Origin of the sequence: Flavobacterium sp. Arc3 (assembly GCF_041431375.1) — a bacterium.
Taxonomy (GTDB): Bacteria; Bacteroidota; Bacteroidia; order Flavobacteriales; family Flavobacteriaceae; genus Flavobacterium.
Genome location: NZ_JASMRI010000006.1, coordinates 63,819 through 121,489 on the forward strand (window position 1 = coordinate 63,819; position 57,671 = coordinate 121,489).

Sequence of the window (57,671 nt, forward strand, 5' to 3'; positions counted from 1 at the left end):
CTCGCATTTCAACTTATGAAACGCAAGGCTTTTTCTTACTTCATTTTATTCCAATAAAAAAGATGGAATTACTTCCACCTTTTTTGCCCCAAATCTACCATAAACTTAACCTACTAATTTTATGGTGATATAAACTTAATCCAAAAAAACACCGTCTGCAACTATTTAAGACCAACAACCTGTAAAAACGATAAAATACTAAAAATCAGACTTTTACCCTCTAAATTAAGACAAATAACATACTAAATACTTCGTTTTTAATGTTAGCTACCAGAATACAATAGCGCTCTTACAACTAAATCAAAAAGCCTCGCATTTCAACTTATGAAACGCAAGGCTTTTTCTTACTTCATTTTATTCCAATAAAAAAGATGGAATTACTTCCATCTTTTTTGCCCCAAATCTACCATAAACTTAACCTACTAATTTTATGGTGATATAAACTTAATCCAAAAAAATACCGTCTGCAACTATTTAAGACCAAGAACCTATAAAAACGATAAGTTGCTAATTGCTAAGTTTTTAACACGAAATTTAAGAGAAATAATATTTATATGATTTTTCACTGCTTCAAAGGTCTTTTACTTAACCTAAGAACTATACATCAGTTTAAGGGTGGAAAATCTAAATTCAATAAATATATGAATTGTACGTATTAAAATAAAAAAGCAGTGAACTCCAATTGATGAAACTCACTGCTTTTCTTCTTTCACTTTATACCAATAAAAAAGGTGGAATTGCTTCCACCTTTTTTGCCCCAAATCTACCATAAACTTAACCTACTAATTTTATGGTGACCCAAAATTAAAACAAATCAAAGATGTTGCCAAAAATTTCAGATAAACAACCTATATAAACGTTTAAATGCACTTCGCGTAATTAATATGCTCTAGCATCTTTTCCTTCATAGAAATTCATGAAAGCTCTACTCACAACTCTATTACCGCCTGGTGTAGGATAATCTCCTGTAAAATACCAATCTCCTAAATTTTTCGGACAAGCGATATGCAAATCTTCAACTGTTTGAAATATAATTTTTACTTCAGCCTTAATCTCCGGAGAACTTAACATTTCAGCAATCTTATCTGAAACCTCTTGTGGCTGGAAAGGTTCATAAATAGCCGTAACATAATTTACGACATCTTGGTCTTTATAATTTTCCTGCGCTTTGCATTTTAAATAGACTTCATCAACAATATGATATAAGTTTCTTTCTTTAAGCAATTCTAAAGCGGCTTTAAATGCTACTAAACCTTCCAGTTTAGCCATATCAATACCATAACAATCAGGGTATCTTATTTGTGGCGCAGATGAAACGACAACAATCCTTTTTGGATTCAAACGATCCATCATTTTGATGATGCTCATTTTTAATGTGGTCCCTCTTACGATACTATCGTCGATAATTACTAAATTATCGGTTGGTTTAATAACGCCATACGTCACGTCATAAACATGCGCCACTAAATCATCACGACTACTGTCTTCAGTAATAAATGTTCTAAGTTTAGCATCCTTAATCGCTACTTTCTCAGTACGAATCTTTACTGACAGTAATTCTTCTAAAGAATCCTTAGTTAAATTATCTCTATTTTCTAGAATATAATTTTTCTTTCTTTGATTTAAAAAATCCTGAGCTGCTTCTACTAAACCATAAAAAGACGTTTCAGCCGTATTCGGAATATAAGAAAAAACAGTGTTATCAGTATCTTGATCTATCGCATTTAAAACTGCAGGCAAAATTAATCTACCTAGGTTTTTTCTTTCTTGATATATTTCAGCATCACTTCCTCTAGAGAAATAGATTCTTTCAAAAGAACAGGCTTTCTTCACTGTTGGTGTTAAAATTTCCTGCATAGAAACATTTCCATTCTTTTTAATAATCAAAGCATTACCTGGCTCAATTTCCTGCACTTTTTCAAAAGGCACATTAAATACTGTTTGAATAACCGGTCTTTCTGAAGCGACAACAACTATTTCATCATCCTGATAAAAATAAGCGGGACGAATTCCTGCTGGATCTCTAAATACAAAAGCATCACCATGACCAAGAAGCCCTGCCATAGCGTAACCTCCATCTAAATTTTTTGAAGCTCTTGTTAAAATTTTAGCTACATCCAGTTTTTCCGCAATAACTGGAGACGCCTCTCTTTTAGACAAACCATTATTTTTACACTCTTGATACAAGTCGGTAACTTCATCATCAAGAAAATGACCTATTTTTTCCATTACGGTAACCGTATCTGCCATCTCTTTTGGATGCTGACCTAATTCAACTAGACTTTGAAAAAGCTCCTTTACATTAGTCATATTGAAATTTCCGGCTAATATCAGGTTTCTGTGCATCCAATTGTTCTGACGTAAGAAAGGATGAACACTCTCGATACTATTTTTTCCGAAGGTTCCGTAACGAACGTGTCCTAAAAACAATTCGCCTATGTACGGAATATTTGCTTTTTGAAGTGCTACATTATCTGCATATTCAGGATGCGTAGCCATTTCATCGTTTATTCTGTCGTTTATTTGAGCAAAAACGTCTTGGATTGGCTGAGAATGGTTCGATCGCACTCGGCTAATATATCTTTCCCCTGGCTCAACATCAAGTTTAACACTGGCAAAACCAGCACCATCTTGTCCACGGTTGTGTTGCTTTTCCATCAAGAGATACATTTTTTGTATTCCGTAGAAAGCAGTCCCGTATTTCTCTTTATAAAATTCAAGCGGTTTAAGTAGTCTAACTAAGGCTATCCCACATTCATGTTGTAAAGCATCGCTCATTGTATCGTAGTTTGTTGTGTTGTTATTTCCTAATATAAATTCTTACAAATAGTATAAAAAACTATTAATCAAAAAAGCCCCGTTTCCGAGGCTTTAAGACATTATAATTCTATATCAAATTGTGTTAAAGATTTGAATTGTTTCAATCTTGACACTACTTCCTTCTTTTCCAAGTTAATCATTCTTTCTGTTCCAAATTTCTCAACACAAAAAGAAGCTAAATTCGAGCCATAAATAATGGCATTTTTCATATTTTCGAATGACACGTTTTCGCTCTGCGTAATAAATCCTGCAAATCCACCTGCAAAAGTATCTCCAGCTCCTGTTGGATCAAAAACTTCTTCTAGTGGTAAAGCTGGCGCAAAGAAAACCTGAAGATCATGAAACAATAATGCACCATGTTCTCCTTTTTTAATTACAACATATTTAGGCCCCATAGTCTGAATTTTGGCTGCAGCTTTAACTAAAGAGTATTCTCCTGAAAGTTGTCTTGCTTCCTCATCATTAATTGTAATTACATCCACGCGTTTCATTACGTCAAGCAATTCTGGCAATGCACAGTCCATCCAAAAATTCATAGTATCTAAAACTACTAATTTGGGTTTGGTTTCCATTTGGTCCAAAACACTACTTTGTACTAAGGGGTGCAAGTTTCCTAGCATTACCACATCAGCATTTTTATAATTCTCTGGAACTTTAGGCTGAAAATCAGCTAAAACATTTAATTGTGTATCTAAAGTATCTCTAGAATTTAAATCATTATGGTAACGACCACTCCAAAAGAAAGTTTTTCCTCCTTTAACTACTTCAAGACCAGAAATGTCAATATTTCTTTCAAGAAGCAAATCCAAATATTCTTGTGGAAAATCATCCCCAACTACAGAAACTATAGCGGATTGCAAATTAAAAAAAGAAGCGGAAAGACCTATATAGGTACCGGCACCACCTAAAATCTTATCTGTTTTACCAAAAGGAGTTTCAATTGCGTCGAAAGCGACCGTTCCGACAATCAATAATTTGTTCATTTTATGAGTTTGGAATTAAGGTGCAAAGGTAGTTCATAAGTTACAATATTGCAAAGGTTCAAACTCGCAAAATTTTCATAAAACTTTTCCTTCCTCCTTCTCATAAAAAGCATCTATTGACAAGGGATTACTTTGTGTAGCCATAACAGCAAGTTCATCACATCGTTCATTCTGCGGATGATTGTTATGCCCTTTTATCCATTTAAAATCAACTTGGTGTTTTCGATAAATAATTAAAAGCCGTTTCCATAAATCAGAATTTTTTCGATCAACGAATTTCTTCTTCTCCCAGCCAAAAACCCATTTTTTAACCACTGAATCAACCACATACTTAGAATCAGAAACCACAAGAACTTTTGTATCTGGGTTCTTTAATTTCTCCAGACCAACAATCACAGCTAACAACTCCATTCTATTGTTAGTTGTTAACCTAAATCCCTCATAAAATTCTCTCTTATAGGTTTTACCCATTCTCACACTCTCCATAACTACTCCATAGCCTCCTTTACCAGGATTTCCTTTGGCAGCACCATCTGTATATATATGTACTTCGTAATTCATTATAGTTAAAATAGATTTGTGCAATATTAGAAATGAATGTTCTATTGTTTATTCCAATAATCCAGCGATCACCTGAGGGAAGAATTCCTGTTCTAATTCATGGATCTTCTCAGCTACACCTTCTGGCGTTTCGCTTCCCGTTAAGGCTACCTCTTTTTGAAAAACAACCCCTCCTTCATCATAGTTTTCATTTACATAATGAATGGTTATGCCCGTTTCTTTTTCTTTATTCTCAACAATTGCTCTATGAACATTCATTCCATACATTCCTTTTCCTCCGTATTTCGGAAGTAATGCTGGGTGTATATTTATAATCTTATTGGGATAAGAAGCGATAATATCTTGGGGAAATTTCAATAAAAAACCAGCGAGAACAATCAAATCCGGCTTAATTTCATTTATTTTTTGTAGTACTTTACCTTCAAATAGTCCTTCTTTCGAAAAAACCTCTGTTGGTATTCTATTATTTTTTGCTCGTTCAATTACCTTGGCACTTGCATTGTTTGTAAAAACTGCAACGACCGATCCAATTTCACTTAAAGCGAAATACTTTATAATATTTTCAGCATTAGTACCCGATCCGGAAGCAAAAACCACTATTTTTTTCATAATCCACCTCATTTTAATTACGCAAAAAAAGGCATAAAAATTGAAAGTAAATAGCATTACTACCTCTTTATTAAAATTTATTTTATAATTTAGTTGACACATTTATCAACTTATTCGTTGTTTTAAAATAAAGTTTTTTATTTTTGCCAACAAATTAAATTCTAAAATTAAAGATTATGTCAGACATTGCATCAAGAGTAAAAGCGATTATCGTAGACAAATTAGGTGTTGACGAAAACGAAGTTGTAACAGAAGCAAGCTTCACTAATGATTTAGGTGCTGATTCATTAGACACTGTTGAACTTATTATGGAATTCGAAAAAGAATTTGACATTCAAATTCCAGATGATCAAGCAGAAAACATTGCTACTGTTGGTCAAGCTATTTCTTATATCGAAGAAGCTAAAAAATAATAATTTAAACACCCGCTTACTTCAACGTACGCGGGTGTTATTATTTTTTAAAAAAATTAAAATCAAGATTGATTTTCAATCAAAAAAGATATTTATTGTAATACCCATGGCTCTTTTGTAATAGTAATACAGTGAAGAAAGCATGGGTTTTATTTGTTTAAAGATAACAAAATATACAAGTTATGGTATTAAAGCGAGTTGTTGTGACGGGTTTAGGTGCTCTTACTCCTATTGGAAATAATGTTCAAGAATATTGGAATGCTCTTATTAATGGCGTTAGTGGAGCTGCCCCTATAACTTATTTTGATTCTACTAAATTTAGAACTCATTTTGCATGCGAATTAAAAAACTTTAATGCTGAAGATTTTTTAGACCGTAAGGAAGCTAGAAAAATGGACCGCTATGCACAATATGCTATGGTTGCTTCAGAAGAAGCAGTTGCTGATGCTGGATTCGATTTTGAGAAATTAGATAAAGATAGAGCAGGAGTAATTTGGGGATCAGGTATAGGTGGATTGGAAACTTTTCAAATCGAAATGCTGAACTTTGCTGCCGGTGACGGTACGCCAAAATTCAATCCTTTCTTTATTCCAAAGATGATTTCCGATATTGCTTGTGGTCATATTTCAATAAAATACGGCTTTAGAGGTCCTAACTTCGCTACCGTTTCTGCTTGTGCTTCTTCTACAAATGCAATTATCGATGCATTCAACTATATTAGATTAGGACATGCAGATGTTATGGTAACCGGAGGTTCTGAAGCTGCAGTAACAATAGCAGGTATGGGTGGATTTAATGCCATGCATGCATTATCTACTAGAAATGATGATCCACAAACGGCTTCTAGACCAATGGACAAAGACAGAGATGGTTTTGTTTTAGGAGAAGGCGCAGGAGCATTAATTCTTGAAGAGTACGAACACGCAATCGCACGTGGAGCAACAATCTACTGCGAAATTGGTGGTGGTGGTATGTCTGCCGATGCTTATCATATTACAGCACCGCACCCTGATGGTTTAGGAGCGAAAAACGTAATGTTAAACTGCTTAAGAGATGCTGGATTAAAACCAACAGATGTTGACGGTGTCAATATGCACGGTACTTCAACTCCACTAGGAGATTTAGCAGAATCTAAAGCGATCGCACACGTTTTTGGCGAGCACGCCTACACAATGAATTTAAATTCAACAAAATCTATGACAGGACATCTTTTAGGTGCTGCAGGAGCTGTTGAAACTATATCCTCAATTCTTTCCATGAAATACGGAATAGTCCCACCAACAATAAATCATTTTACAGATGACGAAAATATTGACCCTAAACTAAACTTCACTTTTAATGTCGCACAAAAAAGAGAAATGAATGTTGTGATGAGCAATACGTTTGGCTTTGGTGGACATAATGCTTGTGTATTAGTTAAAAAATTAGACTTCTAATTTAAATGAGTATATTAAAAAAAATATTTACAAAATCCCGTTCTCTAAATATAGAAGACGGGATTTTTTTTGATTCTATCCAAACTATTTTAGGGTTTGCCCCTTTAAACATAGATCACTACAAGAAAGCATTTACCCACCGTTCCACTAGCAAGATGAATCCTCAAGGACACCCCATTAATTACGAACGATTAGAATTCTTGGGAGACGCTATGTTAAGTTCTGTAATAGCAGCGCACCTATTTAACGAAGCGCCGCAAGGAGACGAAGGTTACCTTACAAAAATGCGTTCTAAAATTGTCAGTAGAGAACACTTGAATGAATTAGGAAAAGATTTAAATCTAATTCAGTTTATAGAAAGCAAAGTTCCAGTGCACCATTTTGGCGAAAATATCCATGGTAATATCTTTGAATCTTTAATAGGAGCCATCTACCTCGATCGAGGCTATACTTACTGTGAAAAATTTATTCAGAAAAGAGTAATCATACCTTACGTAGACATTTCCAGATTAGAAGGAAAAGTAATTAGCTACAAAAGTCTGGTTATCGAATGGTGTCAAAAAGAGAAAAAAATATTTCATTACGACATCTATGAAGACAACGGAATAGATGGAACACGTTTCTTTGGCGTGAAATTAAGTATTGACGGTAAAGTAATTGCAAAGGCAAGAGCGACCTCAAAAAAGAAAGCAGAAGAAAAAGCATCCCAACGCACTTATTTTGCATTACAAGAAAAAATGGACAAGAAATAATATCATATTCATCAAAACTACATCGTTTTCGTTCATAAATTAACGAAATCATTACATTTTCTACTCTTTAACTTCAATAGAAATAGTATATTTACAACATTATTTTTAATGAATATGGCAATTCATAAACTCGATCTTGGCGAATTTGACGAAATAGATTATTATTTAATTGCTATACATACTTCATTGGAAGATTATCGGTTAGCCTATTTCATCAATCAAAAACTAGCTATAAAACTAGCAAAAAGTAAAGAGGAAGTACAAATAAATATAAAAGAGGGAGAAACTAATTTTGCTCGCTTTTACCATTATGATTTAGAGAATGGAATTTCTTGGAATTTGATTCAAAATAAAAACGAAGTACTCCAAGAAAAAAAGGACACTGGCCAAAATTTATTTTCAAATACAACACTGGAAATTTCCACAAAAGTGTACTTACTTCCAGAATTTAAAAAAGCAGATTATTTTTTAAAAATTGAAAACGGAGAAGACACTGTCGACGTGTCTAAAATAAAAATAATATTAAATACCATTGATTACATATCAGCAGTATATACTGTAGATACTAATCAAATAAAATCAAAAAACAATTTAATTTTTTAATACAAATGATTCCAAACAAAAAAACCAAAATTGTAGCCACACTAGGACCTGCATGTAGTACAAGAGAGATTATTAAAGATATGATTGACGCAGGTGTAAATGTGTTTAGAGTTAATTTTTCTCATGCTGATTATGCTGATGTAAAAGAAAAAATGAAAATCATTAGAGATCTTAATGATGAGTATGGGTACACTACAGCAATACTTGGTGACTTACAAGGACCAAAACTTCGCGTAGGAGTTATGAATGAAGGAGTTGTAGTACATGACGGTGATTTAATTACTTTTACAACTGCAGAAGACATTCTTGGAACAGCTCAAAAAGTGTTCATGAAATATAAAAACTTTCCAAATGATGTTAATCCTGGAGAAAGAATTTTATTAGATGACGGGAAACTAATTTTTGAAATTGTTGAAACAGACAAAAATACAGAAGTAGTTGCCAGAGTAATTCAAGGTGGAGAATTGAAATCTAAAAAAGGAGTTAATCTTCCTAACACAAAAATATCTCTTCCTGCGATGACAGAAAAAGATATCGCTGATGCTATTTTTGCTATTGAACAAAAAGTAGACTGGATTGCACTTTCTTTTGTAAAAACACCTCAAGATTTAAAAGACTTACAAAATCTTATTGCTGAACATTCTGATTATAAAATTCCAATTGTTGCCAAAATTGAAATGCCAGAAGCATTAGAAAATATAGACAAAATTGTTGCTTATTGCGATGCCTTAATGGTAGCTCGTGGTGACCTTGGAGTTGAACTTCCTGCACATGAAGTACCATTAGTTCAAAAAGAATTAATTCGTAAAGCCAAAATGGCAAGAATTCCAGTTATTGTGGCTACTCAAATGATGGAGACAATGATCACTAGCTTAACTCCTACGAGAGCCGAAGTAAATGACGTTGCCAATTCTGTAATGGATGGCGCAGATGCTGTAATGCTTTCAGGCGAAACTGCTACAGGGAATTACCCAGTACAAGTAATCGAAAAAATGACACAGATTATTAAAGCTGTTGAGGATTCTCCGTTAATCCAAGTACCTCAAAATACACCACAAATAAAAACAAAACGTTTTATCACAAAAACAATTTGTCGTCATGCTGCAATTATGGCCGATGCTATTAAAGCAAAAGCAATTTGTACTTTGACAAATAGTGGCTATACAGCATTTCAAATATCTGCTTGGAGACCATCAGCACATATTTTAGTATTTACATCAAACAAACGAATCGTTACCCAACTAAGTTTGTTATGGGGAGTAAAATCATATTACTACGATAAGATTGTAAGTACTGATGATACGGTAACCGATGTTAATGATATCGCAAAGGAAAAAGGATATGTAACTAAAGGAGATTTCCTTATCAACTTAGCTGCAATGCCTATTAAAGAAAAAGGAATGGTAAACACCATGAGAGTTTCAGAAATAGAGTAGTTAAAATCCTACCAAATCAAAAACCGTCTTGTTAGAAATTAAACAAGACGGTTTTTTTGTGCTTAATTTTATTTTAATTTATCTTTGAAAAAATAAATTTTATTTATCATGAATTTCAAATCGAAAAATCCTTTTTTAACTAATAAATCTTTTTCTGCTACATCTGCATCAGGAAAAGAACAAGTACACCATGCTACTGTTATTGATTACGACCAAGAGATGACTTTGTCTGGCACAATGAACAAGACCTTACTTTTGTTCTTATTACTTACTGCATCTGCCATGGTAATTTGGTGGATGGCTTTTAACGGCACAAACCCGATAGTACCTGCAATTGGCGGTGCTATAGCAGGATTAGCTCTTGTAGTTATCGCTGCTTTCAAACCACAATACTCTCCATATTTAGCTCCTGGATATGCCTTATTTGAAGGTTTGTTCATCGGAGGAATCTCTGCTATTTTTGAAGCTAAATATCCAGGAATTGTAATACAGGCAGTTGGCGCAACATTTGTAACATTTGCAGTATGCTTAGCACTATATGTATTCAAAATTGTAAAAGTAACAGAGCAGTTTAAATCCGTGGTTGTTGCAGCTACTCTTGCCATAGCAACATATTACCTTATCTCATGGGTTGTTTCTATGTTTACAAATTTCACTCCTGTTCACCACGGTAATTCGATGATGAGTATTGGTATTAGTGTCTTTGTAATTATTATCGCTGCGTTAAACTTGTTTTTAGACTTCGACAGAATAGAAAAAGGAGTACAAGAAAAAATGCCTAAATACATGGAGTGGTTTGGCGCGATGGGCTTGATGATTACTCTTGTATGGCTATACATTGAGTTTTTAAGATTGCTTTCTAAACTTTCTAGCAAAAACTAATTCGTGATTTTGTAAAATATACAAAAGCCCTTTTCTAAAGAAAGGGCTTTTTTTATGCAGCTTTTTCAAAAGCAATAAAGTGAGATAGGTTCCCTTTACTATTAAATACTGGAAAACCTTTAATAAGACATAAATAGGTTTCACCATTTTTATTGTAATTCAAAACCGTTTTTTCAAAAGGTTGCCTTAGTTGGATTGCTTTTCTAATCTCACTAGAAGTTGTTATACTAGATGCACTCCCTTGAAACATTTTTGGGCTTTTCCCAATTACTTCTACTTCTTTATAACCGTTCATTTTAGTAATGTTATGCGAAGCAAATACAATCGACAACTTAGCATCAGTAACAATTACTACCTCCTCCTTTAGCTTGTTTTTGAAATCCCAATCATATTCACTCCATTTACTATTACTAGCAATTAGATCCAATTTATTACAGTCAGCAAAGATCTTATTTACTTCATCCAAATATTCACGGTGAAAATCCCAAGACAAAATAGGAACTATACTTCTATCAAGAGTATCATGATGCTTCGCAAACGCACTATCGTATTGTTCAAAATCTAACATAGCCTTAATTTTTAATCAAATATAATTTTAAATGAAAAAAGAAAATAATTTTCTCCGTCATTTAACTTTTGTTGAAGCCGATCAAGCATGAATTAAAAAGAAAACTTCAGCTGCACGACCACAGCTTTCTTTAATTCTGTATTTAAATTATTCAAGGATATCCCAAGCAAACGAACTGAATCTTTCATGCGTTCCTGATACAAAAGCTCTTTTACCGTTTCTAAAATCAATCCTTTGTCTGAAATAAAATAAGGCAACGTTTTACTTCTGGTTTGCTGTGTAAAATCACTGTACTTTATTTTTAAGGTAACAGTTTTGCCAGAGATATTGTGTTTTTTAAGTCTTTTCTCTAATGTACTTGCAATATTTTCCAATTGCTCCATCATAAATATCTCAGACGAAAGATTAACATCAAAAGTGTGCTCTGCAGCGACTGATTTCGTAATTCGATCTGACTTAACTTCGCTGTTATGAATTCCCCTTACGACATTGAAATAGAAACCCCCTGATTTTCCAAAATGTTTTTCCAGAAACTCCAATGACTTACTTTTTAACTCAACACCACTAAATATCCCTAATTGATACATCTTTTCAGTTGTCACTTTCCCAACACCATAAAATTTTCGAATGGGTAATTCCTCTAAAAACGCGATTACATCCTCTGGATTTACTGTTTTTTGCCCATTCGGTTTGTTGTAATCACTAGCGATTTTAGCTACAAACTTGTTGACTGATATTCCTGCCGAAGCTGTTAAACCCACTTCACTAAAAATACGCAATCTAATTTCTTCCGCCAACAGACTCGCACTAGCGATTCCCTTTTTATTTTGGGTAACATCTAGGTACGCTTCATCAAGCGAAAGCGGCTCCACTAAATCAGTATACTCTCTAAAAATCTTATGAATCTTGCTCGAAATCTCTTTATACCTATCGAATCGCGGACTGACAAAAATAAGTTCAGGACAATTTTTCTTGGCCATAACCCCACTAACAGCACTTCTTACTCCGAATTTTCGTGCCTCATAACTTGCCGCCGCAACGACACCACGATTTTCAGAACCACCCACAGCAACGGGCTTCCCACGCAATGAAGGATTATCCATTTGCTCCACAGAGGCATAGAAAGCATCCATGTCGATGTGTATGATTTTTCTATTTGGAATACTTTCTGACATGATACAAATTTAAATAGCTTTTCTATGAAAACATTCTATTGCAGCATAAATATTTGATACATTTGGACTATTGGAGACCCTCACAAAATATTGAAAGCGACAGCATCCCCTTTATTTTTTTATCAAAATCTAATTTTTTTAGATTAAAAAATAAAAACACAGCACCTAAAACTGAAATAGACACTTTACATTAAAGCCAAATACAATTTAACATGATCGAAATAGAAAGAAAATTTTTAGTTACGTCAGATGCTTATAAAAAAGAAGCTTTTTCTCAAAACCGAATTAAACAGGGTTATTTAAGCTCCGTTTCGGAACGAACGGTTAGAATTCGAACTAAAGGAGACAAGGCCTACATAACGATAAAAGGAGTGTCAAATGAGACAGGCATGTCCCGTTTTGAGTGGGAAAAAGAAATCCCCGTAGACGAAGCCGAAAACCTATTGTTACTATGTCAAAAAGGAGTTATTGATAAAACTCGCTTTGAAGTAAAAATAGGAAAGCATATCTATGAAGTAGACGAATTTTATGGCGAAAACAAAGGATTAATTGTCGCCGAAATTGAGCTTAAATATGAAAGTGAACCGTTTGAAAAACCAAATTGGCTAGGACAGGAAGTGACTAATGACAATCGATATTACAATTCAAATTTAAGCATCAATCCATTTACAAATTGGGACTAATTAATCTTTAAAAACCTCAATCGTAACAGTCATAACTCCAATACCTTTATTTTTTGCTATTTCCATAAAAGCCTTTTTTGAAAGATCAATTTCTCTCGATTTTACAAAAGGACCTCTATCTGTAACCTCTACAATAACTGATTGTCCATTCACCTGATTCGTAACTTTTAATTTAGTTCCAAACGGGAATTTTTTATGAGCTGCAGTATATTTATTCTTGTCAAATAAAACACCACTAGCTGTTCTTTTTCCGTGAAATTTATCAGCATAATAAGAGGCGTGCGCATCTTTTTTGTACAATACTAACTCCCCCATCTTGTCTTCTACCGTGTCTTTTTTAATTTCTTGTACTTGCGGAAGAACTAGGACTTTTGTCTTTTTGACAGTGTCTTTGGGTGCCACTAAAGACTTTTGAATAACAGATTTCTGAATTGGCGTTTTTTGATTATTTATAATTTGCCCTTGACTACTAACCAATGCAACCACGGCAAATAGAAAGAGGACTGTTATTGATTTTCTCATTATTAACTTTTTAGTTCGACTCTGTTTAAACAAAAACCATACCTTGATAAAAAAAGTCCTATAAATAGGACTTTTTTTGTTTTTTTTATAACCACATTGACCATGGAATTCTACTCAAAATAAGCAATAATCCAATTCCGTAAAAAATAGAAAAAGTTTTAAATTTAGATTCACTTGTTATTAATTTTTTATGTTTAGACCACCCTATCGTGATTAATGTAATAGCAATAATATTAATTAGAGGATGCTCTAAAGAAGTCAAGCGCAATGCTTTATCAGACATTTGTCCCAATGAAGCAAAACCAAGAGGAGAAACAAAATACAAAATCAATCCAATTAATAGTTGAGTATGCGTTCCTATCAATCCAAAGATTGCAATCTTTCTATCCCTAGCGGTAAATTCTTTTTTGGAAAACATTCCAACAAAAGCATTAACAACTGCAACAACTAATAACACTAGAGCAATATAAGCCCAACCAGAATGAAATTCTCTTAAAAATTCGTACATATAATTTATTTTTTGAAATTCAAATATAAACAAAAAAGGCCAAAAAAAACCCTCATTTCTAATTGAAATGAGGGTTTTTTAAAGTTAACAGAACTTAGTTAAAAGTATAACGAGCTCCTGTTTGTATTTGCCATCTTGATGAATTAAGACCAACGTCATCAATTTGGTTAATATTGTTAGCTATTTTAGGATCATAACTAAATGTAGGTGTAGTTGTTCCAGTTAAGAATCCTTCTTGTTTAAGCAATTGAACTTGGTCAAAACTTGTGAAATATCTTTTACCCCAATTTTTATTCAAAAGGTTTGTGAAGTTAAAAATATCAGCTGTGAATTCCAATGTATGTTTCTTTTTTCCTGATGTGATAATAAATTCTTGTGCAAATTTTAAATCTACAACGTGTGTCGTTTTCAAACGATCACCATTACGCTCTGCATAAGTTCCTTTTCTATCTCTCAAATATTTATTCCCTTCAATGAAAGTACTAAGAGCATCCCATTGTGCTTGAGGTGTCAATGTGTTTGAAGCAGTAGATACTAGGTTAATTTCACTTTGAGAAGCAGGAACGTAAATCAATGCTGAATTAGAAAACGTATCTTGTAACAAACGACCTGAATCATTATACACATAACTTATTGGAGTTCCTGCAGCTCCTTCATAGAAGAACCCTAATCTAGTTTTAGTAAATTTACTCCATTTGAATGTTGCATTACCATTAGAAATAATTCTTCTTCCTTGATCAAAATCAGATCTAGAAAGTGCTAAAGAATTTGCACCATTCACAGTTTCAGTATTATTCCACTGAGAACTGTTTTGAGAAGAAGTCGCGTCTAATAAAACTGTTGATTTTCCATAAGAGTAAGTCCCAGAAATATTAGCATCAATAAAATCAGATTTGAAATTCTTAGTCAATGTAAAAGAGATATTATGCGCTTTACCTTCATCTGTATTTGAAGCTAAATAAATACCTAAATAAGTAGGGTCTACTCTAGTATTTCCATTGTAACGTGGTCTATTATCAGCACCAGATAAATTACTTGAAGCCGCTTTGATATTTAAATTCTCATAAGTAATCGCACTAATATTATCGTTATAAGTGATTTCAGATGTGAATACAAAACCAAATGGTAATTTTTGATCAACTGCAAAACTCGCTTTAAATACCTGAGGTAATTTAAAATCTTTAGCAAATAAATCTATATTTCCACCTTTTCCTCCAGAACCTGGACGTGGGTATGAAGCAGGAAGTGGTGCAATTTGACTAGCAACACTAGGATTTGGATTAAAAACTGGTGTTTGAGTAGCATTAGTAATAGAAATAGCTCCTTGAGAAATACCATTGTTATTATACGTTCCACCTGGCCATACTAATGGTAATCTAGAAGTAAAAATCCCTAATCCACCTCTAAACTGAGTTGATTTTTTACCATTAACGTCATAATTAAAACCTAAACGTGGTGCGATATGAGCTGTGTTAGATATACCTTGCCCTACACGTGCTCCTTGTAAATCTTTACCAGCAGCTTGTAATAGACCAGCTGTTCTATTATTAAAATCATCATTAGCTAAACCATCTTCCCAAACAGGAACATCTACTCTAACTCCGTATGAAAGTTTGAAATTGTCGCTTAATCTCATTTCATTTTGAATATAAAATCCAAATTGTTTTGTACCAAATTCTGCAGCTCCTAAAGACGCATCACCTTCACCACCAATTAAAGAGTAGTTCATTTGAAATCTGTTCGGTCTTTTACCTAGCAAGAAATCATCTAAGGTATTGTATCTGTATGCGCCAAAATTATTACCAAAAAACACATTACGTGAAGACGAAAATTCATTATGAGTACCAATAGTAATCGTACTTATTCCTGCATTAATTTCAAAATTATCAGTAATTGTCAATACTTTTTGACTTAAAAAATTTGCCGTAGAAAAACCTTCTGCACCAAAATAAATACTAGCTGAAGACCCATCAAAGATTTGAACAGTTGGGAAAGCATCTCCTGATGCATTTCTGTCATCAATTACCTTTGTATACGCAAGTACTAAACTATTTGAAAATTTATTTCCAAATCTTGAGTTTAACTCTAAAGCAGTTGAATTAGTAGTTGAATTAAACAACTGACTACCATTGATAAAGCTTATTGCAGAAGCAGAAGATCTACTTGGTGAAAAGTTTTCTGCTTTTACATAACTATGTTTTAAAGATAGTTTATGATTATCATTGATGTTCCAATCTATCTTTCCAATCAATTTATCACTTACAAGAGTTCTTACGTTGTTCTCAAAAGAACCTGGATCGTATCCGTAAGAAGCAAGTTTAGTTCTTAACTCTCCTAATCTACTTGCCGAAAGACCCGTATAATTAGCTATATCAAATGGTTGAGGAGTTTCATTATCTTGTTTTTCATAGTTAATGAAATAAAACAATTTATCTTTTACAATAGAACCACCAGCTCTTACTCCGTAAGTTTTTGCCGAAAAATCAGCTAATTTCGTTCTTGGATTTGATCCAGCCAAAGAAGGAGGTGTTTTTGCTACTAAGTCTTGATTTCTATTTAAATAATAAGCTGAACCTTCAAAATTATTAGTTCCTGAACGAGTAATCGCACTAATAGCCCCACCTGCAAAACCAGACAATTTCACATCATAAGGAGCAACACTCACTTGAAATTGTTCAATTGCATCTACTGATATCGGGCTAACCCCAGTTTGTCCACCATTTGTTCCATTAGCAGCTAAACCGAAAACATCGTTACTTACTGCTCCATCGATATAAATAGCATTGAATCTATTATTTTGACCACCTATTGAAAGAACATCATCACCACGTAATTGAGCTTGTGGAGTTAATCTAGCAAAATCTGCTATATTTCTCGAAAGTGAAGGTAATGATTTAATTTTATCTGAATCAATTACTGTTTGAGCACCTGTCCTTTTTGAATTAAATGTATTATTCTTAGTACCCTTAACGACAACTTCCTTAAGTTCGCTCGCTTCATCTACTAAAACAATTTTGAAGTTTTTTGACTCTCCTAATTGAAGGAAAACATTATTTTCTTCAAACGTTCTAAATCCTACAAAAGTAACAACCACTTTATAAGGGCCTCCAACTCTCATGTTAGAAATTCTAAAATTACCGTTAATATCAGTCGTAGCTGTATAACGAGTTCCTGAAGACACATGAGTCGCGAGAACTGATGCTCCAGGCAAAGATTCTGACTCATTGTCGTAAACTACCCCATTAATAGAAGAAGTTGTATTACCCTGAGCATAAATACTAGTCCCCGCACCTACAAATGCAACCAGTATTAAAAATAACTTCAATAATTTTTTCATAATTTTTAGATTAAAAATTTTTGGCAAAAATCTAACATTTTTGGCAAACTAATGTTAATTAATTGTTAATAAAAAGACACTGATTGGTTCTTTTTAACATAATTTTGGATTTTTATCTGCTTTATGGCTGTTTCCGAACTTATTTTAAATATTCGTTACTTAAAATGTTAAAAAACAACGATTTTATGGGTCAAATAAAAAATACACCAAAATCAAAAAATCAAGAATGCCCATAAAATAGAAAAAACCTTGATGTATCTTAAAATCATGGCTTAAAAAACGTCTCTTCACTTCTTATAATCAATTTCTTCTCCTATTTCTTTTAAATATTCAAAATTCATAAAACAAAAAAAGCAGATGATTTCTCATCTGCTTTTTAAATAATTATTTCCAAAATTATTCTAAATCAAATTCTAGATAATTTTTTTGTGAACTACTAGAAATTGAAACGCATAGAAGCATTCCAAGTTGTTCCAAAACCATAATACCCTTTGTTATTAGCATTAAGACCATTGATTGTAACATCACCCGCATTAGTAGCAATGTTTGTAGTCAATTCAGAAACATAAATTTCATTGAATAAATTGTTAATATTTATTCTAAAAACCACTGATCTCTTTTTATCTTTTCCTGTTAGCATTTTATAAGAAAGTCCTGCATCAACTAAGTCATAACTTGGTAATTCCACATTATTTTTAACTGACCCAACGTTTGCATATAATTTTTCATAATTTCTCCAGTCAGCATCAATAGAAAAACGAGTTGCGATTTCATATTTAAATCCTAATCCTAGAGTAACCTGTGCAGCATCACCTACTTTACCTCCATCAACATCTACTTTAGAGCTGCTAAGTATATTTCTATCTGAATCTCTTACCGTTTTTACAGCATCTCCTACATAATGATAATCTCCAACAGAAGCAAAACCACTAATATCTAATCTAGAGAATGGCTTAGCAACGAAATCTAACTCTAACCCAGAGTGAAGTTGTTCTACTCCCTCATTAGTTGTGTATTGTAAATCATTATCAACTTCATTAGAACTTGTAGTAACTCTATCTTTCCAAGAAGTTCTATAGGCATTAACACTACCGCTTAAAAATTTTGATTTAAAGCTGTAACCTGCTTCTAAACCTACCACTTTTTCGTTTTTAGTTAATGGGTTTACTTCATTTCCGTAATTAAGATATATATTATCATGGTAAGGTTGACGAGAATAATAACCTGCATTTACATAAAATGAACCGTTACCACCTATTTTGTAACTACCACCAGCCTTAACATTATATCCTACATTGTTAACCTTTTCTGATTTTGCATCTGCAGGAAGGTAAGCATATCTATCAAATCTTTCGTGAGATTGGTTTGAAACCGCTCCTTGGAAAAATGCAGAAACATTGTCTTTTGCATATTCTATTTGAGAAAAGAAACCTCCATAAGAAATAGTTTCATCATAATCCCAAGAATATCTATTCTCAACAGAAGCTGTATTTGATAAAACTGCCCAAGCATTATTTGTGTTAGTCTCGTATATTTTATTATTAGGAATATTTACATTGTATTTATCTAAATAATAGTCAGCTCCTAATAAATTTGTAAGTTGTCTGAAGTGAGTTCCTTTGTAGGTTCTTAAATCAAGCCCCATATTAAAGTCGATATCCTCAGTTAATTCTGTTTTAAAATTAGTTACTAAACCATACCAAGCGTGATTGTTAACTGAGTTACGCAATGCACCAGTTGCAGCTCCAGTTGTGCTAGCTAGATTTGCAGCTACAGTAGCATCAAAATCAACATTATCAGTAGCTGTTCTTTTTATTGAACCAACAGTACCTACACTACCACCTCTTCCCCATGAAGCATAAAGAACAGTAGATAAACTTGATTTATCACTAATATTAAAATCCCAGTTTAAGTTAGCAACTGGTTTATGGTAATAATTTCCAACCGCTGAAAGATATTCTCCGTTTAGAGTTCCCCAGTTATTATTGTATTTTCTACCATACTTTTCAAAATCACTTAACTTTTTACCATAATTTTGATCATGTGTTTGTGGCGCTCCAGTTAAAATGAAGTTAAAGCTATGTTTGTCATTTGCTTTATACCCTATAGAGATAAAATAGTTTTGTCCCTGACCTTTAGTTCCATCATTGTAACCATCACCTTGCCAATGAGAAAACAAAACACTTGTTCCCCATCCGCTTTTACTCATACCAGTGTTATAAGCAATTGTAGATTTAAAATAGTTGTCATTTGCTTGACCAAATGAAGCAAAACCACCTTGTTTTTTATCAGTAGCCTTTGTAACGAAGTTTACTGTTCCTCCTACAGAGGATATTGCTAATTTAGAAGAACCTAATCCTCTTTGAATTTGAATTATATTTGCGATATCAGACATTCCTGACCAGTTAGACCAGTACATTCTCCCATCTTCCATTCCATTAATAGGCTGACCATTTAATAAGAAAGCAGTATTGTCTTGAGCAAAACCACGTACACTAATTCTTGAATCTCCATATCCACCAGCTTGACCAGCAACATATACAGAAGGTGTATTTACAAGAGCCTGAATTACATCAGATGAACCAATTTTAGCCTGAATTTCTTCAGCTTTAATAGTAGAAACAGCAATTGCCGTTTTTCTACCTTTTGCTAAATCGATAATTCCTCTACCTACAACAACAATTTCACTTAATTCATTAGAATTTGAAGTTAAAACGATAGTTCCTAAGTTTTTTGTAGTTCCTTCTGCAACACTAAACTTAACAGTTTTAGGTTCGAAGCCTAAAAAAGAAATAACTAATTCTCCAGAGTTAACAGTTGTGTTAATTGAGAATTTACCATCAAAATCTGCAGAAACGCCAGTTTTAGTTCCTTTGATTGCAACATTTGCACCAGGTAATGAGCCTTGTCCGTCAGTAATAGTTCCAGTAATTTTCCCTTGAGAAAATGCCGTTGTAACCATTAAAAACAGTAATCCAGAGAGTAACCAATTTTTCATTGTCTTCATTTTTTGTTTTTTATTAATTGCTGCGAAATTATAACAATTTTAACTAAAAGAGTTAAGACAATGTTAACAAATCCTGATATCGCACCTACTAGAATTTATTAAATTAATATTTTTTCCTTAAAAATAGGTTAATTAATAAATTTTAACATCTATAATTGTTAATATACTTGTTTAAATACAAAAAAAATACAAATTCCCGAAAAATGACAAAAGACTGATTTTTCTTTAAAATCAATCTTTTCTATTACACCAAAAATCGACACATTTGCTCAAAAAAAAAACTTCAATAAACAGAATTAACCGTCCTAAGCTTCATACTTCTCTCAAACCAAAATTGATGTTTATTTCGACTTATGAATTCCCCCCGAAAATGTGTGTTTCTAAAGACCGGCATGATGCAACCGCATTTTTAACACTTTACAATCATTGTTAAACAAATAAAAAGATCTAATACAAGCAGTAACCTTATAGCAAAGAAAAAGCCCTTGTTAATTAAAACAAGGACTTTCCATCATATCGGCTTTAGTAAACTATTCTAAGAATCCATAATAGCGAATCTTTACTTTAACATCTCAATTTTATTTATTCTTCAAATAGTAATCTAAAAGGAATGCAGTCGAACTATCATGACCTTTTATTTCTTTCGAATTAAGTTCTTCTAAAATAGAATTCGCTAATTGTTTTCCTAGCTCCACTCCCCATTGATCAAAACTAAATATATTCCAAATAACTCCTTGCACAAAAATCTTGTGTTCGTATAGTGCAATTAAAGATCCTAATGACTTTGGCGTCAATTTTTCAATTAGAATGGTATTAGTAGGCTTATTACCTGCAAAAACTTTAAAAGGCAGTAAGAATTTTGCTCGCTCAGCGTCTAGTCCTTGCTTATCGAATTCAGCCTGTACCTTTTCTGCGGTTTTACCCTGCATTAAAGCTTCCGTTTGTGCAAAGTAATTAGACATCAGTTTATCATGGTGGTCTTCGTCACCATACAATGGTTTTACAAATCCAATGAAATCTGAAGGGATTAACTTCGTTCCTTGATGAATTAATTGAAAAAAAGCATGTTGCGCATTAGTCCCCGGTTCTCCCCAAATAATAGTTCCAGTCTCATAATTAACAGGATTTCCGTCTCTACCTACACTTTTACCATTACTTTCCATTGTCCCCTGTTGTAAATAAGGAGCCAGTTTTTGAAGATATTGTGTGTAAGGAATCAAAGCTTCGCTTTCAGCCCCAAAGAAGTTATTATACCAGATACTCAATAAAGCCAGTACAACCGGCATATTTTGATCAAAATCAGCACTGTTAAAATGGTCGTCCATTTCATTTGCACCACTTAACAATTCATCAAAATTATCAAAGCCTACTGCCAAACTGATCGTTAACCCAACGGCGCTCCACAATGAAAAACGACCACCAACCCAGTCCCACATCGGGAATACATTGTCTGGATTAATTCCAAATTCAGTTACTTTTTGAATATTAGTAGACACAGCCACAAAATGTTTGGCTATATCCTCTTGAGTTGTTCCAAATTCCTTAGATAAAAACCACTCTTTGATTGTTTCGGAATTTGTTAATGTTTCTTGGGTTGTAAATGTTTTAGAAACAACAACAAAAAGAGTCGTTTCCGGATTTAGTCTTTTTACGATTTCATTTACATGATCTCCATCTATATTTGAAACAAAATGAACATTTAACTGATTTTTATAAAACTGCAATGCTTCAACAACCATAGCCGGACCTAAATCAGAACCTCCAATACCTATATTTACAATATCAGTAAAAGGTTTCCCACTATATCCCGTTCTTCCTCCTGCAATTATTTCATTTGTAAAAGCTTTTATCTTTCTTTTTACATCATAAATTTCAGGAATTACATTTTCCCCATTTACATTTACTACTGCTGATTCTTTTGCCCTTAAGGCAGTATGAAGTACCGCTCTGTTTTCGGTTTGATTAATGATCTCTCCGCTAAAGTAATCTAAAATCGCCTTTTTCAAACCTACTTCATTTGCCAATTCCAGCAAAAGATCAATGGTTTCTTGATTGATAATATTCTTTGAATAGTCTATTAAAAAATTATTCCATTTCAGGTTAAACTTTGCTGTCCTAGTAACGTCCACCTGAAACATCTCTTGCATAGTAGCATTTTGCATTTCATCAAAGTGCTTTTTCAGTTTTTTCCAGGATTCTGTGTGTGTGGGGTTTATTGTGTTTAAGGCCATTTTTATTTAATTCAAGTATTAGTTCTATTTTGACAAAAATACTGAAATTAGTTTTAATTGATTAACCCTTTTAATTTTTATCACAATTTAAGAGAAATCAAAAAAAAATTAATTGCCAAAAAAGAAGGGAGCGCAATTATCTATAGTAAATAATTGCGCTCCCTAATAAATCAACCTTTTGATTTATAAATTCCCAATACTGTCTAACTCAAATTTTAATGGCTCAATAGTCTTTAAATAACGGGCTCTATTTGCACTGTTCATTGGTTCTCCTCCTGGTAACTTCAACTTTAAGGCATCTACCTGTTTTCCGTTTTTCCAGAAGCGATAACAAACATGAGGTCCTGTTGCCAAACCCGTACTCCCAACTCTACCAATAACATCTCCTTGATTGACATGTTGACCACGTCGAACCAAAATTTTTGACATGTGTAAATATTGAGTAGAATAGGTACCATTGTGTTTTACCTTCACATAATTACCATTTCCTGCAGTATACCCAGTTCTTTCGACTGTTCCTGAAGCAGTGGTTGTAATTGGCGTACCCGTTGGAGCAGCATAATCAGTTCCTTTATGTGCTTTCCACCTGTGTTGCACTGGATGATATCTATTCATTGTAAACCGCGAAGTCAATCTACTGAATTTAATAGGTGTTTTAAGAAAGAAATTCTTTAACGTTTTTCCGTCCTCATCGTAATACCCCACTTTTCCTGAAGCAGGATTTTGAACATAAGGGAAGGCATAAATGATTTTGCCTTTGTATTCAAAAAAAGAAGCTTCCAGATTCTCTACTCCATCATAAATTGAATCATTTATGAATCTTTCCGTAAAACTAAGAGCAAACCGGTCCCCCTTCTTTAATTTAAAAAAATCAATAGACCATGAATATATTTTTGTGATTCTACTCGCTAAAGCTGCCTCTACTCCGGCATTCCCTAAAGTTTCAGATAATGATCCTTTTAGAACACCACCTATAGTCCGTCTTCTGATAGTAATAGGTCTTATTTTCTTATGAGCTACGACTGTGCTATCTCTAAAATCAAAAATATAATAGCTCAAAGCATCTGGTTGATATACAAAAACCTCTAACTTATTTGTTTTGTCTTTTGACCTAAGCATCGTGTATGCTCTGTTAGGCTTAATGTAACGAACATTAAAAGTATCCCTCACACTGTTTACAATCTCAAACATTTTTCGGTTCCCAATGTTCTGTTTGCTTATAATTGTACCAAAAGTATCTCCTCTTTTGATGGTGTCGTGAACGACATTGAATTCAGAATAATTAAACCCAAAATCAGAATCTTCTGCTATTGGTTTAACGGTCTTAATTTTACTTTGTATTTCTGGTTTATTATTGGATTTATTGCAGGATAGTATTACTGTCAATACTATAAAAATTATTACTACTTGCTTCAAACCGTATTTTATTTTTTTAATTTAACTTAAATTTCTACACCCCAGTTCGCTAATTCATCAGCGCTCCATAACTCCGGAAAAAATATCCTTCGCTGGTATTTTGGGTGCATGTATTTCTTCCAGTCACTTCCTCCGGTTGCTTCGCCAGTACCTTTTCCGCTTTGATCAATGTACTTTATAGCCACATTAAGATGTTGCATCACCCAGGTAATATTTACCGTATGATCAAAATGACGCATTGCTTTTACTAACTCAGGGTTTTTCTGGTCACCATCTGGAAGTTGCTTGAATTTCTGCCAGATATTAATAGTGTTATACTCCTCCATGTAATCTAAAAATGAATTTTTGTATTTTCTTTCAAATTCTTCTAACAAGTAGGACTTCTTACCAGTTGCGTAGTCTTTGCCCGCTGCTTGCCAATATAAATGTTCAAAAGCATGTTCGTAAGGCGTATTTCGATCGATAGTCCCTCTGTACCTATTATCGATAAGATTAATCAAATCTGTAGAAGAAAATTCAATCAAACGGTACTGAGCGCTTTGAAAACCACTTGCAGGCGTCAAAGTGTTTCTGAACTTCATATATTGTTCTACTTCCATCCCATTTTCCATAATACTGAAAGAGGTAGTAAGCATGTCAAAATAACGGCTGACTCTCATTAACCTTTCTGTAAAAAAATCTGTTTTGATATTTTCAGCATAGGAAATTTGATTCATCTCCCAAAGAATCATCTTAAATATCAATTCGTTGACCTGATGATACATGATAAAAACCATTTCATCTGGAAGAGTTGTCCTTTGTGTTTGTATATTTAACAAGGCATCGGTCTGGATGTAATCCCAATAGGTAATTGGTTTAGACCAAAGTAACCCTTCTAAGTGCGTTTCTGTTTTTTGGTCTATGGATGCATACTTTTGCTCAATTTCGTTTAAAATAGCTTCTGCATTCTCACTAATTTTCATTATCTTTTTATTTTAAATGGATTGTTTAGTCCTTTAAATGCATCCAAGTCTGCTTTTATTGACCCCACTGCTAAGTCCGCTTTTATTCGAATAGGCAATCTATTATTATCGTCTGAAATCCAGACTGTTAGACTCTCTTGTTCTTTAAAAACACGACCTGATTGCACCATAGGTTTAAAGATCATAGATGACACAACGCCAAATTTAGTTGTAATATCTTCACGACCTACAAACTTTAACTTAAATTTTGTGGTTTCATCATCAATAAACATATTGATAACAATCGACTCCCCTGGATTAATTTTATCAATATTAGGGTAATTTCTCAAATAGTAGAACGCCGATAAAATGTCTTGAGTATTTTTTGGAGTAACAAAAGTTTTTTCGTTTCTATTTTTATAATCTTTTACCAAAACATTATTAGCTGACTGATTAAAAAACCCTTCTTGACTTTTAATGTATCCTCCTTCATTAATCTTCCTTACATACTGCAGCGGATTACCGGATTCCTTATCGATATAGCTTTCATACAAGTCGTCCACTTTGAAAAAAAAGCGGGACATCCCTGTTGTATAACCTTTACCAATAACATGGAACGTTTTCTTATTGTTTACCACTGCGTCCTTGACCTCCAGCGTAGCATATCCTGCATTTACAAAACCATAATGGATTCGGAATTTAAACCATTCACCCACATCGTAAGCATCATCTTTAGGAGAGTCAAAACTTACGGTTAATATCAATAATAAGAATAGTATAAATTTTTTCATAACGTACTTTGTCTATTTATTGATTCGACTTGCAAATTTTGTTCCAAATATATCAAAACAAAAAAACTCAGTCAAATAATGACTGAGTTTTTATGCTATTAACTAACCAAAAAACTATAAATTATGAAATTTATATCAATACGGAAGGAAACCACCCCTTCCATTTTGCGAGTGCAAAGGTATACAACAAAACCACATTTTTTATCAAAAAATAAAGTTTAACATATCATTCACAAAATTACAGCTATTTCGATAGTTATTTTTTCACATAATGCAAAAAAAACGCATTTCTACAGCGTTCCTCGCAATGCTTGCTCGCGCTCTATAGACTCGAACAAAGCTTTAAAGTTACCCGCCCCAAAGCCTTTAGCACCCATTCTTTGAATAATTTCAAAAAACAAAGTAGGTCTGTCTTGTACTGGTTTTGTGAAGATTTGTAATAAATACCCTTCTTCATCTGCGTCTACCATAATAGCCAACTTTTCTATTTCATTTAAATCCTCTTTCATCATTTTCATGTGGTCTCCCAATCGTTCTGGAATTGCCTGATAATAAGTATGAGGAGGAGCCGACAGAAATTCCACACCTCTAGCTTTCAACTGACTTACTGTTTTAATAATATCATCGGTTGCGATTGCTATATGCTGTATTCCGGGTCCGCCGTAAAAATCAAGATATTCCTCGATTTGTGATTTTTTCTTCCCTTCTGCAGGCTCATTGATGGGGAACTTAATACGACCGTTTCCATTAGACATAACCTTACTCATTAAGGCTGAATATTCTGTATTAATTTGTTTATCATCAAAAGAAAGGAAATTTACAAACCCCATCACATCTTCATAGAACTTAACCCAAGTATTCATTTCATTCCAACCTACATTCCCTACCATGTGGTCAATGTATTTCAATCCGGTAGGTTCTGGGTTGTAATCTGATTTCCATTCTTTATATCCCGGCAAGAAAACACCTTTGTAATTTTTACGCTCCACAAAAATATGAACGGTTTCGCCATAGGTGTAAATCCCAGAACGCACTACTTCACCAAATTCATCTTTTTCAACTGTAGGCTCCATAAAAGAACGAGCGCCACGTTTCATTGTTTCTTCGTAAGCACTAGTTGCATCTTCTACCCAAAGAGCCGCTACTTTCACTCCGTCGCCATGCTTTCTTAAATGCTCATGAATAGGAGAATCTTGAGTTAAAGGTGTCGTCAGAACGATACGTATCTTATCTTGTTTCAACACATAAGAAGTTCGATCTCTTACTCCAGTCTCTAAGCCTGCATAAGCCAATGATTGGTATCCAAAAGCCGTTTTATAATAATGTGCTGATTGTTTTGCGTTTCCTACATAGAATTCTACATAATCAGTTCCCAATAAAGGAAGGAAATCTTGCGCTCCTTCAAATATTTTTTCTAATCCGTATTCTACTGATTTTACTTCTTTTGCCATTTTACTTATTTTTTATAATTCGGTTTTTTATCATTACCGAAAATGTTATTGATTGTTCCAAAGCCTAGCCCTGATGGAAGCAGCATCCTTTGTGTTTTTTCTTTAAAAACAGAAAGATATCGCGTACAGCAGGAAAAAGCTCCTTATATAACTTGATATACTAAGTGAGATTAGTTTGTCACGTTACTCGTAACGACTTACTCAACCCAAGATTTGTAATATTGACCATCGTCGATTCCCATGGCTTCTTCTGTTACCATAAGTGTTCTAAAAGTATCTACCATTACCGCCAACTCGTGCGTTTCCTTATGTCCAATACTACGTTCCATAGCTCCAGGAGCTGGTCCGTGCGGAATCCCTTTTGGGTGCAATGTAATATGACCTTGTTCGATATTATTTCTACTCATAAAATCACCGTCAACGTAATACAAAACCTCATCACTATCTACGTTACTATGATTGTAGGGAGCAGGAATTGCTTTTGGATGGTAATCGTACAACCTTGGTACAAATGAACATATCACAAAAGTAGATGTTTCAAATGTTTGGTGTACTGGTGGCGGTTGATGAACGCGTCCTGTTATAGGTTCGAAATTATGAATGCTGAATCCGTATGGAAAATTGTAGCCATCCCAACCCACTACATCAAAAGGATGCGTGGCATAAACCACTTCATGCATCATTCCTTCTTTTTTAATTTTGATAAGAAAATCTCCTTTTTCGTCGTGAGTTTCCAATTCATTCGGCAAAATAAAATCGCGCTCACAAAATGGTGAATGCTCCAGGTGTTGACCTGATTCATTTTTATAACGTTTTGGCGTATAAATTGGCGCGAAAGACTCGACATATAGCAATCTATTAACTTCCGTTTCAAAATCAATCTGATAGATAATCCCCCTAGGAATAATCAGATAATCTCCGTATTCAAATGGGATATTCCCCATCATAGTGCGCAGTTTCCCTTTCCCTTTGTGAATGAATATCATTTCATCCGCATCGGCGTTTTTATAAAAATACTCGCGTAATGATTTCTTTGGTGCAGCTAGCCCTATAGTACAGTCTTTATTAACAAGCAATGCTTTACGGCTGTCTAGAAAGTCATCTTCGGCTTTTAAATCAAACCCTTTTAACAATAAGGACTTAATGTTTTTACCAATGGCAATTTTAGGCTCGACAGAAAAGCTTTTAATGATTTCTTTTACCTGTGTAGGTCGGTGAACATGGTACATCAATGCAGAATTCCCGTGAAAACCTTCTGTTCCAAATAGTTGCTCGTAATAAAAACCCCCTTCAGGTTTTTCAAATTGTGTGTGTCTTTTTTGAGGGAAAGTCCCCAATTTATGATATAATGGCATGATTATTTATTTATAAGTTTAACAGTTTAAAGTAGAGATTACTTTATAACGCACTAAGTTAAATCAAAAAATAGTTACTCATTCAGGATTTCTCTTGATGAGGAATTGAAGATAATCCAATAAACCTAGCCATTTAGTTTTCATTATAACAAATATCGGAATTTTTATTGATATAGATTAAATTTAAAATAAAAATCCAACACTAAACCATGTATATCCTTTTTTAACTTCTGGAGACCAGGTATGTTTAATTTCTATTGGACCGATAATGGTTTCTAAACCGTACCCTACTGCATAACCTGAATATTTGGGCAGCGACACCCAACCAACGGACTCAAACATTCTATCTCCCAAGTTGGCGAAATTTGCAGAAAAATTCAAATGGTTTTTTTTATAAAACTCATAATCAATAGTCCCTGTCGACTTGACATAACTATTAGCTGCTAAACTTAAAAAATCATAACCATAAAAATGCCTGAAATTATTGATTTGATTGTAGCCATACCCTCCCAAAACAAAATTAAAAAAGCTAACGCTGTCATTTCCAAATGAAAATCCAGCTTCTGTTTGAATTTTAATCGTAGTGTTTTTAAAGATTGTTGTAGCAAATCCAAAATCAGTTTTTGCAATCGAAAATTGGTTAAACGTATCTGTGTAGTCCGATGAAACTAAAAAAGACTGTATGTCTCCAGAAAAATACCATCCTTTTTTAGGAAAAAACTTGTTATCAAATGAATCATAATTCAAATACCCAAAAAGACTTAAATAATTACTTTTGTCAATCACAGGATTGCTATTAGCCAATGTTCCTGAATTAATTTTCAGAAATTTATACTCTAACCCTCCACCTATAAGAAATTTTTGCACAAATAAAGATTGGAAATAAATCTGGTTTGTCACATCCGAAAAATCAACATTAATTGAACTTACACCTAAGTCTTGAAAATCTAAAATACTGAATTCGCTGGTTATATTTTTATTGAACTGATTGAAATAGGATTTAAATCCAAAACTTAGATTGTAACCATTTTCAATATAATAGCCAAAATTATATCTGAAGTTATCGCCAAGTGCAATATCCAGCGATGCAACATCATTTTTAAACAATGTTTTTTTACGAGTTAAGTTTACTAAGACAGCACTTTTAAACAAACCATCATAATGCAAGCCAAATTTTAAATAGGATTTTGTTTTATTCTCTTTTAAAATAAGATTCAAATCATCCTTCTCATCGCTTGGATTCAGCGTATAATTAATAGTTCTAAAATTTTCTGTCGCATTAATATTATTTATCCCTGCTTCTAACTGCTTATATGTGATTTTAGTTTTGGGCTTAAATCTTAATTTCCCAATCACATAATCTTTAGTATAATTATCTAACTCATCGCAATTTATATTGTCAATGCACAAACTATCTGTTGAAATTTTTAATTTTGGTTTTTGATATTTATTTGAATCGCCCACAAGCGCTTCTATTTTTTCATATACTGCAAAAGTAGCTTCCTCGCCTTTTATAATAATCTCCTTCCCTTTATCAAATGAAATAACTCCATAATCTTTAATATCAGGTTTGATGTATATATCTGTTTTCGAAATACTTTCCTTCATTTTTTCTATCGAATGAAGGTTTGTGATTTGAACCAAAATCTTAGTGGCATCTTTAAGGGAATTTCTATCTCTTAAATCATCTTGTACATCTACACCAATGATTATATCTGCACCAAGCTTTTTTACTTCATCGATAGGGTAATTATTAGTCACTCCGCCGTCTACTAGGAGTTTACCATCTATTTCTACTGGAGAAAATAAGGATGGAAATGCGGAGCTGGCAATCATGGCCTGCGCCAGATTTCCTTTATTTAATAAAACCTCTTTTCCCGTTTCAATATCAGTAGCGATGCATAAAAAAGGAATTGGCAATTTATTAAAATCCCTCACATGCCTTACATGTCTTGTTATTCTGCTTAATAGATTAAAATTATACATTCCCTTAGAAAGGGCCTCCGGTATTCCTATTTTAAATTTATTAAATGGTAGTACGAGAGCGTACAGTTCATCATTCTTTTTTTCATAAAAATTCTTGGAAGACCTTGGAATAAAATCACTTATTAATTCATCAAAATTAGTGGATTGAAATATCGAATCAATCTGAGATGCAGTGTATCCCGAAGCATAAAGCCCTCCAACAACGGCTCCCATACTTGTTCCACCAATATAATCAATTTTCAAGCCTGCTTCCTCAAGCACTTTCAAAACCCCTATGTGAGCAAAACCTTTGGCACCACCACCGCTTAAAACCAAGCCTATTTTTGGTCTGTTCTTTTCTTGCGAAAACAAATTCAAACAACTCAATAAAACAAAAAGTAAAAGGATCTGTTTTTTCATAAAAAGCATGGGATATTTATTGGTAGTACTCTTTGTTAAATTATTATTTCGCTTAAGGTCATTCAGTTACCATTTTGTAAAAGTCGACTATTTTTTTGGCTTTTGAACCACCTATCACATCAGAAATTTCCTTTTCGGTTGCTAATTTCAGTCTTTTAACACTTTTAAAATGTTGTATTAATGCTAACATTGTTTTTTCGCCAATCCCAGGAATGGATTCTATTGAAGAATTTAGCGCCGCTTTACTCCTTTGATCCCTATGATGTGTAATACCAAATCGATGCGCTTCATTTCGCAATTGCTGAATTACTTTCAAAGTCTCTGATTTTTTATCTAGATACAAAGGAACTGAATCTCCCGGGTAGAACAATTCTTCTAACCTCTTAGCTATACCAATTATTGCTATTTTTCCTCTCAGCCCTAAATCATCTATACTTTTTAACGCTGCCGAAAGCTGTCCTTTTCCACCGTCAATAATTATTAACTGCGGTAAAGGCTGCTTTTCATCCAATAGCCTTTTGTAACGTCGATACACTACTTCGGTCATTGACGCAAAATCATCTGGTCCTTCAACCGTTTTTATATTAAAATGACGATAGTCTTTCTTACTAGGTTTACCATCTTTAAACACGACACAAGCAGCAACTGGATTTGTCCCTTGAATATTTGAGTTGTCAAAGCATTCAATATGCCTTGGTTCAAATGACAATCGCAGGTCTTTTTTCATTTGCGCCATAATCCTATTAGTATGCCTATCAGGATCTACAATTTGCAATTGCTTTAACTGTTCGATTCTATAAAATTTTGCATTTCGAATAGAAAGGTCCAAAATTTGTTTTTTATCTCCTAATTGTGGTACCGTCACTTTTAAATTTTCACCCAAATCAACTGAAAAAGGAACAATTACTTCCCTAGATAATAATTGGAAACGTTCTCGGAGTTCGATTATCGCCAACTCTAATAATTCAGCATCGGTTTCCTCTAGTTTTTTCTTGATTTCCATAGTATGAGATCGAATAATCGAACCATGTGAAATTTGTAAAAAATTTACATAAGCGGCGCTTTCGTCAGAAACAATGGAGAACACATCGATATTAGTGATTTTAGGGTTTACGATTGTGGAGCGTGATTGATAATTCTCAAGCACTTCTATTTTTTCTTTTATTTTCTGCGCTTCTTCAAAATGCATATTTTCAGCTAAATCCATCATCACCCTTTTGAAGTCTTTCATACTTTCTTTGAAATTTCCTTTTAGTATTTCTCGAATGGCATCCACTTGTTTTTGATAATCTTCAAGGGATTCATGCCCTTCACAAGGTCCTTTACAATTCCCGATGTGATATTCCAGACAAACCTTAAACTTCCCGCTTTCTATATTTGACTTACTTAAATCATAATTACATGTCCGCAATGGATAAAGCTCTTTTATCAACTCTAGAATCGTATTCACCGTTTTAAAACTAGTGTATGGACCAAAATACTCCGAGCCATCCTTCACCACTCTCCTAGTGGAAAAAATTCGGGAAAAAGGCTCTTTTTTTATACACAGCCAGGGGTAGCTTTTATCGTCGCGCAACAATACATTGTAACGCGGTTGCAAGGTTTTTATAAGATTATTTTCTAACAGTAGCGCATCTGTTTCTGTAGGAACAACAATATGCTTTATAGTTACAATCTTTTTTACCAATACATTCGTTTTGGCAACATCATGAATTTTATTGAAATAGGAAGAAACTCTTTTTTTTAGATTCTTGGCTTTCCCCACATACAATATTTTTCCGTCCTTATCATAATATTGATATACACCGGGACCATCAGGTAAGGTTTGTATTTGAAGCGCTAGAGTTGGGTTTTGCATTATAATGTTATTTCACGAAGATACATCTTGATTCGGCGAGATGCATATCCATTTTTATTACTTTGAGGTTATTTATCTATTTAAGTCCAAATTTACGAATTACAAATAATAATTTCTAATTTTGGTTTTTTAATACATCATGAAAAACATCAAACCCATTATCATTTTAGGAGAATCCATTTTGCCAGGCGAGAGCAAAACAATTGATATGGAAATTGCCAAACTACATAACACTGGCGAACTAAAAATTCCAATAATAATTCATCGTTCTAAAATCGAAGGCCCCACTGTTCTTTTTTCAGCGGGAATTCATGGTGATGAAATCAATGGTATTGAGATCGTTCGCCAACTTATCACTAAGAAAATTAACATCCCGAAAAAAGGAACAATCATATGCATTCCCATAATAAATATGTTTGGTTTCCTTAACAAAAGCAGAAAATTTCCCGATGGCAGGGACTTGAATCGCGTTTTTCCAGGGAGCAAGAATGGCTCTCTTGCTAGTCGCTTCGCCTATCACACGCTTACTGAAATTATGCCTTTAATTGATTACGCAGTTGACTTTCATGCAGGGGGTGCCAGCCGATTTAATGCTCCTCAGATTCGACTTGCTCCAAATAATCCGGAATTAATAACATTAGCAAATGCCTTTAATGCTCCGTTTACTTTATTTTCTAAAAACGTTCCCGGTTCGTTCAGGAATGCAAGCCACAAATTGAACGTGAAAATGTTGCTTTTTGAAGGAGGAAAATCCCTTAATATTAATGAGTCTGTTACAGATGTTGGGGTACAAGGTACAAAACGCCTTTTAAGCCATCTTGATATGTTAGATTCGAAACATAGTATTGAGGAAACAGAATCGGAAACTATTTATATTGAAAAATCGTCTTGGATACGAGCACAATGTTCTGGTTTATTACATGATAATGGCTGCATAGGCCGTTATGTGCAAAAAGGAACTCTTCTTGCTATCATTACGGATCCTTTTGGAGAGTTTGAGCGAACGGTAAACGCACCGAATGAGGGCTACATCATCAATGCAAACCTTTCTCCCATTGTCTATCAAGGCGATGCGATTTACCACATCTCAAAAACAATTAGGAATGCAAAGTAATAAAAAGGAATTACGCTCGAAGTATAAGGCGCGAAGGAGTCAATTGACTGACATCGACATAGAGACCATGAGTTTAGCTATTACTAATCAGTTGCTCGCATTGCCTATTTGGGAAAAGACATATTTCCATATTTTTCTGCCCATTACGGAACAAAAAGAAGTCGACACCGAATTAATCCTGCACTTACTTTCTGGGAAAGATAAAGAAATAATCATTTCAAAAGCAGATTTCGAAACTCGAAAGATGACCCATTTCCTTTTGACTGACAACACAAAAATAAAGAAAAACGAATATAACATTCCAGAACCCGTTGACGGAATCGAAGTTCCTTCTAATAAAATTGAAGTCGTTTTTATACCGTTATTGGCTTACGACAAACAAGGTCATCGTGTGGGCTACGGCAAAGGTTTCTACGATCGATTTTTAGGAGAATGCGCCCCGGAAACTATTAAAATTGGACTCTCATTTTTTGAACCTGAAGCGTCAATTAACGATACTCATGAAGACGATATTTGTATGGATTATTGCATCAGTCCAAAAAACAGCTACAACTTCGAACAATAACACCTAATTTCGCAGTCTAAAAAATATTTTAACTTATGAAAGTTACTAAAACTTCAAAATTTGTTATGACCGTTATGGTTATCCTCTTTACTATATCATTGTCAAGTTGTAGCTTCAGAACTACAACAAACAAGTCAAATTATAAAGCAAGAAGAATTCCACCTGGGCAAGCCAAAAAAATTAATGGCAGTAAAAGCGCAAAATATTATGCACCGGGGCATAATAAATAATACAAAAAGACCAACTCAGAATTGAATTGGTCTTTTTTTTTATCTGAGTTTTTATCTTTAACTCTTATGAAAAGCTTTTTTGTTAAAAAATATTAATATCCCTACACCTGTCGAAATAGCCATATCAGCTATATTAAAGATGGCATTGAAGAAAGTAAAATCATTCCCGCCCCAAATAGGCAACCAATTAGGCAGGGTTCCATGCCAAAATGGAAAATAAAACATATCAACTACTTTACCATGAAAATAGGTCCCATAAGGTTGATCTGAAAATAGAGTGGCTAATTGAGAGTGGCTATCGTCAAAAATAACACCGTAAAAAACAGAGTCAATTATATTTCCAAAAGCTCCTGCAAGTATTAATGCAATAGCTACAACTAAGTAATTTGAACTGTGCTTCTTCTCAACAGAATCCCACAACCAATACCCAATTCCACCAACAGCAACTAACCTAAATAACGTTAGAATTAATTTACCGTAAGTCCCAGGGATTTCAGTACCCCATGCCATCCCTTCGTTTTCAATGAATAGAATTTTAAACCATCTAAAAACTTCCACTTCTTCTCCTAATACAAAATTAGTTTTAATATATATTTTCGAAACTTGATCAACGATTAATATGATGAAGATAAGTAGATACGCTTTTCGTAATGACATTTTATAAATTTTAAGTGGCGCAAAAGTAAGTAAATTCTAAAAATTAAATTCCAAATCCCAATAATTTTATAAGTTATTATTGGAATTTGGAATTTTACTATTGAAAATTTTAATTTCTTAGCGTTGCGAGTTTTTAGCTTCGATACTCATGGTGGCATGAGGAACAATTTTTAGTCGCTCTTTACTAATTAACTTACCTGTAACTCTACATATGCCGTATGTTTTATTCTCTACACGGAATAATGCGTTTTTTAAATCACGGATAAACTTCTCCTGACGGATCGCTAATTGTGAATTTGCTTCTTTAGACATAGATTCACTACCTTCCTCAAATGCTTTGAATGTAGGTGAAGTATCATCAGTCCCGTTATTCAAATCATTCATGTAAGCACTTTTTATCAAATCTAAATCGAATTGCGCTTTTTGAATTTTATTTAGAATTATCTCTTTGAACTCTGCCAAATCGGCATCAGAGTATCTTGTTGGTGCCTCTACCATAATCTAATTATTAGTAATTATTATTTTTGTTTTTATCTCGTCAAATTCAATTTCAACTCCATCACTTATGTTATCTTCAAAAACTAATTCTTCTGTTAATGTTTCTGACTTAATATAATCAACATTTGGCATTACCGCCTCTTCAAGAGTTTCATTTTTTTGCAAATGTACTTTTATTTTATCCGTCACTTCAAATCCCGAATCCTTTCTGATATTTTGAATTCTGTTGACTAACTCTCTTGCAATTCCTTCCTTTTTCAATTCTGGAGAAATAACAATGTCAAGCGCAACCGTTATTCCGTTAGAATTAGCGACCAACCATCCTTCAATATCTTGGGACGAAATCTCTACATCTTCTATTGTTAAAGTTATGCTTTTTCCTGCAATAACCACTTCTAACGTTCCGTCGCTTTCCAATTGATTGATTTTTTCGGCAGAAAAACTCTGTATCTCCTTGGCAATCAAGCCCATATCTTTACCAAAACGTGGCCCTAACGTCTTGAAATTTGGCTTAATCTGCTTCACTAAAACCCCAGAGGCATCATCTAAAAATAAGATTTCTTTAACATTTACCTCTGCCTTTATGAGGTCGGAAACAGCTTCAATTTCAAGTCTTTGCCTCTCGTCAAGTACTGGAATCATTACCTTTTGCAAGGGCTGACGTACCTTAATCATTTCCTTTTTACGGAGTGATAAAACTAATGACGAGATAGTCTGCGCTTTCTGCATTTTACTCTCTAACATTTTATTAACAAAGTTTTCAACGTGTTTTGGAAACTCTGCCAAATGTACGCTGTCAAATTTTTCTGACTGTGTTGCTAAGGTTAAATCTCTGTAAAGCTTATCCATGAAGAAAGGTGCAATAGGCGCTCCTAATTTACTTATCGTCAATAAACAAGTATACAACGTTTGATAAGCTGCAATTTTATCTTGGGCATACTCCCCTTTCCAAAAACGTCTTCTGCATAAACGAACGTACCAGTTACTTAAATTTTCTTGTACGAAATCAGAAATAGCGCGAGCTGCTTTTGTAGGCTCATAATCGGCATAGAAACCATCTACATCCTTTATCAAGGTATTCAATTCTGAAATAATCCATTGGTCAATTTCAGGTCTTTCATTTAATGGAATTTCAGCTTCCTCATATTTAAACCCGTCTATGTTTGCGTACAAACTAAAGAACGAATACGTATTGTATAAGGTTCCAAAGAACTTTCTACGAACCTCAGCGATTCCTTCAAGGTCAAATTTTAAATTATCCCAAGGATTTGCATTCGATATCATATACCATCTTGTAGCATCCGGACCGTATTCAGCTAATGTTTCAAAAGGATCTGCTGCATTTCCTAAACGTTTGGACATTTTTTGTCCATTTTTGTCTAGGACTAATCCATTTGAAACTACATTTTTATAAGCTACTTTATCAAAAACCAAAGTCGCAATTGCATGTAAAGTATAAAACCATCCACGGGTTTGATCCACGCCTTCAGCAATAAAATCAGCTGGGAAATCTTTATTCTCGTCAATTTTATCTTTATTTTCAAAAGGATAATGCCATTGTGCATAAGGCATAGATCCACTGTCAAACCAAACGTCAATCAAATCAGCTTCACGCTTCATTGGTTTCCCAGAAGCAGAAACCAAAGTAATTTCATCGACTACATTTTTATGTAAATCAATTAAATCATAGTTTTCTTCATCCATATTCCCAATTTCGAATCCTTTGAAAGGGTTTTCTTTTTGGAATCCGGCTTGAATTGACTTTTCTATTTCGTTATACAATTCTCCTACTGAACCTATTAAAACTTCTTCTTGTTTGTCTTCTGTTCTCCAGATTGGCAGTGGAATTCCCCAAAACCTGGAACGAGATAAGTTCCAGTCATTGGCATTTTTTATCCAGTTTCCAAAACGTCCTTCTCCTGTCGATTTTGGCTTCCAGTTAATCGTTTCGTTTAAGTCAAACATTCTGTCTCTTACCTCAGTGATTTTTATAAACCAAGAGTCAAGCGGATAGTATAGAATAGGTTTGTCTGTTCTCCAGCAATGCGGGTAACTGTGGACATATTTCTCTACTTTAAATGCTTTGTTTTCTTCTTTTAAACGAATCGCAAGTTCTACATCAATAGAACGATCTGGCGCTTCGCCATCGTCGTAATATTCATTTTTTACATATTTACCAGCATACTCACCCATGTGTGAGGTGAATTTCCCTTGTAAGTCTACTAAAGGAACTGGAGTACCACTTTCATCCAAAACCAATAATGGCGGAATTTCTGGTGTTGCTTCTTTCGCCACTTTTGCATCATCTGCTCCAAAAGTAGGTGCCGTATGTACAATTCCTGTTCCGTCCTCAATGGTAACAAAATCTCCTGAAATTACTCTAAAAGCATTTTCTGCGTTTTGATAAGGCAATGCGAATGGCAACAATTGCTCGTAACGAATCCCAACTAAATCAGCTCCTTTGCATTCTGCAAGGATCTGGTATGGAATTTTTTTATCTCCTTCTTTGAAATTTTCAAAGTCAGCAAGATCTTGACTTTCATAAAATCCTTTCCCAAATTGTTTTCCAACTAAGTTTTTAGCTAAAACGACATTCGTTAAAGAAAATGTATATTGATTGAACGTTTTCACTAAAACATATTCAATTTTTGGACCAACAGTCAAAGCTGTATTAGATGGTAAAGTCCAAGGCGTTGTTGTCCAAGCCAAGAAATAAACCTCATCAAGATCTAAAACTGATAATTTATAATGCTGTAGATTTTTTGAACTGATATAATCATAAAACTTAGAACACAATAGTTCTCTTGATGATTCTAAAACTTTGAATTGAGCCACAACAGTAGTATCCGTTACATCACGGTAACTTCCTGGTTGATTCACCTCATGAGAACTCAATCCTGTCCCTGCTTTTGGAGAATATGGCTGAATAGTGTAGCCCTTGTACATCAAATCTTTATTATAGATTTGTTTGAGCAACCACCAAACGGTCTCCATATACTTAGGCTTATAAGTCACATACGGATCTTCCATATCTACCCAATAGCCCATTTTTTCGGTCAAATCATTCCAAACATCCGTATAACGCATTACGGTTTTTTTACAAGCCTCGTTATATTCTTCGATGGAAATAGACTTTCCTATATCTTCTTTTGTAATACCTAATTCTTTCTCGGTACCTAATTCCACAGGCAATCCGTGAGTATCCCAACCTGCTTTACGCTTAACTTGAAACCCTTTTTGTGTTTTATATCTGCAAAAAATATCTTTGATAGCTCGTGCCATTACATGGTGAATTCCCGGTAATCCATTTGCCGAAGGCGGACCTTCAAAAAATACGAAAGGAGTATTCCCTTCACGTGTAGTCACACTTTTCTCAAAGATGTTTTCTTTTTTCCAAAAATCTAGTACTTCTGATGCTACAGTTGGTAAGTCAAGTCCTTTGTATTCAGTAAATTTTGTGCTCATTTTATCCTTTTCTTTAATCGAAGTGCGAAAGTAAGGAATTTTCAATAATTAAACACGGATTTCATGAATTGACGCAGATTTTGTTTATTAAGCCGATTTAATTCTTATAAATCTACTGTTTTAGCTACTGTTTTTCATCATCATCTAACTCGAAAAATTCATTAACGGCTTTACCAAATAACATTGATAATTTTAAGGCTAATAAAGTAGAAGGAACAAACCGATTAGTTTCAATTGAATTTATTGTTTGTCTAGAAACCCCTATTTTCTCTGCTAACTGCTCTTGTGTAATGTTTAAAATGGCCCGTTCAATTTTCAACCTATTCTTCATTATACGCTTTTTTTAGCTTCCTGAAAGTAACAATCTGGATTGACAGTAAAAAAAACAATACAGAAATATCTTTACTACCCTCAATTGTGCGCAATTTTGAAAAACTTAAAATAAGGGTGTAATGAATAAACGGAACCAATAAATATAACAACACTGCACCTATAACGGCGTAATTATAAGACTGCATCCGGATTTTTGCAATTAACTCATCTTCTACTTTTTCTTTTGATATTGAAATCATAAGTAATCCTAAAACCGTACCTGTCTGAGCTACTCTCTCAAATAAATCTTGGATTCTTACCTCTGCAAAATAGATTTTAATAGAGCTGACAATTGCTAAAATCGAAACAATGAATAACACCAAACCAACAATTTTAAATTTATTAGGAAGCTGGTAGCCCGTAATTTTATTAATTTTTTCGATATCTCCTTCTTGTTTTACTTTTGCCTCCATAAAGTTAATTTGTTAAAGCTTGCTTTCCTTAAAGAACAACAAACTTGATTAAAAGACAAATATACTTTACTTTTAAACACAAAACAGAATTTAATCTGAAATTTTCAGCTTTAAGAAAAAACCTCCTTTAGAACATCAAGCGATTTTGGTTTTTTGAAGCCGTCAAGATGAAAACTGTAGTAATCGATCAGAATTTTAAGCACAATTTGTCTTTCAATAACATGGAAGATCTTTTGGTCATTGTCAAATCGCAAAGCGATAAGTTTTTTAAACAAATTTGACTCATGCTCAGTCAAGGAGCTAATAGCATGAAAGGGAGTAAAAATACCGTTAGTCATTTCGAAAAAAGGCATGTCCATATCGGAGGTATCCGGATAAAAACCTAAATATTTAGTAGTTTCCAGCATTAAAATTAAATGAAAATTGGCTGTTTCATCGTGGTTATCAAGCCAAAGCAACGCAGCTTCTAGAAATTCAAAAAGCGACTCGTTTTTTTCTTCTTCATGGATCGAATGATGTAAAACTTCAGAAATAAACATCACAATGGTACTCTTATAAATATCGGAGTGGATCGTTTGAAAAGGTGTGCTTAGTTTTATTTCTTTAAAGCTCTCTAGCGTACCTTTGTTCTTATGCACTGCTTCTATTTCGAGAATAGACAACGGTTGAAAATAAGCAATTTTTTGGTTGGATTTTCGCCCAGAAAAAGCATCACGAACCAAATAAGACTTTAACCCATGCGATAGTGTAAAACATTTCACAATCAAGCTTTTTTCTTGGAATTTTAGTGATGAAAGCACTATAGCTTTTGTTTTAACCTGCATTACTTTTTGTTTTAAATTTAAAGTTTAAGCCTTTAAAAACCCCGAACTCATAACCGCAAAAAATCATCTGATAATCATTACTTTCTTCACTTTGGTTTCCACTCCGTCTTGCGCTGATATGAAAATCATATACACCCCAGAAGCCACCTCGTATTTCCCAAAAGCAGTTGTATCCCATTCTAAAGTACCTCCTTCAGAAATCGCTTCATATACTAAATTACCCGCAATATCCGTGATTTTTACATTTGCTTTATTAATCAATCCAGCAATTTTTACCGTTCCGTCATAGTTAGGTCGCACTGGATTGGGGTAAACATAAGCATTCGTTAAATCTTCACTTGCTGTTGTTGCAATACCTTTAAACGAAATCATTCCCTTAGCCGTGGCTATAAAAACTTCACCAGTTGTACTATTGATATCGATGTCATTAATAACATTACTAGGCAAAGGAGAATTGCTTATCGTAAAATGATACTTCGTCTCCTGACCATTCGCTGAAACCATAAACAAACCAGAATCAGCGGTACCTATCCATTTATTGTTCGCTCCATCCACTGCAATATCCGTGATAAATTGCTCATAAAGTAATTCTTGTGCAAGATTATCATCTAATATAATTATAGAATTCGTCGTTAGTTGATCTCCTGTTTGGAAATTCCCAACGTTAAACAATACGCGCAGCCCTTTTATTGTCCCTATCCACAGTTGGTTTCTATTATCTATTGCTAAAGCTCTAACATCTGAAGCTGGTAGATTTCCTGAATCAGTGCCTGTTGTGATTTTTTTGAATGTGTTATTACTTTCGTTAAAACCAACGACACCATCTCTATTTGTTGCCATCCATTTAGTACCGTTTTTATCAATGACCATTCTACCAAAACTATTATCCTCACTAGCATCTAATATATTTTCTGTCGAATAACTCTGCCACTCCCCACTGGTTTTTAACACTTTTAATCCGTTTTTTACTCGGCTATTTGTAACCCAAAGAGCTCCATTTTTATCAAATGCAGCCCCATTTATTCGCACATCAATATAACTCGGACCTGCAAATGTTATTGATTCCAGGCCACTATTGGTTTCATTATATAAAAACGTTGGCTTCTCTTCTTCTATTTTTAGCAATCCTGAAAAGAATGAACTAGCATACACTTCCTCCTCTTTATTAGGATTGACCGTTATTCTACATATTGATTTTGCACCTAAAACCGATTTATAAGGAATATTTAACCATCCAGCCTGACTAAATTTACTAATCCCATAATTATCTAATCCATAAGGATTATAAGCAGAATCGTAGTCTCCATAAACTGCCCACAAAGAACTTGAGGTAGCTTGAAAGGCAAAAATATTATTTCTAGACGGCCCCATAGGCGTTGTGTTTTCAAAAGCAGAAACCGCAGAGATTGTTGTGGTTAGCAAGCCATTTTCTTTTGTTCCAATGTAAATCACATCATTAATACTGGTAGCACAACTGAAAACAGGACTATAATCGGGAATTTGATTGTTATTTATCTGACGTATTAAAGTCAATTGCGTATTATATATGTAAACAGCGGCGGTAGTAGTCACTATTAAATAGGAACTATTAGCCCTAGTATCCACTGCGGGCTCTGATAGTGTCGTTAACCCAATAAACGAATTTATGCTTGCGTTATAGGTATGTATATTTCCCAAACTATTAACTGCGATCAATTCCGCTCCAAAAGAAACAATGCTTGACCAACTTCCAACTGCAACCACTTCCCATTGCTTGTAGTCATTTAAGTTTTTACTTGAAATCGATGCACGACGAATACCATTGTCTGTCGCAGCATAAATAAACCCGTTATGAATAGCAGTTTGGCTAACACTTATTTCTGCACCAACATCGCCAATGAAATAAGTATCTCCAAAAAGCATACTCTTTAAATTAAATTGGACAACACCAAAATCACAAGAGACATAGACAATACCCTCCAATTCAGTGAAATGATTCACTTTTTTCATGTTTGCAGGAAGCTGTTTATTGATAATATCAACTACTTTCAACATACTGCCATCAGATTCATTAATTACGATTATCAGTCCGTTTTCATAACCAACCACCGTTTTATTAAAAATAGTACTGTAATATAAAGAACTTATCGTTTGCCCCGAAAGTCCGTCAATTGTATTAGTTGTTTTGATTTGGCTATCAATTGTGTTTTGAGAAAACAAAGCATTTTCTGAGGCAGCAAAAACTGTGGTAGACGAGGCTGAAATATCCTTAATCTCATTGTATGAAAAATAGCCTTGCCACAACAAATTGTTTTGAGAAAAACCCATTTGTGTGAGTAGCAAAATCAGAAAGCTATAGAATATTTTTTTCATTATAGGGATACTTATAATTCACAAATATAGTACAAACGAAAGTATTCAGTTTTTGTTCTAACCAAAAAAATGCCTTCTACTCAATCCCGAAGTATCGGGACGGCAGAAGGCATTTAAATTATTTAAAAAAAGTTTTATACCACTCCTTGAGCAAGCATAGCGTCAGCCACTTTTACGAATCCAGCAATGTTAGCTCCTTTTACATAGTCAACATATCCTGATGCATCTTTACCGTATTGTACACATGAAGCATGAATAGCAAGCATAATTCCTTTTAATTTTTCATCTACTTCTTCAGAAGACCAGCTTAATCTTAAAGAGTTTTGAGACATCTCTAAACCTGAAGTCGCAACTCCACCTGCATTAGATGCTTTTCCTGGAGCAAACAATAATTTAGCATTTTGAAATACTAAAACAGCATCTGGTGTTGTAGGCATGTTAGCACCTTCAGCCACACAAATACATCCATTTGCTACTAGAGCTTTAGCTTCGTCTTCGTTTAATTCATTTTGAGTTGCACATGGTAGTGCAATATCACATTTTACTTCCCATGGACGTTTCCCTGCGAAATATTTAGCGTTTGGATATTTAGCAACGTAGTCACTTATTCTTCCTCTCAATTCATTTTTAATCTCCATTACGTGTGCTAGTTTATCACTATCGATACCATCAGCATCGTAGATATAACCTGCCGAATCTGACATAGTAACTACTTTACCACCTAATTGAGTTGCTTTTTCAGTAGCATATTGCGCAACGTTTCCTGAACCTGAAACAACAACTGTTTTACCTGAAAAACTATTTCCTTTAGTTTCCAACATACTTTGTGCAAAATAAACTGCTCCGTATCCTGTAGCTTCTGGTCTGATTAATGAACCACCGAAAGAAATTCCTTTACCAGTTAAAACTCCTGTAAATTCATTTCTTAGTCTTTTATATTGACCAAACATAAATCCAACTTCTCTTCCTCCAACACCGATATCACCAGCAGGTACATCCGTATTTGCTCCAATATGTTTAGACAATTCAGTCATGAAACTTTGGCAAAAACGCATTACTTCAATATCTGATTTTCCTTTTGGATCAAAATCAGCACCACCTTTTCCACCACCCATTGGCAATGTAGTTAAGCTGTTTTTAAAAGTTTGTTCGAAAGCCAAAAACTTTAAGATGCTTAAATTTACCGAAGGGTGAAAACGAAGTCCTCCTTTATATGGTCCGATAGCCGAATTCATTTGTATACGGTATCCTCTGTTTACTTGAGTAGCTCCTTTATCATCAATCCAAGCTACACGAAACATAATGATTCGATCAGACTCAACCATTCTTTCCAAAAGCATTTTGTTTTGGTATTTTTTATTTTCTTCAATGAAAGGAATTACTGTTTCAGCAACTTCTAAAACTGCCTGCAAAAATTCTGGCTCGTTCGGGTTTTTTTTAGTAACCTCTTCAATAAAAGTAGTAATACTTTGTGACATGATTCTTAGATTATTAACGTTTAAGAAAACGTTTTCGTTAGTGACTACAAAGATAGGTGTTCTTAGAATATTTCTTAATAATATTTTACTATATATTGGCGAATTATATTTTTACTAAGCATTCTTTAAAAAATCACGATTTGAAGTTGTGATTTTCTGCAAAACGTTGTGCTTTTCTTAAGCAATTTACCTTTTAATTATTTATTTTTAAATTTATTTTTAAAGGATGAATGATGTTTTTTATATATTTGTCAGGACTTGAAATTTTAACAAAAAAATGCTCAAACACCTCACTATTCTTTTATTTGTCCTTTTTGGCTTTTCATTTAATTCAAACGCTCAATTTGGCTTTTCACATGAGATAGGTGTTATTGCTGGTCCTGTTGCTTTTCAATCAGACTATGGAGAAAGGTATGATTTTAGTACAAATGCTGGGAATACTGGTTTAGGAATTGGGATTATTCATTATCTCAATTTTTCTTATGAAGCAGATTGCAACTGTTATACTCCTGACACTTATTTTAACGACCACTTCAAACTAAGAACTGAATTATCCTATAACAAAACCGACTTAGAACATCTGGGAGAATGGGTAGCTCCTGAGCGCACAAGACTTGGAGCAGACCAATTACGCGCCATGAAAGGAAGTACAGCCATCACTAATATAGGAATACAACTAGAGTATTTCCCTTTGAGTATTAGAAGATTTACTGCTACAAATGGAAGTTTAGGACCATTTATTAGTTTAGGCGGACAGTTTAGTTATTATAACGCCAAAGCCTACTCGACCTTAGGTCCTTTGGGGACACCGCTTACAACATTTCCAAAATACTTAACCCCAACAGACAATCACCCTTATGGATTTTCAACCGAAGGCGGCACGGTTTGGTCTGTAGTATCGAGTGTAGGAACACGTTATAAATTATCTCCTTTGCGCGATTTAATGATTGATTTGAGATTTCAATATTTTTTCAGCAATTGGGTCGATGGTCTAAATCCAAACCCTGATATTTACAAAGAGAATAAAGCTAACGACTGGCTAGTTTGGTTGAACGTTGGTTACATCTACTACTTACAATAGCCATAAAACACTTATAAATAAAAGCCCAATTCTGAAATTTAGAATTGGGCTTTTACTCTTTGCACTCCCCCCGAACTAAGAAGAACGAAGCTACACTAATTACGCTAGTGCTTGTTTTAAATCCTCGATTAAATCCTCGACATCTTCTATACCTACACTTAATCGAACTAAATCATCAGTAATCCCAATTTCCTTTCTTTTATCTTCTGGAATCGATGCGTGCGCCATCATTACAGAGTAATTTGCTAATGACTCTACTCCACCCAAAGACTCTGCCAAGGTGAACAGTTTTATTTTTTCAAGAAAATCAATTGCATCTTCTTTTTTACCAGATACGAAATTGAAAGAAACCATGCCTCCAAAACCACGCATTTGCTTTTTAGCAATTTCATGAAATGGATTACTTAGCAATCCTGGATAATATACCATTTTAACTTTGGGATGACTGTCCAAAAATTCCGCTACTTTTTCTCCGTTTTCGCAATGTCTTTGCATTCTTAAATGCAACGTCTTTATTCCTCTCAGCACTAAAAAGCTATCCATCGGCCCTAATGTCGCCCCCGTAGCAAATTGTTGAAAATGCATTTGTTTACCTAATTCTTCATTTTTCATAATCAAAGCACCTGCCATAACATCAGAATGTCCCGCAAGGTATTTTGTCGCTGAATGCATCACAATATCTGCTCCTAAATCCAATGGATTCTGCAAATAGGGCGTGGCAAAAGTATTATCGACGGCAAAAAGCACTTTATTCGCTTTTGTGATTTTAGCAATCTTTTCAATATCTACCAATTTCATCATAGGATTCGTTGGTGTTTCTACCCAAACTAATTTGGTGTTTTCATTAATCAATGACTTAAATTTTTCTGTGTCATTCATATCTACAAAATGGAATATTATACCTGAATCTTTATATATTTTTGTAAACAATCTATAAGTTCCTCCGTACAAATCATCCATAGCAATCACTTCATCACCTGCTTTCAATCCACGCATCAAACAGTCTGTTGCCGCTAATCCTGATGAAAAAGCCAATCCTCGTGCACCATTTTCAATACTCGCCAAAGCATTTTCCAGAGCTGACCTCGTAGGATTTGCAGTTCTACTGTACTCATAATCCCCAATAGGATGACCCGGACTTGTTTGTACAAACGTAGTCGTTTGGTATATTGGCGGCATCACTGCCCCTGTACTTGGATCATGATGTTGCCCGCCGTGTATTGTTTTAGTATTGAATTTCATGTCTTTAAATTTTCAGCTTTAATGGTTTTACAAACTTACCCATTAATTTATTCTTAGGAAGGTACAAGTTGCTACCTTTGTATTTAATTAACAATTTTTGAAATGAAAAACTATATTCTTTTCGCGTCCGTATTCTTTCTTTTTGCCCGTTGCGAAAAAGAACTGGTTTTCGAAAATCAAACTTTTGAAAAAAAAACTACTTTGGCTTGCAAGAGTGATTGTCCTCATATAATTATACAAGTTCCTATTGCAAAAGACGTCCCAATAGTCGCTGACAGCATCAATAAAAAAGTATTCTCTGTTTTAAAAGAGATCGTCTACTTTGGAGAAAAGCCCTATACATCGACTGATTACAAAGGACTGGTCAGTTCGTTCATCGATTCGTACGAGAAACTGCAGAAGGATTTTCCAAAAGATTCTTTTGGCTGGGAAGCAAAGATTAATGGTGAAGTTAAATACGTGTCTGAAAATATCATTAACATAGAAATCAAACACTACACCTACACTGGCGGTGCTCACGGTTATCAAGGACTTCGTTCTTTGCTGTTTGACTCTAATACAGGAAAAACAATCTTGCAACATCAATTATTTAAGGATAGAAAATCCTTTAAGGCTTTCGCCGAAAAAAAATTCAGAAACAAATACAAAATCCCCGAAAAAGGGTCGATAAACCAAACGGGGTTACTATTTGAAGACGATACTTTTCATTTGCCTCAAAACATATTTTATACCGATAAAGGATTACTGTTGTTTTACAATCCCTATGAAGTCGCCTCTTATGCTGATGGAACAAAGGAATTATTGCTGTCTTATAACGAACTCAATGACTATCTAAATTTGAAGTAGGTTAAGTCTTAACACTAGGTTTTAAAATTATTGGAGGAATGAAAAAACATAAACTTGAAAGGTTGCGAGCGCTTAGAAATTAAAACAAAAATCTATGAGAAAAAGTTTGTTCAAGATATTGCTTATTGTATTGAGTCTCTCAATATTTGTTACATCGTTGACTTCCGATGCGTTTTCATACAAATATCAAGGTGTACAAATTATGACGTCATTATCGTGCTTTTTGATGGGCAGTATTGCTATTTTAGGTGGTGGTCTCCTAGAATGGGTAATTTGGCTGGCAAATCCTTTATGTCTTATCACAATATTTTGTTTAATTATGGATAAAGCTATAGCTGTAAAATTCGCTTTTATAGCAGGGTTTCTTGCGATTTCATTCTATTCTTGGGATTCTATACTTGCAGCAGAAAGCGGGACTTCTGGAAAAATTTTATCAATTAGGCAAGGTTACTACATTTGGGTCGCAAGTATAATTGTCTTAGCATCTGGAACTTATATCTATTTTAAAAAGTATAAAGAAATAAAATATACTGACTAAGATACGTACCGCGAACTTCCATTTGTAATTTTAGTAGTAAATAGAACCAATATTTTTATTACGTTTATTTTCCAAATATCCAAAACATGAAACTCCCACAAAACACCTAGCCCCGATTGAAGTGGAAATCCTCTTGTACTCCACCCTATTTTTTTCTGGTAGAAAAGAGCGACCAGAGGAAGCTCCTTTTATAGCTTAGAAAAAAAGGGTGGAGAGTGAGAGGTTGTAACGAAAAGCGAGATTAGCTTCTAAATAAACTTACGAATACTCATTGCAATCCCAATATGCAACCCTTCGTGAAAGTCGTTGAAAGCCAACGCATCTAAAGCACTTTTTAGCACAATCCCTGCAGATGTTGGGTATTCCTGATAATTAATAAAGATTTTATTTTCCAAATCGGTTTCCGTTTGATTGATGCTTTCTAGAAGTAAGGCTTGGATTTCTTCGACCTCGGCTTGAGTTGCAATATGTTCTGGCTTGGTTCCTTTTTTATATTTTTCGACCATTTCGTCTGAAATCATCATGGGCAATCCCGATAATTTGTAAACTAACATTTGTTGAACGACAATAACATGGGCAATATTCCAAATCAAGTTATTGTTGTATCCTTCGGGAATTTTATTCAGTTGTTCTAATGTATATCCCGCCAGCATTTGAGATAGTATGTTTCTACTTGTTCTAGTAACGTCTAGTGTTTGTTGCATTTTTCTAATTTTTTGATAAAAATAATCATTTTCCGTCTCAAATTAATTTTCTTTGCACAAAGAAAATGCATCTTATTATGAACAAAATATATTACATCGCTTCCTGCGATACTTGTAGAAAAATTATAAAATCTTTACCAAAAGGAAATGACCTTGTGTTTCGCGACATCAAACAAGATCCATTGACAGTAGACGAACTAGACGAAATGTACCAACTTTCAGGAAGTTATGAAGCGTTGTTTAGCAAAAAAGCACAGTTGTATAAGTCTATGAATTTAAAGGACAAATCCTTGACAGAGGACGACTATAAAAAATACATCTTAGAACATTATACTTTTTTGAGCCGACCCGTTTTTGTCATTAACAACGCCGTTTACATAGGTGGAACCCAACAAAACATGCTTCAGGTGATGAAAGCGTTAGCTAATGTCTAAAAGGAATGTTGCACTGTTTGGCGCTACCATTGTTTCAGTTATCTATGGGGTCACTTTCACTATAGCAAAGGACGTAATGCCAAAGTACATCGATGCTTATGGTTTTATTTTATTACGAGTAAGTGGGGCTATGCTTTTGTTTTGGTTGTCTTGGCTTTTTATGCCAAAGGAAAAAATAGCCTTCAACGATTTTCCGCGTATTATTGCCGCTGCATTCTTTGGTGTTGCTTTTAACATGCTTACTTTTTTTAAGGGACTAAGCCTTACTTCTCCCATCTCGGCATCCGTAATTATGGTAACAACCCCAATGATTGTGCTAGTTCTTTCGGCAGTTATCATGAAAGAACGCATGCGAAAACGCATGGTGATGGGAATTATTTTAGGATTGATAGGAACGGGATCTCTCATATTATACGGCAGATCCATTGGTAGTGCCACAAATGCAAGTCTCGGTAACATCCTAGTTTTGGTAAATGCTATATCTTATGGTTTTTATTTAATAATCGTCAAGAAATTAATGGATAAATACAATGCGTTCACCTTTGTAAAATGGATTTATCTGTTTGGTTTTTTGATGGTCTTACCTTTTGGCTGGAGCCAATTTGAAGTCGTCAACTGGGTAACTGTCCCGGCGATTATCTATTGGAAAATAGGTTTTGTGGTGGCCATTTCGACTTTTGTTACCTATTTGTTAAATCTCCTCACTATGAAAGAATTAAAACCAACAACCGTTGCTGTTTTTATTTATTTACAACCTTTCTTCGCCACTGTTTTCGCCATAGGATTAGGTAAGGACGAACTAAATCTAGTGAAAATACTGGCTGCACTATTGATATTCACGGGTGTTTATATGGTAACATCCTCCCCCAAACTCCCTTTGAAGGAGGAGCAGATCGAACTTGAAAAGTAAAATCCAAAAATTGGAATCGAACCTCAAATGTGAGAATTGAAACGTAAAAACGGAGACCGAGACCGAGACTGCCAACTAAAAAACTAACCACTGACCACTTTTTTACTACCTTTGAACTCTTTTAGAAAAATATATGATACAATCAATGACAGGTTTTGGTAAAGCAACTATTCAGTTACCAACCAAAAAAATAACAGTAGAAGTAAAATCTTTAAATAGTAAAGGTTTAGATCTAAACGTGAGGATACCTTCTCTTTACCGTGAAATGGAATTGGGTCTACGTACTCAAATTGCTTCCGCACTTGAAAGAGGAAAAGTAGATTTTTCTATTTTTATCGAAAGTACCGCTGAACAAACGACTACCAAAGTGAATGTGCCCATCGTAAAAGCGTACATCAATCAATTGAAAGCCGTTTATGCAGATGCTGACGAAACAGAATTGATGAAAATGGCCGTGAGAATGCCAGATGCTTTAAAAATTGAGCGTGATGAAATTGACGAGAATGACTGGGCTCAAATTAAGGTAGTAATCGAAGAAAGTTTAAATAACATTAAAACTTTTAGAAGAGACGAAGGGCTTTCATTAGAAAAAGAATTTCAATTGCGCATCGGAAACATTCGTCAGTACATGACTGAAGCTTTAGCATTAGATCCGGAACGCGTACAAGCCATAAAAGACCGTCTACAAACTGCTATTGATGAGTTAAAAGTAAATGTAGATGAAAATCGTTTTGAACAGGAATTAATCTATTATTTAGAGAAACTGGACATAACCGAAGAAAAAGTACGTTTAACAAATCACCTGGATTATTTCTTAGAAACCTTAAACGGAACAGAAGCTAACGGTCGAAAACTAGGTTTTATTACTCAAGAAATGGGTCGTGAAATTAATACTATGGGATCTAAATCCAATCATGCACAAATGCAGAAATTAGTCGTTCAGATGAAAGACGAATTAGAAAAAATCAAGGAACAAGTTTTGAACGTTTTGTAACATTCACCTGCAGAGACTCCATTTATCAAGTCTCTTTTCACAAGGTTTAATTAAATTATATCTGCATGGTTTTTCAAAACTTTGTAGAAAAGCATAAAAATAGTACAATGAGCAAAGGAGGAAAATTAATCGTGTTTTCGGCACCCTCAGGATCCGGAAAAACGACAATCGTCAGACATTTATTAAGCCAAGAAGATCTGAATTTAGAATTCTCAATTTCGGCAGCTTCTCGTGATGCCAGAGGCGAGGAAGTAAGTGGAAAAGATTACTACTTCATGTCTACTAAAGAATTCAAACAACACATTAAGAATGACGACTTTCTGGAATGGGAAGAAGTATACAGAGACAATTTCTACGGAACCTTAAAAAGTGAAGTAGACCGGATCTGGGCCAAAGGAAAAAATGTAATTTTTGATATTGATGTTGCTGGAGGATTGCGAATCAAATCTAAATTCCCTGAAGAAACATTGGCTGTTTTTGTGAAACCACCAAGTATTGATGAGTTAAAAATTCGTTTAAAGAAACGCTCCACTGAGAGTGAAGATAAAATCAATATGCGAATCGCTAAAGCTTCGGTTGAGTTAGCCACAGCACCACAATTTGATGTAATTATCAAAAACTATGATTTGGATATTGCTCTTGAAGAAGCGTATCAGTTGGTGAAGGATTTTGTAAAAGAATAACTATTACACAACGATTCACAAAGAAAAAATAGAGAGAAACACGAAAAATTTATAAATTACTTTGTGAGTCTTCCTGAAACCTTTGTGAATCTCTGTGAAACAAAATATTTATGAAAATAGGATTGTATTTCGGAACCTTTAACCCAATCCATATTGGGCACCTGATCATTGCCAATCATATGGCTGAAAATGCCGATTTAGACCAAGTTTGGTTAGTTGTCACCCCACACAACCCTTTAAAGAAAAAAAGCACCCTACTTGACGACTACCACCGTTTGCAAATGGTGCACCTCGCCACCGAGGATTTTCCTAAATTGAAACCTTCCGATATTGAATTCAAATTATCTCAGCCTAATTATACGGTAAATACTCTAGTTCACCTAGAAGAGAAATACCCAAACCATGAATTTTCGTTGATTATGGGAGAAGACAATTTAAAATCTTTGTACAAGTGGAAAAATTACGAAGTTATTTTACAAAATCATGCAATTTACGTCTACCCACGAATTTCATCTGAACCTGAAAATCTAGAGTTGAAAAATCACCCAAAAGTGCATTTGATTGACGCCCCCATAGTCGAAATTTCTTCTACTTTTATTCGAAAAAACATTAAAGAAGGAAAAAATATTCAGCCTCTTTTACCAGTTAAAGTATGGGAATACATAGATCACAATAATTTTTACAAAAAATAATCACTCTAAAATCTTTTTCAATTCTGCTTCAATTTCTTGAAAAGCAGTATTAAAATTATCATTTTTACCTGACAGTAAAAACACCTCGGTTTTGGCCATTTGTTTACTATCCCATAGTAACTGTAGTTTTTTGTTCTGCAAGAAAGACTTGGCATTACAATTCCACACAACCGCAACCCCATTATTTTTTGAGAGCACCCCTAACATCTCGTATTCAGAAGGAATAATGAAATTAGGGATTACGGAGGGCCTTTTTTTATTAAAGACATACATCCAGAATAATTTCACATGCGGAATTCCAGAATCATGGCTATACCAAATTTGTCCATTCAGCCAATTCTCCGTCGCAGCAAAATCATTCCCTTTAATTTTAGTTTTTAATCCAGTGGCATCAATGGCAGTTGAACCCACTATAATTTGTTTGATGTCACCCACTTTTTTCTGAATGGTGTCAAAAGTGTCGTATTTGGCAGTTACAATTGCAAAATCCAGCTTCTTGGCATTAACCAATTCGAAGAGCGTTTGATTTTCATGAAAACTAAAATCAATAAAGTCGAATTTTGAAATTAGCGAACTCCCCAAACTACTGAATAAATGTTCAGATATCCCTATTGTGATTAATCGGTTGGCATTAAAAGCTTTGGTGCGAAAACCATTTTCCACATTTTCCAACCGATCTAATGCTTCTATTATCAAGTTATTCAGTAACTTAGCATATTCTGTTGGCTCGACGCCTTTGGATTTTCTATTGAATAGTTTATAGCCTACGTGCGCCTCCAGCATAGACATTTGCTGACTGACCGCCGGTTGACTGATAAATAATTCTTTGGCAGCTAACGAAAAATTACCGTTTTTATAAACGGATTTAAACGTTCTGTACCATTCTAAATTAACCATGATATAAATATATTTATCACAAACATAATTTAAATTATTTTTACTAATAACATATTCGCCGTAAATTTGTACAAACATAATAACAAAATGAAAAAAGTCGCATTATTTGCATTAATAGTATTAACAGTAGGTTGTTTTACAGCAACTGCACAAAAAACAAAAAAAACTAAGATGAAAAAAGTATTATTCGTTCTAACTAGTCACTCAGAATTAGGGAACACAGGAGAAAAAACAGGATTTTGGGTTGAAGAATTTGCAGCACCCTATTATGAGTTAGCAGATAAAGGAGTTGTAATTGATATTGCAACGCCACTAGGAGGTCAGCCTCCAATTGACCCTAAAAGTGATGATCCATCTGCAGCAACAGAAGACACTAAAAGATTTGACAAAGACACAGAACTTAAAGCAAAATTAAGCAAAACGCATAAATTAACTGACGTAAAAGAGTCTGATTATGATGCTGTATTTTATCCAGGAGGTCACGGGCCATTATGGGATTTAGCAACTGATAAAAATTCAATTGATTTAATTGCTGCTTTTTATTCTAATAAAAAACCGGTAGCATTTGTTTGTCATTCACCTGCAGCACTTAAAAATGTAAAAGTGAACGGAGAATTCTTAGTAAAAGGAAAGAAACTGACTGGTTTTTCTAACGCCGAAGAAGCAGCAGTAGGATTAACAGATGTTGTTCCATTTTTATTAGAAGACGCTTTACAAGCAAACGGAGCTACCTATTCATCAATAGAAGACTGGCATCCTTATGCAGTTGAAGACGGTTTGTTGATTACCGGACAAAATCCGGCTTCATCTAAATTAGTTGCCGAAAAGTTATTACACCAATTAAATAAAAAATAATAATCATGTTAAACTTCGAATTATATAATCCCACGAATCTTGTATTCGGAAAAGGACAAATAGAAAAATTAGCAACCCTCGTACCTAAAGGAGCTAAGATATTATTGGCTTACGGTGGAGGAAGTATCTTTAAAAATGGAATATACGAACAAGTGATCAACAATCTTAAGGGTCATGAAATTGTGGAATTTAGCGGAATTGAATCTAATCCCCGTTTCGAGACTTTAATGAAAGCTGTTGCCGTTGTTAAAGAAGAAAAAATAGATTTCATACTTGCCGTTGGAGGTGGATCTGTAATTGATGGTGTGAAATTTATTTCTGGCGCCGTTAATTATGATGGAGACCCAATCGAGATTTTGCAAAAGCGCATTTTAATTAAAGAAAATGCAGTGCCATTTGGAACTGTCTTAACTTTGCCTGCAACAGGAAGCGAAATGAACTCTGGTGCTGTGGTGACTATCGAGTCAACTAAAGAAAAACTTGCTTTTGGAGGTTCTGCTTTGTTTCCGCAATTCTCTATTTGCGACCCAACAGTAATCGAATCTTTACCAAAAAGACAGTTACAAAACGGAGTCGTTGATGCATACACACACGTGATGGAGCAATACTTGACATATCCTCACGAAGGATATTTACAAGACCGTATTGCTGAAGGAATTTTACAAACCTTACTTGAAGTTGGTCCAAAAGTGGTGGAAAACCCTAAAGATTATGCCTTGGCATCTAACTTTATGTGGAGTTGTACTATGGCTTTGAACGGTTTAATCCAAAAAGGGGTTCCTAATGATTGGGCAACCCACATGATAGGTCATGAACTGACTGCTAAGTATGAAATTGACCATGCGAGAACATTAGCTATCATCGCTCCGAGTTTATACAAAGTGATGTTTGAGACTAAGAAAGCAAAACTGGCACAATATGGGAAACGCATCTTCAACTTAGAAGGTACCGAAGACGAAATTGCCAATGAAGCGATTAACAAAACGGTTGAGTTTTTCCATATAATGGGAATGGATACTAAACTTTCTGACTACACAAAAGAATACGATGACACAGCAGATTTCATCGTGAAACGTTTTGAGGAAAGAGGATGGAAAGGCTTAGGAGAAAGACAAAATATCACATTAGACAAAGTAAAAGAAATTGTTGAAATGAGCTACTAGTTAAAAAAGGTGAAAATCCAGCTTAAAATAAAAAGGCGTTCTTGAATTAAATTCTAGGACGCCTTTTTTTTAACACCAAAACTAACTAATTCCAATTTCATATATTTTTAAATAACTTAATATATAGTAAGTTACAACGTTAAAAAAATAGGTATATTGTATGGAATTATAAAAAATTATTTATTTATAATTTTTTGCTTTTTTTACTTAATAAAACTTCAGTATCAATACTTATTTTTGGTTAAATTAATCCATTTTTAAGTACTTTTGGTTAAATTTAATAAACAGATGAGCGGTAAGATAAAATTTGCAGTTATTGGTGGTGGAAGCTGGGCAACAGCGATAACAAAAATGTTATGTGTCAATCTTTCTGAGGTTTCGTGGTATATGCGAAATGAAGAGGCAATTGAACATATAAAAAAACACAAACACAATCCGAATTATTTAAGTTCTGTTGAATTTGATACAAAAAAATTAAAACTAACAAGCGATATTAATGAAGCAGTTGCCTATGCTGACTATATTATTTTTGCTATACCATCCGCTTTTTTAAATGGTGAACTGGAAAAACTAACTGTTTCTCTGGAAGACAAAGTAATTTTCTCTGCGATCAAAGGAATCGTTCCTGAAACGAGTATGATTGTAGGTGAACATTTCCATTTTAAATACGAAATCCCTTACCATAATATTGGTGTAATTACAGGTCCATGCCATGCTGAGGAGGTCGCCTTAGAGCGTTTGTCCTATTTAACTATTGCTTGTGGTGATGCCGAAAAAGCAAAAGTAGTAGCCAAAAATCTTTCCGGAAATTACATTAAAACGAAGATTACTGATGACATCATAGGAACTGAATATGCTGCGATGCTTAAAAACATTTATGCTATAGCAGCAGGGATAGCACATGGTTTGGGTTATGGAGATAATTTCCAATCGGTATTAATGAGTAACGGAATACGAGAGATGAAAAAATTCATCAAGAAGGTCCATAAAATGAAGCGTAACATTAATGACTCGGCTTACTTGGGGGATTTATTGGTAACGGGATATTCTGTTTTTTCTAGAAACAGGATGTTTGGAAACATGATCGGAAAAGGATACACCGTAAAAAGTGCCATGATGGAAATGAGTATGGTTTCTGAAGGATATTACGCTACTAAAAGCGCTTATAAACTCAATCAAGGTTATGGCGCTAAAACACCAATTATCGATGCTGTTTATCAAATTTTATATGAAGGCAAAGATGCCAGAGCTGTTTTCAAGAAATTGACAGATCAACTAGATTAGAATCGTATTTAGATTATTTTAATCAAGCCATTTAAACAATCACGCATATGACACTCATTCTTCCTAAAACAGGTATATCTTTTGTTAACCGAACTATACTTCTACTATGCCTGCTAGTCTTTTTCAAGACTTCTGCTCAAGAAATTAGCGGCGAGCAACTATTAGAACGAGCAATACATTATCACGACCCACAAGGTAACTGGGATCATTTTAAAGGAAAACTAACCATCGGTATGACAATGCCAAACGGTACCGAACGTTTAAGTGAAATAAGTATCGATTTTCCAAATCAGTATTTTAAACTTGCTATGGTAAAGAATGACAAAACTGTTGAATATAGCGTAACTAATGGTACATTCTTATTGAGTCTGGATGGTAAAAATAATTTTACCGAAGAGGAAATAAAAACTTACAATCTTACCGAAGCACGAACTAAATTCATGCAAAATTACTATACTTACTTATACGGCTTACCTATGAAGCTAAAAGATCCAGGAACTATCATTGATTCCGCAGTAGAGAAAAAGGAATTCTTAGGGAAAGAGTATCTTGTTTTAAAAGTAAAATATGAAGAAGGAGTTGGTAAAGATGCTTGGTTCTTCTATTTTGATCCTAAAACTTATGCTTTAAAAGTATATCAATTTTACCACGACGAAA

At 34.1% G+C, this 57,671-nt stretch carries 50 protein-coding genes (1 of these 50 only partly in view); 21 read left to right on the forward strand and 29 right to left on the reverse strand.

Annotated features, from left to right (window positions below; translation table 11 throughout):
• Nucleotides 1-879: 879 nt before the first annotated feature.
• From QO200_RS05745 to QO200_RS05760, 4 genes are all read right to left on the reverse strand, one after another.
• Complete coding sequence (locus QO200_RS05745) at nucleotides 880-2,778, reverse strand: amidophosphoribosyltransferase (RefSeq protein WP_371537518.1); 1,899 nt, start codon at nucleotides 2,776-2,778, stop codon at nucleotides 880-882.
• Nucleotides 2,779-2,879: 101 nt separating this feature from the next.
• Nucleotides 2,880-3,803, reverse strand: a complete 924-nt coding sequence (locus QO200_RS05750; RefSeq protein ID WP_371537521.1) for a PfkB family carbohydrate kinase — start codon at nucleotides 3,801-3,803, stop codon at nucleotides 2,880-2,882.
• A 75-nt stretch (nucleotides 3,804-3,878) separates the two neighbouring features.
• Entirely contained in the window at nucleotides 3,879-4,364 is a 486-nt protein-coding gene (gene rnhA, locus QO200_RS05755) for a ribonuclease HI (protein ID WP_371537523.1), read from the reverse strand.
• Nucleotides 4,365-4,412: 48 nt separating this feature from the next.
• The gene (locus QO200_RS05760) at nucleotides 4,413-4,973 is read right to left on the reverse strand and encodes a phosphoribosylglycinamide formyltransferase (protein WP_371537525.1); all 561 of its coding nucleotides are present in this window, start codon (nucleotides 4,971-4,973) and stop codon (nucleotides 4,413-4,415) included.
• A gap of 176 nt (nucleotides 4,974-5,149) precedes the next feature.
• Here QO200_RS05760 and QO200_RS05765 point away from each other — a divergent pair, with 176 nt between their 5' ends.
• The 6 genes from QO200_RS05765 (at nucleotide 5,150) to QO200_RS05790 (ending at nucleotide 10,495) form a co-directional block, all read left to right on the forward strand.
• A complete protein-coding gene (locus tag QO200_RS05765) occupies nucleotides 5,150-5,386 on the forward strand; it encodes an acyl carrier protein (protein ID WP_007137004.1) in 237 nt (78 codons plus the stop codon).
• Nucleotides 5,387-5,568: 182 nt separating this feature from the next.
• Complete coding sequence (fabF, locus tag QO200_RS05770) at nucleotides 5,569-6,822, forward strand: beta-ketoacyl-ACP synthase II (protein WP_371537538.1); 1,254 nt, start codon at nucleotides 5,569-5,571, stop codon at nucleotides 6,820-6,822.
• 5 nt (nucleotides 6,823-6,827) lie between these two features.
• The gene (rnc, locus tag QO200_RS05775) at nucleotides 6,828-7,574 is read left to right on the forward strand and encodes a ribonuclease III (protein WP_371537540.1); all 747 of its coding nucleotides are present in this window, start codon (nucleotides 6,828-6,830) and stop codon (nucleotides 7,572-7,574) included.
• Nucleotides 7,575-7,688: 114 nt separating this feature from the next.
• Entirely contained in the window at nucleotides 7,689-8,177 is a 489-nt protein-coding gene (locus QO200_RS05780; protein ID WP_371537543.1) for an IPExxxVDY family protein, read from the forward strand.
• A 5-nt stretch (nucleotides 8,178-8,182) separates the two neighbouring features.
• Nucleotides 8,183-9,613 carry a pyruvate kinase gene (gene pyk / locus QO200_RS05785; RefSeq protein WP_371537546.1) on the forward strand — a complete coding sequence of 477 codons (1,431 nt, stop codon included), beginning with the start codon at nucleotides 8,183-8,185 and terminating at the stop codon, nucleotides 9,611-9,613.
• A gap of 108 nt (nucleotides 9,614-9,721) precedes the next feature.
• Complete coding sequence (locus QO200_RS05790) at nucleotides 9,722-10,495, forward strand: Bax inhibitor-1/YccA family protein (protein WP_371537549.1); 774 nt, start codon at nucleotides 9,722-9,724, stop codon at nucleotides 10,493-10,495.
• Nucleotides 10,496-10,547: 52 nt separating this feature from the next.
• Here QO200_RS05790 and QO200_RS05795 read toward each other — a convergent pair whose 3' ends face one another.
• Complete coding sequence (locus QO200_RS05795) at nucleotides 10,548-11,063, reverse strand: PAS domain-containing protein (RefSeq protein ID WP_371537551.1); 516 nt, start codon at nucleotides 11,061-11,063, stop codon at nucleotides 10,548-10,550.
• Nucleotides 11,064-11,155: 92 nt separating this feature from the next.
• Nucleotides 11,156-12,238, reverse strand: coding sequence for a DNA polymerase IV (dinB, locus tag QO200_RS05800; RefSeq protein WP_371537554.1), 1,083 nt, complete (start codon nucleotides 12,236-12,238; stop codon nucleotides 11,156-11,158).
• Nucleotides 12,239-12,450: 212 nt separating this feature from the next.
• Here dinB and QO200_RS05805 point away from each other — a divergent pair, with 212 nt between their 5' ends.
• Entirely contained in the window at nucleotides 12,451-12,921 is a 471-nt protein-coding gene (locus tag QO200_RS05805; protein WP_371537557.1) for a CYTH domain-containing protein, read from the forward strand.
• Here QO200_RS05805 and QO200_RS05810 read toward each other — a convergent pair whose 3' ends face one another.
• From QO200_RS05810 to uvrC, 12 genes are all read right to left on the reverse strand, one after another.
• A complete protein-coding gene (locus QO200_RS05810) occupies nucleotides 12,922-13,443 on the reverse strand; it encodes a septal ring lytic transglycosylase RlpA family protein (RefSeq protein ID WP_371537560.1) in 522 nt (173 codons plus the stop codon).
• A gap of 85 nt (nucleotides 13,444-13,528) precedes the next feature.
• Nucleotides 13,529-13,951, reverse strand: coding sequence for a hypothetical protein (locus tag QO200_RS05815; RefSeq protein WP_371537561.1), 423 nt, complete (start codon nucleotides 13,949-13,951; stop codon nucleotides 13,529-13,531).
• 94 nt (nucleotides 13,952-14,045) lie between these two features.
• Complete coding sequence (locus tag QO200_RS05820) at nucleotides 14,046-17,288, reverse strand: carboxypeptidase regulatory-like domain-containing protein (protein ID WP_371537564.1); 3,243 nt, start codon at nucleotides 17,286-17,288, stop codon at nucleotides 14,046-14,048.
• Nucleotides 17,289-17,724: 436 nt separating this feature from the next.
• On the reverse strand, nucleotides 17,725-20,286 hold the full coding sequence (locus QO200_RS05825; RefSeq protein WP_371537567.1) for a TonB-dependent receptor: 2,562 nt from the start codon (nucleotides 20,284-20,286) through the stop codon (nucleotides 17,725-17,727).
• A 587-nt stretch (nucleotides 20,287-20,873) separates the two neighbouring features.
• Complete coding sequence (gene pgi / locus QO200_RS05830) at nucleotides 20,874-22,526, reverse strand: glucose-6-phosphate isomerase (protein WP_371537570.1); 1,653 nt, start codon at nucleotides 22,524-22,526, stop codon at nucleotides 20,874-20,876.
• A gap of 183 nt (nucleotides 22,527-22,709) precedes the next feature.
• Complete coding sequence (locus QO200_RS05835; RefSeq protein WP_371537573.1) at nucleotides 22,710-23,942, reverse strand: peptidoglycan DD-metalloendopeptidase family protein; 1,233 nt, start codon at nucleotides 23,940-23,942, stop codon at nucleotides 22,710-22,712.
• 26 nt (nucleotides 23,943-23,968) lie between these two features.
• Nucleotides 23,969-24,904, reverse strand: a complete 936-nt coding sequence (locus QO200_RS05840) for a tryptophan 2,3-dioxygenase family protein (protein WP_371537576.1) — start codon at nucleotides 24,902-24,904, stop codon at nucleotides 23,969-23,971.
• Complete coding sequence (locus QO200_RS05845; protein ID WP_371537578.1) at nucleotides 24,904-25,674, reverse strand: DUF3108 domain-containing protein; 771 nt, start codon at nucleotides 25,672-25,674, stop codon at nucleotides 24,904-24,906. Before QO200_RS05845 ends, QO200_RS05840 begins: the two co-directional genes overlap by 1 nt.
• Before the next feature lie 290 nt (nucleotides 25,675-25,964).
• Nucleotides 25,965-27,125 (reverse strand): 4-hydroxyphenylpyruvate dioxygenase, encoded by a 1,161-nt coding sequence (gene hppD, locus QO200_RS05850; RefSeq protein WP_371537580.1) that lies wholly within the window; start codon nucleotides 27,123-27,125, stop codon nucleotides 25,965-25,967.
• Nucleotides 27,126-27,322: 197 nt separating this feature from the next.
• Nucleotides 27,323-28,480: a homogentisate 1,2-dioxygenase gene (locus QO200_RS05855; RefSeq protein WP_371537583.1), complete on the reverse strand. Its 1,158-nt coding sequence runs from the start codon at nucleotides 28,478-28,480 to the stop codon at nucleotides 27,323-27,325.
• A gap of 183 nt (nucleotides 28,481-28,663) precedes the next feature.
• Nucleotides 28,664-30,865, reverse strand: a complete 2,202-nt coding sequence (locus QO200_RS05860) for a patatin-like phospholipase family protein (protein ID WP_371537585.1) — start codon at nucleotides 30,863-30,865, stop codon at nucleotides 28,664-28,666.
• A gap of 58 nt (nucleotides 30,866-30,923) precedes the next feature.
• On the reverse strand, nucleotides 30,924-32,723 hold the full coding sequence (gene uvrC, locus QO200_RS05865; protein WP_371537587.1) for an excinuclease ABC subunit UvrC: 1,800 nt from the start codon (nucleotides 32,721-32,723) through the stop codon (nucleotides 30,924-30,926).
• A 139-nt stretch (nucleotides 32,724-32,862) separates the two neighbouring features.
• Between uvrC and QO200_RS05870 the strand changes: the two genes are divergently transcribed.
• Both QO200_RS05870 and QO200_RS05875 read left to right on the forward strand, forming a co-directional pair.
• Entirely contained in the window at nucleotides 32,863-33,837 is a 975-nt protein-coding gene (locus QO200_RS05870; protein WP_371537589.1) for a succinylglutamate desuccinylase/aspartoacylase family protein, read from the forward strand.
• Nucleotides 33,827-34,402 carry a 5-formyltetrahydrofolate cyclo-ligase gene (locus QO200_RS05875; RefSeq protein WP_371537591.1) on the forward strand — a complete coding sequence of 192 codons (576 nt, stop codon included), beginning with the start codon at nucleotides 33,827-33,829 and terminating at the stop codon, nucleotides 34,400-34,402. Before QO200_RS05870 ends, QO200_RS05875 begins: the two co-directional genes overlap by 11 nt.
• Before the next feature lie 287 nt (nucleotides 34,403-34,689).
• Here QO200_RS05875 and QO200_RS05880 read toward each other — a convergent pair whose 3' ends face one another.
• From QO200_RS05880 to gdhA, 8 genes are all read right to left on the reverse strand, one after another.
• The gene (locus QO200_RS05880; protein WP_371537593.1) at nucleotides 34,690-35,289 is read right to left on the reverse strand and encodes a lipoprotein signal peptidase; all 600 of its coding nucleotides are present in this window, start codon (nucleotides 35,287-35,289) and stop codon (nucleotides 34,690-34,692) included.
• A 117-nt stretch (nucleotides 35,290-35,406) separates the two neighbouring features.
• A complete protein-coding gene (locus tag QO200_RS05885; protein ID WP_371537596.1) occupies nucleotides 35,407-35,787 on the reverse strand; it encodes a TraR/DksA family transcriptional regulator in 381 nt (126 codons plus the stop codon).
• Between the two features lie 3 nt (nucleotides 35,788-35,790).
• The gene (gene ileS / locus QO200_RS05890; protein ID WP_371537598.1) at nucleotides 35,791-39,252 is read right to left on the reverse strand and encodes an isoleucine--tRNA ligase; all 3,462 of its coding nucleotides are present in this window, start codon (nucleotides 39,250-39,252) and stop codon (nucleotides 35,791-35,793) included.
• A gap of 124 nt (nucleotides 39,253-39,376) precedes the next feature.
• A complete protein-coding gene (locus QO200_RS05895; protein ID WP_371537600.1) occupies nucleotides 39,377-39,583 on the reverse strand; it encodes a helix-turn-helix transcriptional regulator in 207 nt (68 codons plus the stop codon).
• A complete protein-coding gene (locus QO200_RS05900) occupies nucleotides 39,573-40,037 on the reverse strand; it encodes a hypothetical protein (RefSeq protein ID WP_371537602.1) in 465 nt (154 codons plus the stop codon). The genes QO200_RS05895 and QO200_RS05900 overlap by 11 nt, the downstream gene beginning before the upstream one ends.
• Before the next feature lie 110 nt (nucleotides 40,038-40,147).
• Nucleotides 40,148-40,861 (reverse strand): DNA repair protein RecO, encoded by a 714-nt coding sequence (gene recO, locus QO200_RS05905; protein WP_371537604.1) that lies wholly within the window; start codon nucleotides 40,859-40,861, stop codon nucleotides 40,148-40,150.
• Between the two features lie 63 nt (nucleotides 40,862-40,924).
• Nucleotides 40,925-43,213: a T9SS type A sorting domain-containing protein gene (locus QO200_RS05910; RefSeq protein WP_371537606.1), complete on the reverse strand. Its 2,289-nt coding sequence runs from the start codon at nucleotides 43,211-43,213 to the stop codon at nucleotides 40,925-40,927.
• Nucleotides 43,214-43,347: 134 nt separating this feature from the next.
• Nucleotides 43,348-44,691, reverse strand: a complete 1,344-nt coding sequence (gene gdhA, locus QO200_RS05915; protein ID WP_371537609.1) for an NADP-specific glutamate dehydrogenase — start codon at nucleotides 44,689-44,691, stop codon at nucleotides 43,348-43,350.
• A 277-nt stretch (nucleotides 44,692-44,968) separates the two neighbouring features.
• Between gdhA and QO200_RS05920 the strand changes: the two genes are divergently transcribed.
• The gene (locus tag QO200_RS05920; RefSeq protein ID WP_371537611.1) at nucleotides 44,969-45,772 is read left to right on the forward strand and encodes a glutamate dehydrogenase; all 804 of its coding nucleotides are present in this window, start codon (nucleotides 44,969-44,971) and stop codon (nucleotides 45,770-45,772) included.
• 99 nt (nucleotides 45,773-45,871) lie between these two features.
• On the opposite strand, the gene QO200_RS05925 is transcribed toward QO200_RS05920, so the two are convergent.
• Entirely contained in the window at nucleotides 45,872-47,014 is a 1,143-nt protein-coding gene (locus QO200_RS05925; RefSeq protein WP_371537612.1) for a cystathionine gamma-synthase, read from the reverse strand.
• 102 nt (nucleotides 47,015-47,116) lie between these two features.
• Between QO200_RS05925 and QO200_RS05930 the strand changes: the two genes are divergently transcribed.
• The gene (locus QO200_RS05930; protein ID WP_371537614.1) at nucleotides 47,117-47,860 is read left to right on the forward strand and encodes a DUF3298 domain-containing protein; all 744 of its coding nucleotides are present in this window, start codon (nucleotides 47,117-47,119) and stop codon (nucleotides 47,858-47,860) included.
• Between the two features lie 94 nt (nucleotides 47,861-47,954).
• Complete coding sequence (locus QO200_RS05935) at nucleotides 47,955-48,398, forward strand: hypothetical protein (RefSeq protein ID WP_371537617.1); 444 nt, start codon at nucleotides 47,955-47,957, stop codon at nucleotides 48,396-48,398.
• Between the two features lie 248 nt (nucleotides 48,399-48,646).
• On the opposite strand, the gene QO200_RS05940 is transcribed toward QO200_RS05935, so the two are convergent.
• Nucleotides 48,647-49,102, reverse strand: a complete 456-nt coding sequence (locus tag QO200_RS05940; RefSeq protein ID WP_371537620.1) for a DinB family protein — start codon at nucleotides 49,100-49,102, stop codon at nucleotides 48,647-48,649.
• A 77-nt stretch (nucleotides 49,103-49,179) separates the two neighbouring features.
• Between QO200_RS05940 and QO200_RS05945 the strand changes: the two genes are divergently transcribed.
• From QO200_RS05945 to nadD, 5 genes are all read left to right on the forward strand, one after another.
• Nucleotides 49,180-49,536, forward strand: coding sequence for an arsenate reductase family protein (locus QO200_RS05945; protein ID WP_371537623.1), 357 nt, complete (start codon nucleotides 49,180-49,182; stop codon nucleotides 49,534-49,536).
• Nucleotides 49,529-50,446 (forward strand): DMT family transporter, encoded by a 918-nt coding sequence (locus QO200_RS05950; protein ID WP_371537626.1) that lies wholly within the window; start codon nucleotides 49,529-49,531, stop codon nucleotides 50,444-50,446. The genes QO200_RS05945 and QO200_RS05950 overlap by 8 nt, the downstream gene beginning before the upstream one ends.
• Before the next feature lie 133 nt (nucleotides 50,447-50,579).
• Nucleotides 50,580-51,440: a YicC/YloC family endoribonuclease gene (locus tag QO200_RS05955; RefSeq protein ID WP_371537628.1), complete on the forward strand. Its 861-nt coding sequence runs from the start codon at nucleotides 50,580-50,582 to the stop codon at nucleotides 51,438-51,440.
• 107 nt (nucleotides 51,441-51,547) lie between these two features.
• Nucleotides 51,548-52,123, forward strand: coding sequence for a guanylate kinase (gene gmk, locus QO200_RS05960; RefSeq protein ID WP_371537810.1), 576 nt, complete (start codon nucleotides 51,548-51,550; stop codon nucleotides 52,121-52,123).
• Between the two features lie 110 nt (nucleotides 52,124-52,233).
• Nucleotides 52,234-52,815 carry a nicotinate (nicotinamide) nucleotide adenylyltransferase gene (nadD, locus tag QO200_RS05965; protein ID WP_371537631.1) on the forward strand — a complete coding sequence of 194 codons (582 nt, stop codon included), beginning with the start codon at nucleotides 52,234-52,236 and terminating at the stop codon, nucleotides 52,813-52,815.
• Here nadD and QO200_RS05970 read toward each other — a convergent pair whose 3' ends face one another.
• A complete protein-coding gene (locus QO200_RS05970; protein ID WP_371537634.1) occupies nucleotides 52,816-53,790 on the reverse strand; it encodes a LysR family transcriptional regulator in 975 nt (324 codons plus the stop codon). It abuts the gene before it with no gap.
• A 9-nt stretch (nucleotides 53,791-53,799) separates the two neighbouring features.
• On the opposite strand from QO200_RS05970, the gene QO200_RS05975 reads away from it, so the two are divergent.
• The 4 genes from QO200_RS05975 to QO200_RS05990 all read left to right on the forward strand — a co-directional run.
• Nucleotides 53,800-54,567, forward strand: a complete 768-nt coding sequence (locus QO200_RS05975) for a type 1 glutamine amidotransferase domain-containing protein (RefSeq protein WP_371537637.1) — start codon at nucleotides 53,800-53,802, stop codon at nucleotides 54,565-54,567.
• A 5-nt stretch (nucleotides 54,568-54,572) separates the two neighbouring features.
• The gene (locus tag QO200_RS05980) at nucleotides 54,573-55,730 is read left to right on the forward strand and encodes an iron-containing alcohol dehydrogenase (protein WP_371537640.1); all 1,158 of its coding nucleotides are present in this window, start codon (nucleotides 54,573-54,575) and stop codon (nucleotides 55,728-55,730) included.
• A 288-nt stretch (nucleotides 55,731-56,018) separates the two neighbouring features.
• Nucleotides 56,019-57,014, forward strand: a complete 996-nt coding sequence (locus QO200_RS05985; protein ID WP_371537643.1) for an NAD(P)H-dependent glycerol-3-phosphate dehydrogenase — start codon at nucleotides 56,019-56,021, stop codon at nucleotides 57,012-57,014.
• Between the two features lie 47 nt (nucleotides 57,015-57,061).
• Nucleotides 57,062-57,671 carry the 5' portion of a DUF6503 family protein gene (locus tag QO200_RS05990; RefSeq protein WP_371537645.1) on the forward strand. The gene runs 143 nt beyond the window's last position, so 610 of the gene's 753 nt are visible here — the first part of the coding sequence; the start codon lies at nucleotides 57,062-57,064; the stop codon falls past the right edge of the window.

What these genes read in the sequence shown, in the direction of transcription:
- pgi (WP_371537570.1), bottom strand. Translation starts at nt 22,526, where the DNA reads ATGGCCTTAAACACAATAAACCCCACACACACAGAATCCTGGAAAAAA.
- QO200_RS05870 (WP_371537589.1), top strand. Translation starts at nt 32,863, where the DNA reads ATGAAAAACATCAAACCCATTATCATTTTAGGAGAATCCATTTTGCCA.
- pyk (WP_371537546.1), top strand. Translation starts at nt 8,183, where the DNA reads ATGATTCCAAACAAAAAAACCAAAATTGTAGCCACACTAGGACCTGCA.
- QO200_RS05845 (WP_371537578.1), bottom strand. Translation starts at nt 25,674, where the DNA reads ATGAAAAAATTTATACTATTCTTATTATTGATATTAACCGTAAGTTTT.
- QO200_RS05950 (WP_371537626.1), top strand. Translation starts at nt 49,529, where the DNA reads ATGTCTAAAAGGAATGTTGCACTGTTTGGCGCTACCATTGTTTCAGTT.
- uvrC (WP_371537587.1), bottom strand. Translation starts at nt 32,723, where the DNA reads ATGCAAAACCCAACTCTAGCGCTTCAAATACAAACCTTACCTGATGGT.
- QO200_RS05955 (WP_371537628.1), top strand. Translation starts at nt 50,580, where the DNA reads ATGATACAATCAATGACAGGTTTTGGTAAAGCAACTATTCAGTTACCA.
- QO200_RS05860 (WP_371537585.1), bottom strand. Translation starts at nt 30,865, where the DNA reads ATGAAAAAACAGATCCTTTTACTTTTTGTTTTATTGAGTTGTTTGAAT.
- QO200_RS05810 (WP_371537560.1), bottom strand. Translation starts at nt 13,443, where the DNA reads ATGAGAAAATCAATAACAGTCCTCTTTCTATTTGCCGTGGTTGCATTG.
- QO200_RS05880 (WP_371537593.1), bottom strand. Translation starts at nt 35,289, where the DNA reads ATGTCATTACGAAAAGCGTATCTACTTATCTTCATCATATTAATCGTT.
- QO200_RS05885 (WP_371537596.1), bottom strand. Translation starts at nt 35,787, where the DNA reads ATGGTAGAGGCACCAACAAGATACTCTGATGCCGATTTGGCAGAGTTC.
- QO200_RS05900 (WP_371537602.1), bottom strand. Translation starts at nt 40,037, where the DNA reads ATGGAGGCAAAAGTAAAACAAGAAGGAGATATCGAAAAAATTAATAAA.
- recO (WP_371537604.1), bottom strand. Translation starts at nt 40,861, where the DNA reads ATGCAGGTTAAAACAAAAGCTATAGTGCTTTCATCACTAAAATTCCAA.
- QO200_RS05840 (WP_371537576.1), bottom strand. Translation starts at nt 24,904, where the DNA reads ATGAAAATTAGTGAGAATGCAGAAGCTATTTTAAACGAAATTGAGCAA.
- hppD (WP_371537580.1), bottom strand. Translation starts at nt 27,125, where the DNA reads ATGGCAAAAGAAGTAAAATCAGTAGAATACGGATTAGAAAAAATATTT.
- QO200_RS05795 (WP_371537551.1), bottom strand. Translation starts at nt 11,063, where the DNA reads ATGTTAGATTTTGAACAATACGATAGTGCGTTTGCGAAGCATCATGAT.
- gmk (WP_371537810.1), top strand. Translation starts at nt 51,548, where the DNA reads ATGAGCAAAGGAGGAAAATTAATCGTGTTTTCGGCACCCTCAGGATCC.
- QO200_RS05940 (WP_371537620.1), bottom strand. Translation starts at nt 49,102, where the DNA reads ATGCAACAAACACTAGACGTTACTAGAACAAGTAGAAACATACTATCT.
- QO200_RS05980 (WP_371537640.1), top strand. Translation starts at nt 54,573, where the DNA reads ATGTTAAACTTCGAATTATATAATCCCACGAATCTTGTATTCGGAAAA.
- QO200_RS05745 (WP_371537518.1), bottom strand. Translation starts at nt 2,778, where the DNA reads ATGAGCGATGCTTTACAACATGAATGTGGGATAGCCTTAGTTAGACTA.
- QO200_RS05790 (WP_371537549.1), top strand. Translation starts at nt 9,722, where the DNA reads ATGAATTTCAAATCGAAAAATCCTTTTTTAACTAATAAATCTTTTTCT.
- QO200_RS05750 (WP_371537521.1), bottom strand. Translation starts at nt 3,803, where the DNA reads ATGAACAAATTATTGATTGTCGGAACGGTCGCTTTCGACGCAATTGAA.
- QO200_RS05765 (WP_007137004.1), top strand. Translation starts at nt 5,150, where the DNA reads ATGTCAGACATTGCATCAAGAGTAAAAGCGATTATCGTAGACAAATTA.
- QO200_RS05945 (WP_371537623.1), top strand. Translation starts at nt 49,180, where the DNA reads ATGAACAAAATATATTACATCGCTTCCTGCGATACTTGTAGAAAAATT.
- nadD (WP_371537631.1), top strand. Translation starts at nt 52,234, where the DNA reads ATGAAAATAGGATTGTATTTCGGAACCTTTAACCCAATCCATATTGGG.
- QO200_RS05825 (WP_371537567.1), bottom strand. Translation starts at nt 20,286, where the DNA reads ATGAAAAATTGGTTACTCTCTGGATTACTGTTTTTAATGGTTACAACG.
- QO200_RS05780 (WP_371537543.1), top strand. Translation starts at nt 7,689, where the DNA reads ATGGCAATTCATAAACTCGATCTTGGCGAATTTGACGAAATAGATTAT.
- QO200_RS05875 (WP_371537591.1), top strand. Translation starts at nt 33,827, where the DNA reads ATGCAAAGTAATAAAAAGGAATTACGCTCGAAGTATAAGGCGCGAAGG.
- QO200_RS05920 (WP_371537611.1), top strand. Translation starts at nt 44,969, where the DNA reads ATGCTCAAACACCTCACTATTCTTTTATTTGTCCTTTTTGGCTTTTCA.
- fabF (WP_371537538.1), top strand. Translation starts at nt 5,569, where the DNA reads ATGGTATTAAAGCGAGTTGTTGTGACGGGTTTAGGTGCTCTTACTCCT.
- QO200_RS05985 (WP_371537643.1), top strand. Translation starts at nt 56,019, where the DNA reads ATGAGCGGTAAGATAAAATTTGCAGTTATTGGTGGTGGAAGCTGGGCA.
- QO200_RS05895 (WP_371537600.1), bottom strand. Translation starts at nt 39,583, where the DNA reads ATGAAGAATAGGTTGAAAATTGAACGGGCCATTTTAAACATTACACAA.
- QO200_RS05760 (WP_371537525.1), bottom strand. Translation starts at nt 4,973, where the DNA reads ATGAAAAAAATAGTGGTTTTTGCTTCCGGATCGGGTACTAATGCTGAA.
- QO200_RS05930 (WP_371537614.1), top strand. Translation starts at nt 47,117, where the DNA reads ATGAAAAACTATATTCTTTTCGCGTCCGTATTCTTTCTTTTTGCCCGT.
- QO200_RS05975 (WP_371537637.1), top strand. Translation starts at nt 53,800, where the DNA reads ATGAAAAAAGTCGCATTATTTGCATTAATAGTATTAACAGTAGGTTGT.
- rnhA (WP_371537523.1), bottom strand. Translation starts at nt 4,364, where the DNA reads ATGAATTACGAAGTACATATATATACAGATGGTGCTGCCAAAGGAAAT.
- QO200_RS05970 (WP_371537634.1), bottom strand. Translation starts at nt 53,790, where the DNA reads ATGTTTGTACAAATTTACGGCGAATATGTTATTAGTAAAAATAATTTA.
- QO200_RS05855 (WP_371537583.1), bottom strand. Translation starts at nt 28,480, where the DNA reads ATGCCATTATATCATAAATTGGGGACTTTCCCTCAAAAAAGACACACA.
- dinB (WP_371537554.1), bottom strand. Translation starts at nt 12,238, where the DNA reads ATGTCAGAAAGTATTCCAAATAGAAAAATCATACACATCGACATGGAT.
- QO200_RS05935 (WP_371537617.1), top strand. Translation starts at nt 47,955, where the DNA reads ATGAGAAAAAGTTTGTTCAAGATATTGCTTATTGTATTGAGTCTCTCA.
- QO200_RS05815 (WP_371537561.1), bottom strand. Translation starts at nt 13,951, where the DNA reads ATGTACGAATTTTTAAGAGAATTTCATTCTGGTTGGGCTTATATTGCT.
- QO200_RS05820 (WP_371537564.1), bottom strand. Translation starts at nt 17,288, where the DNA reads ATGAAAAAATTATTGAAGTTATTTTTAATACTGGTTGCATTTGTAGGT.
- rnc (WP_371537540.1), top strand. Translation starts at nt 6,828, where the DNA reads ATGAGTATATTAAAAAAAATATTTACAAAATCCCGTTCTCTAAATATA.
- ileS (WP_371537598.1), bottom strand. Translation starts at nt 39,252, where the DNA reads ATGAGCACAAAATTTACTGAATACAAAGGACTTGACTTACCAACTGTA.
- QO200_RS05805 (WP_371537557.1), top strand. Translation starts at nt 12,451, where the DNA reads ATGATCGAAATAGAAAGAAAATTTTTAGTTACGTCAGATGCTTATAAA.
- QO200_RS05910 (WP_371537606.1), bottom strand. Translation starts at nt 43,213, where the DNA reads ATGAAAAAAATATTCTATAGCTTTCTGATTTTGCTACTCACACAAATG.
- gdhA (WP_371537609.1), bottom strand. Translation starts at nt 44,691, where the DNA reads ATGTCACAAAGTATTACTACTTTTATTGAAGAGGTTACTAAAAAAAAC.
- QO200_RS05925 (WP_371537612.1), bottom strand. Translation starts at nt 47,014, where the DNA reads ATGAAATTCAATACTAAAACAATACACGGCGGGCAACATCATGATCCA.